Source organism: Leptospira paudalimensis (assembly GCF_026151345.1).
Lineage (GTDB): Bacteria > Spirochaetota > Leptospiria > Leptospirales > Leptospiraceae > Leptospira_A > Leptospira_A paudalimensis.
Genome location: NZ_JAMQPR010000001.1, coordinates 2,028,676 through 2,086,346, shown reverse-complemented (window position 1 = coordinate 2,086,346; position 57,671 = coordinate 2,028,676). Strand labels below are relative to the sequence as shown.

The 57,671-nt window shown below is 39.9% G+C and carries 49 protein-coding genes and 2 tRNA genes (1 of these 51 running past the window's edge); 31 read left to right on the top strand and 20 right to left on the bottom strand.

The window, feature by feature from the left end; all coding sequences use genetic code 11:
• The 16 genes from rpsI to ND855_RS09665 all read left to right on the top strand — a co-directional run.
• A protein-coding gene (gene rpsI, locus ND855_RS09740) for a 30S ribosomal protein S9 (protein WP_100716688.1) crosses the window boundary here: on the top strand, positions 1 to 96 show its 3' end. It extends 300 nt beyond the left edge of the window; the window shows 96 of its 396 coding nt (coding positions 301–396); the start codon falls outside the window, past its left edge; its stop codon occupies positions 94 to 96.
• 81 nt (positions 97 to 177) lie between these two features.
• Complete coding sequence (locus ND855_RS09735; RefSeq protein WP_265358180.1) at positions 178 to 1,395, top strand: MFS transporter; 1,218 nt, start codon at positions 178 to 180, stop codon at positions 1,393 to 1,395.
• A 49-nt stretch (positions 1,396 to 1,444) separates the two neighbouring features.
• Positions 1,445 to 4,204 (top strand): alanine--tRNA ligase, encoded by a 2,760-nt coding sequence (alaS, locus tag ND855_RS09730; RefSeq protein ID WP_265358179.1) that lies wholly within the window; start codon positions 1,445 to 1,447, stop codon positions 4,202 to 4,204.
• A 36-nt stretch (positions 4,205 to 4,240) separates the two neighbouring features.
• Positions 4,241 to 4,738, top strand: coding sequence for a YajQ family cyclic di-GMP-binding protein (locus ND855_RS09725; protein WP_100716691.1), 498 nt, complete (start codon positions 4,241 to 4,243; stop codon positions 4,736 to 4,738).
• Between the two features lie 77 nt (positions 4,739 to 4,815).
• A complete protein-coding gene (locus ND855_RS09720) occupies positions 4,816 to 7,890 on the top strand; it encodes a DNA translocase FtsK (RefSeq protein ID WP_265358178.1) in 3,075 nt (1,024 codons plus the stop codon).
• Positions 7,891 to 7,930: 40 nt separating this feature from the next.
• Positions 7,931 to 8,632 carry a LolA family protein gene (locus ND855_RS09715; protein WP_265358177.1) on the top strand — a complete coding sequence of 234 codons (702 nt, stop codon included), beginning with the start codon at positions 7,931 to 7,933 and terminating at the stop codon, positions 8,630 to 8,632.
• Between the two features lie 18 nt (positions 8,633 to 8,650).
• Positions 8,651 to 9,751, top strand: a complete 1,101-nt coding sequence (locus ND855_RS09710; RefSeq protein ID WP_265358176.1) for a helix-turn-helix domain-containing protein — start codon at positions 8,651 to 8,653, stop codon at positions 9,749 to 9,751.
• The gene (locus ND855_RS09705) at positions 9,751 to 11,097 is read left to right on the top strand and encodes a MiaB/RimO family radical SAM methylthiotransferase (protein ID WP_265358175.1); all 1,347 of its coding nucleotides are present in this window, start codon (positions 9,751 to 9,753) and stop codon (positions 11,095 to 11,097) included. The genes ND855_RS09710 and ND855_RS09705 overlap by 1 nt, the downstream gene beginning before the upstream one ends.
• Positions 11,097 to 11,843, top strand: a complete 747-nt coding sequence (pgsA, locus tag ND855_RS09700; RefSeq protein ID WP_265358174.1) for a CDP-diacylglycerol--glycerol-3-phosphate 3-phosphatidyltransferase — start codon at positions 11,097 to 11,099, stop codon at positions 11,841 to 11,843. The genes ND855_RS09705 and pgsA overlap by 1 nt, the downstream gene beginning before the upstream one ends.
• Entirely contained in the window at positions 11,824 to 12,852 is a 1,029-nt protein-coding gene (trpD, locus tag ND855_RS09695; protein WP_265358173.1) for an anthranilate phosphoribosyltransferase, read from the top strand. The genes pgsA and trpD overlap by 20 nt, the downstream gene beginning before the upstream one ends.
• 26 nt (positions 12,853 to 12,878) lie before the next feature.
• Positions 12,879 to 13,202, top strand: coding sequence for a preprotein translocase subunit YajC (yajC, locus tag ND855_RS09690; protein ID WP_265358172.1), 324 nt, complete (start codon positions 12,879 to 12,881; stop codon positions 13,200 to 13,202).
• Between the two features lies 1 nt (position 13,203).
• Positions 13,204 to 13,833 (top strand): SRP-less Sec system protein, encoded by a 630-nt coding sequence (locus tag ND855_RS09685; protein ID WP_265358171.1) that lies wholly within the window; start codon positions 13,204 to 13,206, stop codon positions 13,831 to 13,833.
• A 22-nt stretch (positions 13,834 to 13,855) separates the two neighbouring features.
• Complete coding sequence (gene secD, locus ND855_RS09680; RefSeq protein WP_265358170.1) at positions 13,856 to 15,790, top strand: protein translocase subunit SecD; 1,935 nt, start codon at positions 13,856 to 13,858, stop codon at positions 15,788 to 15,790.
• Complete coding sequence (gene secF / locus ND855_RS09675; RefSeq protein WP_265358169.1) at positions 15,783 to 16,721, top strand: protein translocase subunit SecF; 939 nt, start codon at positions 15,783 to 15,785, stop codon at positions 16,719 to 16,721. The genes secD and secF overlap by 8 nt, the downstream gene beginning before the upstream one ends.
• 70 nt (positions 16,722 to 16,791) lie before the next feature.
• On the top strand, positions 16,792 to 18,018 hold the full coding sequence (locus ND855_RS09670) for a bifunctional diaminohydroxyphosphoribosylaminopyrimidine deaminase/5-amino-6-(5-phosphoribosylamino)uracil reductase RibD (RefSeq protein ID WP_322113534.1): 1,227 nt from the start codon (positions 16,792 to 16,794) through the stop codon (positions 18,016 to 18,018).
• Between the two features lie 3 nt (positions 18,019 to 18,021).
• On the top strand, positions 18,022 to 18,630 hold the full coding sequence (locus tag ND855_RS09665) for a riboflavin synthase (protein WP_265358167.1): 609 nt from the start codon (positions 18,022 to 18,024) through the stop codon (positions 18,628 to 18,630).
• Positions 18,631 to 18,635: 5 nt separating this feature from the next.
• Here the strand turns inward: ND855_RS09665 and ND855_RS09660 are convergent, their stop codons facing one another.
• Positions 18,636 to 19,016: an STAS domain-containing protein gene (locus tag ND855_RS09660; RefSeq protein ID WP_265358166.1), complete on the bottom strand. Its 381-nt coding sequence runs from the start codon at positions 19,014 to 19,016 to the stop codon at positions 18,636 to 18,638.
• A gap of 118 nt (positions 19,017 to 19,134) precedes the next feature.
• On the opposite strand from ND855_RS09660, the gene ND855_RS09655 reads away from it, so the two are divergent.
• A complete protein-coding gene (locus ND855_RS09655; RefSeq protein WP_135591707.1) occupies positions 19,135 to 20,343 on the top strand; it encodes a bifunctional 3,4-dihydroxy-2-butanone-4-phosphate synthase/GTP cyclohydrolase II in 1,209 nt (402 codons plus the stop codon).
• Between the two features lie 25 nt (positions 20,344 to 20,368).
• Here the strand turns inward: ND855_RS09655 and pdxH are convergent, their stop codons facing one another.
• Genes pdxH through ND855_RS09640 form a run of 3 tightly spaced genes read right to left on the bottom strand, consistent with a single transcriptional unit; the run spans position 20,369 to position 22,982 of the window.
• Positions 20,369 to 21,007 (bottom strand): pyridoxamine 5'-phosphate oxidase, encoded by a 639-nt coding sequence (gene pdxH, locus ND855_RS09650; RefSeq protein ID WP_265359372.1) that lies wholly within the window; start codon positions 21,005 to 21,007, stop codon positions 20,369 to 20,371.
• Positions 21,004 to 21,858 (bottom strand): prepilin peptidase, encoded by an 855-nt coding sequence (locus tag ND855_RS09645; RefSeq protein ID WP_265358165.1) that lies wholly within the window; start codon positions 21,856 to 21,858, stop codon positions 21,004 to 21,006. Before ND855_RS09645 ends, pdxH begins: the two co-directional genes overlap by 4 nt.
• Before the next feature lie 26 nt (positions 21,859 to 21,884).
• A complete protein-coding gene (locus ND855_RS09640) occupies positions 21,885 to 22,982 on the bottom strand; it encodes a pyridoxal phosphate-dependent aminotransferase (RefSeq protein ID WP_265359371.1) in 1,098 nt (365 codons plus the stop codon).
• 81 nt (positions 22,983 to 23,063) lie between these two features.
• On the opposite strand from ND855_RS09640, the gene ND855_RS09635 reads away from it, so the two are divergent.
• Genes ND855_RS09635 through ND855_RS09615 form a run of 5 tightly spaced genes read left to right on the top strand, consistent with a single transcriptional unit; the run spans position 23,064 to position 29,160 of the window.
• Positions 23,064 to 26,081 carry an AAA family ATPase gene (locus tag ND855_RS09635; protein ID WP_265358164.1) on the top strand — a complete coding sequence of 1,006 codons (3,018 nt, stop codon included), beginning with the start codon at positions 23,064 to 23,066 and terminating at the stop codon, positions 26,079 to 26,081.
• A 5-nt stretch (positions 26,082 to 26,086) separates the two neighbouring features.
• Positions 26,087 to 26,575 (top strand): SsrA-binding protein SmpB, encoded by a 489-nt coding sequence (gene smpB / locus ND855_RS09630; RefSeq protein WP_002974168.1) that lies wholly within the window; start codon positions 26,087 to 26,089, stop codon positions 26,573 to 26,575.
• Positions 26,572 to 27,924, top strand: a complete 1,353-nt coding sequence (gene der / locus ND855_RS09625) for a ribosome biogenesis GTPase Der (RefSeq protein WP_135662870.1) — start codon at positions 26,572 to 26,574, stop codon at positions 27,922 to 27,924. The genes smpB and der overlap by 4 nt, the downstream gene beginning before the upstream one ends.
• Positions 27,921 to 28,541, top strand: a complete 621-nt coding sequence (plsY, locus tag ND855_RS09620; protein ID WP_265358163.1) for a glycerol-3-phosphate 1-O-acyltransferase PlsY — start codon at positions 27,921 to 27,923, stop codon at positions 28,539 to 28,541. The genes der and plsY overlap by 4 nt, the downstream gene beginning before the upstream one ends.
• On the top strand, positions 28,531 to 29,160 hold the full coding sequence (locus ND855_RS09615) for a hypothetical protein (RefSeq protein WP_265358162.1): 630 nt from the start codon (positions 28,531 to 28,533) through the stop codon (positions 29,158 to 29,160). Before plsY ends, ND855_RS09615 begins: the two co-directional genes overlap by 11 nt.
• Here the strand turns inward: ND855_RS09615 and ND855_RS09610 are convergent.
• The gene (locus tag ND855_RS09610; protein WP_265358161.1) at positions 29,124 to 31,001 is read right to left on the bottom strand and encodes a motility associated factor glycosyltransferase family protein; all 1,878 of its coding nucleotides are present in this window, start codon (positions 30,999 to 31,001) and stop codon (positions 29,124 to 29,126) included. The genes ND855_RS09615 and ND855_RS09610 overlap by 37 nt on opposite strands.
• A gap of 78 nt (positions 31,002 to 31,079) precedes the next feature.
• Between ND855_RS09610 and ND855_RS09605 the strand changes: the two genes are divergently transcribed.
• The gene (locus ND855_RS09605) at positions 31,080 to 33,863 is read left to right on the top strand and encodes a chromosome segregation SMC family protein (RefSeq protein WP_265358160.1); all 2,784 of its coding nucleotides are present in this window, start codon (positions 31,080 to 31,082) and stop codon (positions 33,861 to 33,863) included.
• A 135-nt stretch (positions 33,864 to 33,998) separates the two neighbouring features.
• On the opposite strand, the gene ND855_RS09600 is transcribed toward ND855_RS09605, so the two are convergent.
• The 3 genes from ND855_RS09600 to glnA form a co-directional block, all read right to left on the bottom strand.
• A complete protein-coding gene (locus tag ND855_RS09600) occupies positions 33,999 to 34,289 on the bottom strand; it encodes a Cys-rich protein (RefSeq protein WP_100716712.1) in 291 nt (96 codons plus the stop codon).
• 19 nt (positions 34,290 to 34,308) lie between these two features.
• Positions 34,309 to 34,385, bottom strand: a tRNA-Met gene (locus ND855_RS09595).
• Between the two features lie 112 nt (positions 34,386 to 34,497).
• Positions 34,498 to 35,958 carry a type I glutamate--ammonia ligase gene (gene glnA / locus ND855_RS09590; protein ID WP_100716713.1) on the bottom strand — a complete coding sequence of 487 codons (1,461 nt, stop codon included), beginning with the start codon at positions 35,956 to 35,958 and terminating at the stop codon, positions 34,498 to 34,500.
• 361 nt (positions 35,959 to 36,319) lie between these two features.
• On the opposite strand from glnA, the gene ND855_RS09585 reads away from it, so the two are divergent.
• A complete protein-coding gene (locus tag ND855_RS09585; RefSeq protein ID WP_265358159.1) occupies positions 36,320 to 38,056 on the top strand; it encodes a GAF domain-containing SpoIIE family protein phosphatase in 1,737 nt (578 codons plus the stop codon).
• Here the strand turns inward: ND855_RS09585 and ND855_RS09580 are convergent.
• The 3 genes from ND855_RS09580 to ND855_RS09570 are packed head-to-tail and all read right to left on the bottom strand — an operon-like array spanning position 38,053 to position 40,377.
• A complete protein-coding gene (locus ND855_RS09580; protein WP_265358158.1) occupies positions 38,053 to 38,784 on the bottom strand; it encodes a hypothetical protein in 732 nt (243 codons plus the stop codon). The genes ND855_RS09585 and ND855_RS09580 overlap by 4 nt on opposite strands.
• 49 nt (positions 38,785 to 38,833) lie before the next feature.
• The gene (locus ND855_RS09575; protein ID WP_265358157.1) at positions 38,834 to 39,517 is read right to left on the bottom strand and encodes a response regulator transcription factor; all 684 of its coding nucleotides are present in this window, start codon (positions 39,515 to 39,517) and stop codon (positions 38,834 to 38,836) included.
• Positions 39,514 to 40,377 carry a sensor histidine kinase gene (locus tag ND855_RS09570; RefSeq protein ID WP_265358156.1) on the bottom strand — a complete coding sequence of 288 codons (864 nt, stop codon included), beginning with the start codon at positions 40,375 to 40,377 and terminating at the stop codon, positions 39,514 to 39,516. The genes ND855_RS09575 and ND855_RS09570 overlap by 4 nt, the downstream gene beginning before the upstream one ends.
• A gap of 128 nt (positions 40,378 to 40,505) precedes the next feature.
• Here ND855_RS09570 and ND855_RS09565 point away from each other — a divergent pair, with 128 nt between their 5' ends.
• The 3 genes from ND855_RS09565 (at position 40,506) to ND855_RS09555 (ending at position 43,926) form a co-directional block, all read left to right on the top strand.
• Positions 40,506 to 41,570: a class I fructose-bisphosphate aldolase gene (locus ND855_RS09565; protein ID WP_265358155.1), complete on the top strand. Its 1,065-nt coding sequence runs from the start codon at positions 40,506 to 40,508 to the stop codon at positions 41,568 to 41,570.
• A gap of 18 nt (positions 41,571 to 41,588) precedes the next feature.
• On the top strand, positions 41,589 to 43,301 hold the full coding sequence (locus tag ND855_RS09560) for a 4-alpha-glucanotransferase (RefSeq protein ID WP_265358154.1): 1,713 nt from the start codon (positions 41,589 to 41,591) through the stop codon (positions 43,299 to 43,301).
• Positions 43,302 to 43,383: 82 nt separating this feature from the next.
• Positions 43,384 to 43,926: an Mpo1 family 2-hydroxy fatty acid dioxygenase gene (locus ND855_RS09555; RefSeq protein WP_265358153.1), complete on the top strand. Its 543-nt coding sequence runs from the start codon at positions 43,384 to 43,386 to the stop codon at positions 43,924 to 43,926.
• 23 nt (positions 43,927 to 43,949) lie between these two features.
• Here the strand turns inward: ND855_RS09555 and ND855_RS09550 are convergent, their stop codons facing one another.
• Positions 43,950 to 44,726 carry a helix-turn-helix transcriptional regulator gene (locus ND855_RS09550; RefSeq protein WP_265358152.1) on the bottom strand — a complete coding sequence of 259 codons (777 nt, stop codon included), beginning with the start codon at positions 44,724 to 44,726 and terminating at the stop codon, positions 43,950 to 43,952.
• Positions 44,727 to 44,775: 49 nt separating this feature from the next.
• Here ND855_RS09550 and ND855_RS09545 point away from each other — a divergent pair, with 49 nt between their 5' ends.
• On the top strand, positions 44,776 to 46,533 hold the full coding sequence (locus ND855_RS09545; protein WP_265358151.1) for a transglutaminase-like domain-containing protein: 1,758 nt from the start codon (positions 44,776 to 44,778) through the stop codon (positions 46,531 to 46,533).
• An 18-nt stretch (positions 46,534 to 46,551) separates the two neighbouring features.
• Here the strand turns inward: ND855_RS09545 and ND855_RS09540 are convergent, their stop codons facing one another.
• The 5 genes from ND855_RS09540 to ND855_RS09520 are packed head-to-tail and all read right to left on the bottom strand — an operon-like array spanning position 46,552 to position 52,967.
• Positions 46,552 to 47,715 (bottom strand): alpha/beta hydrolase, encoded by a 1,164-nt coding sequence (locus ND855_RS09540; RefSeq protein WP_265358150.1) that lies wholly within the window; start codon positions 47,713 to 47,715, stop codon positions 46,552 to 46,554.
• Positions 47,712 to 48,836: a peptidoglycan DD-metalloendopeptidase family protein gene (locus ND855_RS09535; protein ID WP_407658710.1), complete on the bottom strand. Its 1,125-nt coding sequence runs from the start codon at positions 48,834 to 48,836 to the stop codon at positions 47,712 to 47,714. The genes ND855_RS09540 and ND855_RS09535 overlap by 4 nt, the downstream gene beginning before the upstream one ends.
• A 19-nt stretch (positions 48,837 to 48,855) precedes the next feature.
• On the bottom strand, positions 48,856 to 49,260 hold the full coding sequence (locus tag ND855_RS09530) for a bactofilin family protein (protein ID WP_012388418.1): 405 nt from the start codon (positions 49,258 to 49,260) through the stop codon (positions 48,856 to 48,858).
• 59 nt (positions 49,261 to 49,319) lie between these two features.
• A complete protein-coding gene (locus tag ND855_RS09525) occupies positions 49,320 to 51,872 on the bottom strand; it encodes a penicillin-binding protein 1A (RefSeq protein ID WP_265358149.1) in 2,553 nt (850 codons plus the stop codon).
• Between the two features lie 24 nt (positions 51,873 to 51,896).
• On the bottom strand, positions 51,897 to 52,967 hold the full coding sequence (locus ND855_RS09520) for a zinc dependent phospholipase C family protein (RefSeq protein ID WP_265358148.1): 1,071 nt from the start codon (positions 52,965 to 52,967) through the stop codon (positions 51,897 to 51,899).
• Between the two features lie 57 nt (positions 52,968 to 53,024).
• Between ND855_RS09520 and ND855_RS09515 the strand changes: the two genes are divergently transcribed.
• A complete protein-coding gene (locus ND855_RS09515) occupies positions 53,025 to 54,293 on the top strand; it encodes a diaminopimelate decarboxylase (RefSeq protein ID WP_265358147.1) in 1,269 nt (422 codons plus the stop codon).
• Positions 54,290 to 54,979 (top strand): IspD/TarI family cytidylyltransferase, encoded by a 690-nt coding sequence (locus ND855_RS09510; RefSeq protein WP_265358146.1) that lies wholly within the window; start codon positions 54,290 to 54,292, stop codon positions 54,977 to 54,979. The genes ND855_RS09515 and ND855_RS09510 overlap by 4 nt, the downstream gene beginning before the upstream one ends.
• Positions 54,980 to 54,982: 3 nt before the next feature.
• Here ND855_RS09510 and ND855_RS09505 read toward each other — a convergent pair whose 3' ends face one another.
• From ND855_RS09505 to ND855_RS09495, 3 genes are all read right to left on the bottom strand, one after another.
• Complete coding sequence (locus ND855_RS09505) at positions 54,983 to 56,077, bottom strand: PilZ domain-containing protein (protein ID WP_265358145.1); 1,095 nt, start codon at positions 56,075 to 56,077, stop codon at positions 54,983 to 54,985.
• A 79-nt stretch (positions 56,078 to 56,156) separates the two neighbouring features.
• Positions 56,157 to 56,681, bottom strand: a complete 525-nt coding sequence (locus ND855_RS09500) for a Crp/Fnr family transcriptional regulator (protein WP_265358144.1) — start codon at positions 56,679 to 56,681, stop codon at positions 56,157 to 56,159.
• Complete coding sequence (locus tag ND855_RS09495) at positions 56,678 to 57,100, bottom strand: cyclic nucleotide-binding domain-containing protein (protein WP_265358143.1); 423 nt, start codon at positions 57,098 to 57,100, stop codon at positions 56,678 to 56,680. The genes ND855_RS09500 and ND855_RS09495 overlap by 4 nt, the downstream gene beginning before the upstream one ends.
• Positions 57,101 to 57,218: 118 nt before the next feature.
• Between ND855_RS09495 and ND855_RS09490 the strand changes: the two genes are divergently transcribed.
• Positions 57,219 to 57,300, top strand: a tRNA-Leu gene (locus tag ND855_RS09490).
• The last annotated feature ends 371 nt before the right edge of the window (positions 57,301 to 57,671 follow it).

The following is a 57,671-nucleotide window of genomic DNA, read 5'->3' as shown; positions in this document are numbered from 1 at the left end:
AAAGAAGGTTTCCTCACTCGAGATAGCCGTATGGTAGAGCGTAAAAAATACGGTCTCCACAAAGCACGTCGAGGAACTCAGTTCTCAAAACGTTAATCGGAAAATTCCTCTTTTTTTTCCGATAGAGAAGCCTCCTTTGGGAGGCTTTTTTTTTCGCTTAGGACAATAAATCCCCCCATGAACCATATCATATTTTACCTTGCCTTCGCTTTTGGAACCTTTGCCAGCAGTTGTTTTTTGTATTCGATTGTGATTTTTACACAGACGTTAACGGTTGTAAAAGGGTATTCAGGGATTGTTTTTTTCTTTTTGTTTTTACCCTTTCCACTTTTCTTTTTGTATACGGGATACCTGCTCGATCATTATTCCAAGAAGTGGGTAGTCGTTGGATTTCAGTTTTTTCTATGTTTTGCAGCATTATTGTTAGGTGGATTGACCCAAATTTTTGAAACTTATCCACTTATGTTATTGCCTTTGGCTTTTCTCAATGGAATTGGAATGACAACAGTTTTGCCAGGTAGGATGGCGTTGTTACGCGAAGTGATGGAATCACACAGACTTGTTTTCCACACAATCGCTGGGAATTTACTTCTGATTTTTTCCTTTGGGATGAGTCCACTTGTAGTGGGTTGGATTCGGGAATTTGAATCGTACTCAAAACTATTTTTGGTTTTAGCTTTTTTACATGCAATATCGATGTTTGCCTTCTCCTTATTACAGTTAAACGAGAAGGAAAAAAAATCCCAGTCCTCTCAAGGTAAACCTGAGATATCGATCCCCAATACAGAAATTCCCTCATTGGTTGAAAATTTGCGAGCCGTCTTAGGATTTTTGCATTCAGACCCTGTTTCGAGACAGGTGATGTGGATTGCGATATTTAGTATGTTAGCATTAGGTCCCATCCAAGTGGTCCTTCCCCAATATGTAAAACTAGAATTGGGACTTGGGGAATTAGCACGGGGGTCTGTGTTAATGTTTCTAGGTCCTGGATTATTTTTAGGAGGGATTTTTACCATCCTCTACCACCATTTGGAACGAAAGGGATTGGTATTACTGATTGTCTTCGGTTTGTCTTCTTTTTTCTTTTTAGGTTTTGTACCTTTTTATGAGCCAAAGGCCACTTCCATCTTTCTTTTTTGTTTTGGGGTTTCGGGTGGAGTGCTGTCGAGCCTGATGCCTGCCATATTACAAAAACGCGCGGAGGACAGGCTTCGTGGTAGGATCTTATCTCTCTACACAGTTTGTTTCCAATTCACACCTGCCGTTTCTGGATTTTTTGCTGCCTTTTTAAATGATACAGTGGGAAGCCTTTGGACATTTACAGGACTTGGACTTGGGTTTCTTGTGATCTCGCTTTTTTCTTTCCTTCGTTACAAAGATTTAAGGCAAAGTTAAGTTCTAAATTCCTTGCCCTAGGAGGCAAATCCGATTTCCGTGTAAGTGTATGAAGTCGAAAACCGTCCAAGAAATCGCAAGGTTGTACACGAACTATTTCCAAGAGAAAGGACACACCATTGTGCCTTCCTCGAGTCTCATTCCCAAAGGGGATCCTACACTTTTATTCACAACCGCAGGTATGGTACAGTTCAAACCTCTTTTCACTGGGGCAGTGGAACTCCCATACACTAGAGCTGCTTCCATTCAAAAATGTGTCCGCACCACTGATTTGGAAGTTGTTGGGAAAACGGAACGGCATTGTACTTTTTTTGAGATGTTAGGAAATTTTTCCTTCGGCGATTATTTTAAAAAAGAAGCCATCGAATACGCGTTAGACTTTTCACTAAACCATTTAGAAATTCCCAAAGAGAAAATTTGGGTGACCATTTACCTTGATGATGATGAAGCCAAAAAAATCTGGATGGATGCTGGGATTCCAGAAGAACGAATTGTACGCCTTGGCAAAAAAGATAATTTTTGGGGACCTGCTGGAGACAGTGGAGCTTGTGGCCCTTGTTCCGAATTGTATTTGGACAGAGGGCCCGAGAAAGGTGGTCCTAGCTGTGGAAACAACCCTAATTGTAAACCAGGTTGTGACTGTGACCGTTATTTAGAATATTGGAATTTAGTATTTAACCAGTTTAACCAAACGGTTTCGGGAGAACTTCTCCCTCTCAAACAAACTGGCATTGATACAGGTTCAGGACTCGAACGTGTGGCCATGTTATTACAAGAAGTGGACTCAGTTTATGACACGGATGAATTAAAAACCATCATCCAAAAAATTGAATCACTATCTGGTTTTCAATATAATGAATCCACCAAACAATCATTTCGTGTGATTACTGACCATTCGCGTTCTGTCTTTTTTTCTCTCGGAGATGGAATTTTCCCTGACCGCACAGGACGTGGGTATGTGATCCGTCGTCTCATAAGACGTGCCTCACTTTTTGCGAGAAAAATTGGAATCCATGAACCTTTTTTATACAAACTTGTTGGCACTCTAAAAGATTTGTATGTAGCTCGTTACCCAGAACTAAAAGACAAAGCAAAAGATATTGAATCCATCTTAAAAAAAGAAGAAGAACTTTTCCTTCACACGTTAGAAGTGGGACTCGAAGAATTAGAATCTTTACTTTCACATCTAACGGCAAACAAACAAACGCTTGTCACCGGAAAAGAAGGTTTTCGATTGTATTCCACATATGGTTTCCCTCGTGAGATGACAAAGGAACTTGTGGAAGACCGTGGGTTTAGTTTTGATGACAAAGGTTTTGAAGGAGAACTCGAAAAAGACCGCGATTTATCGCGTGCGAGTTGGAAAGGGAAAAAAATCCAATACCTCACTGGACTTTCCGCTTCTCCCGAATTAAAAACAGAATTTTTAGGCTATACGGAATCCAAAACAAAAGGAAAGGTTTTGTATCTTTTTGTGGATGGGAAGTCAGTCAGTTCCGCCAAACAAGGAGAAGAGGTTGTCATCGTTCTCGATAAAACTCCTTTTTACGCGGAAGGTGGTGGACAGATTGGTGATACTGGTTACATCAAAAAAGAAGGTTTCCAATTCCAAGTCCAAGACACTCAAAAAGAGAATGATACCTTCCTTCATATGGGAATGGTCTTAAAAGGAAATATTTCTGTTGGTGATGGAGTCGATACCGAAATTGAAGTCGAACGAAGGCAAAACCTTGCCAACCACCATTCCGGCACACATTTGTTAAACGGGGCACTCCGAAGAATCCTCGGGAACCATGTAACCCAAAAAGGTTCCGTTGTATCGGCAGATTACCTAAGATTTGATTTTTCCCATCCCAAAGCTTTATCTCCGGAAGAGATCATTCAGATTGAATCGGATGTAAACGAAGCCGTGAGTGCCAATATCCCTGTCAAAACAGAAGTATTGGACTTACACCAAGCCAAAGAATCAGGGGCACTTTCCATGTTTGATGAAAAGTATGGAAACCTTGTGCGTGTTGTTTCTATGGGTGAAAAATCCAAAGAATTCTGTGGGGGAACCCATGTTACGAACACCAAAGAAATTGGATTTTTTGCGATCGTAAAAGAAGGTAGCCCTGGTGCGGGAAATCGACGGATTGAGGCGATTTGCGGGGAATCAGTTGTGTCTTATTTTTTACAACAGTTCCAAACCTTGGCATCCAAAATCGAAACACATAACCTATCCGCCAAAGAGGCATTTGGTGATTTGAAAGAGTTTGGAATTGCAACAGAAGTTCCATCCCCAGAAGGTTTACAATCTATCTTTCTAAAAGATGGGAAAACTGCTGTGGCAAGTCTTCGTAAACTCAGAGAAACATTAGAAACGGAACTCGAAGAAAAATCCTCTTCGCTCTTTAAGGCCAAAAAGAAATTAGAACAACAAAAGTTCCAAATGAACCCAGAACTTGTGGATGGTCTCTTAGAAAAGGCCCACAAGTTTGCCAAAGGCAAAGTGGTAGCAGAAGTATTTCCTTCCGTGGATGCAAAAGCTCTTAAAGATTTGGCAGACTCACTCAAAGCAAAAGAACCAGAGATCCTTTGTTTGTTTGGAACCACAGAAGGGGAGTCAAGTACTCTCGTGTTTATGTGTAATAAGGTTCTCAATGACAAAGGCATCCACTGTGGTGAAATGTTAAAAGAAACCTTAGTGATGTTAGATGGAAAAGGTGGGGGACGACCTGATATGGCACAAGGTGGTGGTAAAAAACCAGAGTCTGTTGCCAAGTCCCTAGAGTTTGCCCTTTCCCTTGCAAAAACAAAATTATCGTAAATTTCAGTTTGTAGGAAAAAGAATAGGAGAATCAAAATGGCTCAAGACCCTTCCTTTGACATTGTATCAAAACTCGATCGCCCCGAATTACAAAATGCTGTTTCGCAAGCGATGACCGAGATTCAAACTCGTTTTGATTTTAAAGGATCGAATTCCGAAATCAAAATCACAGACGACCAACTGGTTTTGACTTCGGAAAACGAAATCAAATTGAAACAGGTAATCGATGTCCTCACCACTAAAATGGCGAAACGAGGCATCAGTCTAAAAGCCTTTGATTTTGATTCCAAAGTGGAACCTGCCACAGGGCAAACGGTCCGGATGAAGGTGAAAATCCAAAATGGTTTGGACAAAGAACAAACAAAACAAATCACAACCCTCATCAAAGACCAAAAATTAAAAGTCCAAGCGACCATCCAAGGGGATTCGGTGCGTGTGGTTGGTAAAAAGAAGGACGATTTGCAAGAGGTGATGGCAGCCATCCGCAATGCAAATTTCAATTTTGATGCCAATTTTACGAACTTCAAAGGGTAAAACCTGACAGAAAAGAAAGCACTTCTGGCTTCCAAATTTTTTCTGTCTATGTCTCGAAACCTTCCGATATTTCCCGTATGGACCCTAAAAAATCCGTATGGGGATGGACTTTGCCTAGAAAGGATTTCCTCCCGTATTTATTTGTATTTTCTGGAGTATTTTTACTGTTATCTCTTTTTTCCTTCCAAGAAGGAGAGGATGGATCACTCTTTAATTGGTTTGGAAGGCTTGGGCATTACATTGCCCTAACCCTTTTTTATTTACTCGGAAAAACTTCCTTTTTACTCGCTGGGTTCGTATTACTCTTAGGTGTCCTTTCGTTACGTAACCCAGACTTTGATGCCCTAAGTAAGGCTTTATTTTTTCCCATTTTCCTCATTGCCACAACGGTGAGTTTGAACCTTCTCGAAACTCCCATGGGACATGTGGGTGACAGCGGTGGTATCCTCGGACAATTTTTTTCTTGGATCTTTTCCTATCTCTTTGGGGAAACAGGTAGAGTGCTTGTTGTCTTTTTTCTTTATTTGTACTTTGCTGTGATTTGGTTAGAAGACGGGGCTTGGTCCTATACCTTTTCTACCATCCATTCCGTTTCTGAAAAACTTTACCACCTAATGGGTGGCAGACGAGAATTGCCACATTTTAAACTTCCATCCTTTATGGAATCGGTGGTTTCAACACGCCGTGGCCCCGTAAATGAAGTGAGACAAAGGGATTGGTTTCAGGTCCAAACCGAAGAGGAATCAAAAGATGACCTCGCTAGTCATTTTTGGAATGTAGTGGCAAATGATGCAGGAAGTGAATCTCGATACCAAAATGGATTTCCTTCTTCCTTTCGGTATATGGATGAGGAAAAAAACTCATTCCAAAATTTGCAAAAACACCAAGGAAAAGAAAAACCAAAATCACAGACTGTGGTCTTCCAAAATGCCAAACAGTTTGAAGGATTTTTTGATGCGTCAGGAACTGTCTTTCGTTTCCAAAAAGAAAAGACAAAACAACAAACCGAATCCAATCGGAATCTGAAATCACAACCAAAATTGCAAGTAGTCGATAAACGGGAATTTAGCGAAGGTGAGGATGATGGCATTTCAAATACCCAAAATGTAGATGACATTCGTGAATCCAAAATTCTCTTTCAGTTCCCGGAAGCAAAATGGAAACCAAAATTGGACAAAGAAGTTTCACTCGAAGGTTTAGAACTTCCCAAATTAGAACCAATGAGACATGGATTCGGGGACCAGTTGGCTCAAGCGAATACCAGTCGATTTGGAAAAAACGAAACTCGAAATGTCGGGTTTGGATTTTCTGATTTTGATGAAAACACGGATGATGCCAATTGGGATGAAGACGAGACTCATGAATCGATTGAAGGTAGTGAGAACTGGGACGAGTCAGACTCATATGAAGAGGAAGGCGAAGAACGATCTTCCCTAGAAAACGAAACAAACACTCTCACCATCCCAATTCCTGAGTCCGTTCGACTTTCCCTTGTTGAAGAAACTGGTTTAGAAACAGAAGATTGGGATGAAACTGAGGATGTTGTTGTTTCCATTTCTGATTCGGAAGATGGAGAATTGGAAGAGGAGACCTTGGAAACTTTGGCCGTGGAAGAGTCTTCACCACTCGTTCGCTCGAATTTAAGTGCGGGAAATTTTGGTAAGAAAAAACAACCACCAAAGGAAACCAAAACCGAACAAGAACTGATGTTTGGTTCCATGGTGCCAAAACCAAAATTGAAAAAAGGAAAATATTATATTTCTCCAAGACTACTTGCCTCACACCAAGTCCCTGTCGCCAATATCTTAAAAAATGATTCGGAACTTGACCTCATCGCTAAAAAAATCGAAGAGTCAACAGGCCACTTTGGAATTGAATCCAAGGTCATTACCAAAGAACGAGGTCCCATCATCACTCGTTACGAAATCACAATTCCGAACGGAATCAAACTGAATCGAATTGTGTCTTTGTCTGATGAGATTAGGGCTTACCTCGAAGTGAAAAACATTCGGATTGTAGCACCTATCCCGGGTAAGGCGTCCATTGGAATTGAGGTTCCGAACCGAATCCGTGAAGACGTGTTTTTATCAGAGATTTTAAAAGATACCATCCTCCAACAAAAAGCCAAAGACTTATCCATTTGTATTGGAAAAGATATTTCGGGAAAACTTGTGATGATTGATATCGCAAAACTCCCACACTTACTTGTCGCAGGAACCACAGGTTCTGGAAAGTCGGTGAGTATCAATGCGATGATCACGAGCCTTATCTGCACTCGTTCCCCAGAAGAAGTGCGATTCATTATGATCGATCCAAAGATGGTGGAGATGACACTTTACGAAGGAATCCCACACCTTCTTATGCCTGTGATCACTGATCCAAAAAAAGCTACGAAGGCACTTTCCTGGGCGATCCAAGAAATGGAGAGTCGTTACCAAATGATCTCCCAATTGAAAAGTAGGGACTTCAAAAGTTTTAATGAGAAGGTAGAGGAATATGCTCACGCCAAAGGGTTCCAAAAACTCCCTTACATTGTGATTTTCATTGATGAGCTTGCGGACCTCATGATGGTGTCAGGAAAGGATTTGGAAGAACAAATCCAACGAATTTCCCAAAAAGCAAGAGCGGTGGGAATCCATTTGGTGATGGCGACCCAAAGACCATCCGTAGATGTGATCACTGGAGTCATCAAAGCGAACTGCCCAGCAAGGGTTGCTTTCCAAGTCGCACAAAAAACAGATTCACGCACCATCCTCGATACAAGTGGAGCGGAAACTCTCCTCGGAAAAGGGGACTTTTTGTACCGTTCCCCTACCTCGAGTGACCTCATGCGGATCCAAGCTCCCTACATTGAAGAGAAAGAAATTGATTCCATTGTGGAAGAGGCCAAAAAACAAGGGGCACCTGCCTACGTGGAAATGAACTGGGACGATGAAACGAATATTGAAATGGCCTCTGACGAGGACGAGGAATTATTCGAAGAAGCATGGAACATTGTTGTGACAGAAAAAAAAGCCAGTGCCAGTTATTTGCAACGTAGGATGAGGATTGGTTACAACAAAGCGGCAAGGCTTATGGAACTCATGGAAATGAGGGGTTATGTTTCTCCGCAAGTCGGGGCAAAACCTCGGGAAATCTTACGTTCAGCGTAAATCATCGACAAGAGAAGTTTGTCTGAAAAACTGGGAATCTATGAAAGTATGGATCGGATTTTTGTTACTTGTTTTGGGAGTTTCTTTGGAGGCCCAAACAAGTCCGGCTCACAATTGGCATTCACCTTCCGAAGTTGTCAAAAAGATCAAAAAAAACTTCAGCGAAATCAATTCGTATTCCGCTGATTTTCTCATCAAAACGGAAGACAACAAAAAAGAAAAACAAATGCGCGGGAAATGTTTTTACAAACGCCCTGGAAAAATTCGTTATAATTTTGCTGAACCAGAAGGAGACGAAATTGTTTCCGATGGAAAAACACTCCATATCTTTATCAAACGGTTAGGTGCTGTGGGAAAACAAGATCTTACACTCGATCGTAAAAATTCCTCAGGTCCCATCTTTACGACAAATAGTCCTGATGGTCTTAACCGCCTCTTTCGTAAGTACCATTATAAATTTGATACCATCGAACAACCTCGTTCTATGGGTGATGCAACCAAATACTTTGTTCTCGATTTAGACCAAAGGGAAAAAATTGGTGGGTTCGAAAAGATGAAACTATTTGTGGATTCTGAATCGTACCTCATCAAAAAAGCAGTCGCGACAGATGGTCGAGGCAAAGTAACGACGATTTCATTTTCTAACATTAATTTTTCGGAAGAAATCCAAGATGGTGTTTTCAATTTTCATATGAGCGGGAACGCGAAGATTGTCAACAACCCACTTGTCTCTGAGAACTAAACCTAAGAGGAGTTCATTTTGAATACAAAACGAGTTGGTCAGATCCTAAGAGAAGCAAGAGAAGACAAAAAACTTTCTGTGAAAGATGTCGCAAAAGAAACAAATATTGCGGCAAAATACATCATCGCATTAGAAACAGAAGATTATTCTCAGTTCCCAGCAGAAACGTTTGCTCTTGGTTTTTTAAAGAACTATGCTAGTTACTTAAAACTTGATACAGCAATGTTACTCAATTTATACCGCGGGGAACAGATTGAAGAATCACAAGCACCACTCGAAGAACTCACACGTCCTACAACCACTCCCTTTAGTTTAGATCGTAATAAAATCATAAGCCTTGTTTCTCTCTTTTTGTTTGTAATCTCGGCTTATATCATCTACATCAGTTTTGAAGACTCTGGTTCTGTTTCGATGGATGAGGACAACACAGAAGTAAGCCAAAGTGTTGAACCTACAAATAGTTCTGATATTCCTTCTGGCATTAACTTTGTCAGCCAAAGTGTTCCTGAAAATGCAAGTGTTCCTTTTATCCTCACAGAAGATCGTGGTGTGAGTTTTAGTGTGAACAACCAACAGTGTAAGATGTTCATCAAAGGTGTTTCCAATGGAAAAGCAAACCTAGGATTTAATATTTTTCCTGAAAAGAATGTTTATTTTTTCCAAACAGCCGAAGGGGAAGAAACCATTCTTTCTTATAAAATTGAAGAGCTCTCTTCCCTTCGCCGTGACATCCGCGTGGTGACACAAGCAGTCACTGAAAAATCAGCAAAAGTCCTTGTGACTTTAAAAGAAGAACGAGAAGGGGTCGCTGTAAAATCTCCTGTCGGAGATGTTCCGATCCAAGTAACTTTGTTTTTCTCCAAACCAAGTTATGTTGAATTTGTATTGGATGGTCAAATGGGTGAACGTGGTCTTGTTTCTGCGGGTGAAGTCAAACACTTAGAAGCTCGTGACAGACTTGAGATCAAAGTAGGAGATGGTGGTGCAGTGGAGATGGTACAAAATGGAAAAGAACGAGTTGTGCTTGGAAAACCAGGAAAACTTGTGAAAAAAATCTTTATCCGCAAAGCAAATCCGTATGACTCCACTCAATCCATCATTGGAGAGTTAGGCGAATAATGCCAAAGACCAAAGACAAAACCGATGAGACACCAAAGTCGTTTTTTATTACGACTCTTGGTTGTCCGAAAAACACTGTCGACTCCATGGCGATGCACCAGTCCTTACTCAAAGAAGGACTCCTCCCTGCAGCAGACCCAGAAGCCAGTGATTTTCATTTGGTAAATACATGTACATTTATCCAAGATGCCACGAAGGAAACCATTCAAACCATCCTTGATTCCATCGATATTAAGAAAAAGAACAAACAGAAGTTAGTTGTTGTAGGCTGTTTTGCTGAACGGGCGGGAAAAGAAATTTCCGCTGACCTTCCGGAAGTGGACCTCCATTTCGGAACAGGCAAGTATGACAAAGCAGGTGAAATTTTACGTTCCCATTTCCCTCTTGATTTTAAAGATTTAACTGAATTTAATGAAGACCTTCTCGAAAGACTCAAAACTTCGAAAGGCATCGAAAATTATTCGAAACCTTATTCCTATGTAAAAATTTCTGACGGATGTAACCGAGGTTGCCATTTCTGTATCATTCCTAATTTACGTGGGAAGTATAGAGACACAGAAATCACAGATGTCCTCGATCAAACAAAACTAGCAGTCAAAGCAGGTTCCAAAGAGATCTGTCTTGTTTCCCAAGACACAGTTTTTTATGGAAAGGACACAGACAAACTCATGGATTTGGTTCGGTCTGTGGCAGCGGTAGAGGGACTTGAGATTTTAAGACTCCTCTATCTATATCCTGATAAAAAAACAGAAAAGTTACTCGATTTGTACAGAGAAATTCCTAAAATTGCCCCGTATTTGGAAAGCCCATTACAACATGTTTCCAAATCCGTTTTAAAATCAATGAACCGCACAGGTGATTACGAATTCTTTAAATCCTTATTCCAAAAAGCAAGGGACATCCGCCCTGATTTAGAAATTCGTACTTCGTTTATATTAGGGTTTCCTGGGGAAACCATGGAAGACGTGGAAGAGATCATTCGTTTTGTGGAAGATGTAAAACCAGAAAAGGTAAATCTTTTTCCTTATTCTCCCCAAGACGGAACCAAAGGGGCTACCATGGATGGGCAACTCAAAGACAAAGAAATTGCACGCCGTGTGAACCTTGTGAGGGAAGCCTACCTTGGTACATTAAAGACCATCCACCAAAACCGAATTGGAAAAATTTACCCATGTGTCGTAGATGAAGTGTTAGACGAAGGTGCAATCGTACGTCGTCTCCAAGATGCACCTGAAATTGATGAAGTGGTGTATGTGGATGCTTCCAATTTAAAAGTAGGGCAGTTCGGCAAGGTACGAGTGGATTCTTTTTATGAACTCGATATGTCAGGGACTTGGGTGGTTTAGTGGAAGATTGGAAAACCATTGCCAATATCCCAAATTTACTAACCGTACTCCGTGTACTGGCATTGCCATTTTTTATCTTTGCCTTATTCCAAAAGGAATGGGAATACCAAATTTTTGCCTTTGTACTGTTTGCACTCGCATCACTCACCGATTTAGTCGATGGGTATCTTGCTAGAAAATGGAACCAACAAACCGAATTTGGAAAATTCCTAGATCCGCTCGCTGATAAATTTTTAGTCATTGGCTGTTTTGTTACTTTTTTATTCATCCATGAACCCATCGAAGTTTGGATGGTAGTCCTAATAGTTGGGCGAGATATGCTCATCACCTTCCTTCGTTACATTGCGGTTCGTTCGGGAAATAGCCTTCGTACCACCATGATGGGAAAAGTGAAAACAGCATTCCAAATGGGAGCGATTCTTATCATCCTCGTGGTGTTTATGCTCATCTCTGGAAAACGCCGCGCTATGATCAATGAAACCTATGCAATGGGAAAACTTGCTGGGTATTCTACATTTGAAGTGGCATCCCAACATGCTAATGAGTTTTATACGATGGTAAATACCTCTGATAATATCAGTTGGAAAGATATATTTGATTCCATTGCTTCGTTTGTTCCTTACTTTGGAATGTTATTCACCACGTTTATCACTGTGATTTCAGGACTACGGTACATCATTACCAATTACCAATTATTAACCTTTTCTAATCTCAAAAGGATATTTTATGACCGCTCTCACAAGTAAGGAAATCCTCGGCCAAGTGGTGTCTGGGCACCATTTGGTGGATACCCATGCAGAATACTTTTTAAATGAAGTGATGGATGGCAAAGTGTCAGAACCTGTCCTTGCATCCTTTCTCACTGCCATGAAAATGAAAGGGGAAACAACGGACGAATTGTACGGATTTGTTCGGGCCATGCGAAATCATGCCATCAAACCGAATACCAAGTTTGGTTTTGATTTTTTAGACACTTGTGGGACTGGTGGGGATGGAAAGGGAACACTCAATGTTTCCACTCTATCAGCACTCACTTTAGCAAGTCTTGGTCACAAAGTGGCTAAACATGGGAACCGGTCTGTATCTTCCCTATCCGGAAGTTCTGATATCCTTTCCAAACTTGGGTATCCTCTTGAACAAACCCACGAAACCTGTGAAGCAGAGTTCGTGCGCACAGGGTTTGTATTTTTGTTTGCACCTTCCTGGCATCCGGCCATGAAATATGCAGGTCCCGTTAGGACGGCACTGGGTTTTCGCACATTTTTTAATTTGATTGGACCTCTATCCAATCCCTTTTCCCCTTCACACCAAATTGTGGGAGTGTATGAACGTTCTTTGTGTTTGCCGATGGTGGAAATTTTGGCAAAATTAGGGGCAAAAGGCGCTCTCGTTTGCCATTCCAGGGATGGTCTCGATGAATTTTCCATATTTGAACCAACGGATTATGCCTATTTTGATGGAAAGACCACTAAAGAACTCAGTTTTGATCCGAAGGAGCTCCATTTGGAGGCCAGCGAATTGGATCGAAATACAGTGTTCTCTTCTTCCAAAGAAGGGGCAGAGTCACTCTTTCGTGCTGTCCTTGACCCGTCTCGGCCAACAGGTGGAACGGCAATGGTGGCGCTGAACGCCGGAGTGTCTTTATTTTTACTCGGTGAAACAAAAGACATTCCATCTGGTTACCAAATTGCGAGAGATGCATTATTATCGAAAAAAGTTCTCCGATTCACTCGTGAAACATTGAATTTAACATAAGGCCTGTAAACATTGGATAAATAGCTATGCTCAATTTAGATTTTCTCACATCCCAATTCCTAATCCTTGCCCAAGAAGAAGGAGCTAAGTCTTCTCTTCAGTCGCTCATCATCATTCCGATCATGCTCGTGGCAATGTACTTTCTTGTGATCCTCCCTAACAAAAAGGAAGAGAAAAAAAGAAAAGAAATGATCACGAACCTCCAAAAAGGAGATACTGTTGTGACAAGTAGTGGCCTTCACGGTAAAATCGTAGAGTTCAAAGACAATAATGAAACAGTTGTTTTGAATGTGGCAGCGAATACAAATGTAACATTTGATACTAGCGCTATCCTCAAGAAAAAAGCATAAGATGAAATCATTCTTCTCCCTAATACTGCTTCTAGTTTTTACAACATCCCTCTTATCACAAGAGGGTTTGGATTTTTTGGATAAGGTGAATGATAAACCTAAAACTACCACTAAACCCAAGGAAGATTCAGTCCAAACAACAACCAAAAAACAAACAAACGTTGTAACTCAGACTGGAACCACAACAGGGAAGAAGAAAAAATCCAAAAAGAAATCAAAACAAAACCAACTGGCTACAGAAACCGTTCCACAAAATAATAATTTGGTGGCGAACCAAAATGGTAATCCAGTGGTTGTGGAAAAAACTTTGAATCCAGTGGAAAAACAACCATTGGTGACCGAAGAGGAAGAAGTTGTAACCAACGCAAATTGGTTAGATCCACAAGTCTCTGTAGAACCGTCTGGACTTCCAGGTTTTGCTTCTGACTTAAAATTAGCAAATACTGAAGTTACGAATGTTGCATCTGAATCAAATGGAAACAAAGATTCAGGAAAATCATTCTTTAACTTTTCCGATTTTTTTGCAAAATACAAAAAAGCAATGATGATCCTTGGAATCATCATTCTATTTGCTTTTTATAGACTTAGATCCGCACGTCCAAGCTCTAGCAGCCGTTCATATAGAAGATAAATTTTTTTAGGAGCAAACCAACTTGCAATCGTATCGACTCTTACTTCTACCGTTTTTCATATTAGTGGTATCCTTTACCATTTTATACCCAAACTTTGCCGACCGTACTTTAAAAGTGGTTGTGAGAGAGGATGTGTATTCACTTCCTGAAGCAGATCAAAAGACGCTTGTTAGTGGGCTTTTTGATCGTTGGGAAAAAGATTATGGAAAAAGTTCTGGTTGGACCATCGAACCAAAAGGAACACTCCCTCCTAAAGAAAATCCTTTTTATACAATACAGGGACGTTTTATCACTTCTGCTAAAATTAACCAAATTTCCCAAGAGAACCAAAGTCTTGTGAATGAATCCAAAAACAAATTGGAACCTACATGGATTGAAAATATGATCCGTGGCGGAAAATCTTTATCCATCAAACTTGGTCTCGACTTACAAGGTGGGATGAGAGTTGTTTTAAAAGGGGATTTTGAGGATTATACTTCAAAATTACGTGATTTGTATGCAAAAGAAATTACGGAATTAAATCTTACATTGAACAACCAAGCGGCAAAACCTGAAGAGAAAGAAAAAGCTAAAAATCGACTTTCTGAAATTGAATCTAGTTTTGATTTATCTCCGATGCGTAAGATCGTTGAGTTAGAAAAAGCAAAGATGATCATTGATAATCGTCTCACAACTCAAAACCTAACAGAACCACAAGTTAGGATCCAAAAAGAACAAGATGCGATCGAAGTTTCCCTTCCTGGTGTTTCTAACTCCGCTGCGATTTTAGAAATTTTACAAAACACGGAAACTGTTGAATACCGCTTAGAAGAACCAAATCCATTTACATTCAAATCTCAAATTGCTGAAAACGAGAGACGAATGATGGATCTTGGACAAAGAGAAAAAACTGATATTTATTTATTCCAAGAACTTGTAAAAAACAAAGCAGGGAAAAAAGCCCAAGATGAGTTTTTGGCTGAACTAGAAAGAAAATACAATATTCCAAAAGATTACAAAGTGTATGCGATGTGGGCTCGTGGGAATTCTGCTAAGTCAACGTTACTCCCTAGAAGTTTTGTAGTTTTGGAACGTAAAATTGCCCTCTCTGGCAATGATATGACCAATGCACAACCATCTTATAATTCCAATTCCTATGGATGGATGGTAAGTTTCACCCTAACACCAAATGGTGCTGAGAAATTTTTTGACCTAACTTCTGAAAACCGAGGCCGTAACCTAGCAATTGTTTGGGGTGATAAAGTGATCTCCAATCCTGTGATCAATGATCCAATTGCTGGTGGTCGTGCCGAAATTTCTGGAAGTTTTTCTGAACAAGAAGCCATTCGTTTGGCAAACGTAATTTCAGAAGGGGCATTACCGATTCCACTTTCCGTTTTGGAAATGCGTTTTATTGGACCAACCCTTGGGATTGAATCCATTGAAGTGGGTGTAAAGGCTGTTGCGATTGGATTTTTCTTAGTGATGGTTTATATGATCTTCTATTACCGCTTAGGTGGTTTTATTGCTGATCTTTCCTTACTTGTGAATATCATCATCCTTGCGGCTCTTTTAACACTTATGGATTTTACGCTTACCCTTCCAGGGATTGCGGGGATCATCTTAACAGCTGGTATGGCAGTCGATGCAAACGTAATTATCTATGAAAGGATACGAGAAGAAATCGAAGAAGGAAGGGCATTGTCCATTGCTGTTACGAGGGGTTTTGAAAATGCCTTCTGGACCATTATGGATGCAAACGTCACAACTTTAATTGCAGGGATTTTAATGATCCGCCTTGGAAATGGACCTATCAAAGGTTTTGCGATCACACTTTGTTGGGGTATCGTGACAACACTTTTCACATCCTTATTTTTATCTCGTTTGTTTATGGAACTTTCTGTGAACCGAATGGGAATCCATCATTTGAACTTAAGGCCTTTTTTCTTTGGAAAAAAAGAGGGTAAACATGCGTAATATCAATTTCACGAAGTATAAATACTTCACTCTTAGTCTTTCTTTCTTAGCAATTGTATTTGGTTTTGTTGTGACATTTTCGAAATACGGTGGGTTTGCTCACTCTCTCGATTTTAATGGGGGACTTCGTACGGTTGTTGAACTCCCAAAAGACAAAACAAGAACTGATATCGAAACATATTTCCAATCCAAACAAATTGAAGCTGTTGTGATTTTACTGGAAAAGGAAAAGAATATTTACCAATTGGATATTGGTCTCGGCTCCCTCCCTACAATTGAAGCTCTCTATAAAGAAATCCCTGAGGACAAAAGAGAATCTTCTACGTCGGCGATTGACAGGTTTGTTCAACTTTTACGTTTTGAGTTTAACCTTCCTAAAGAAAAAGTTTTATCTGCAGACCAAGTAGGTGCAGTTGTTGGTGGAGAATTAACAGAGGTTGGAATCACCTTACTTTTAACTACACTTGCCATCATCCTATTGTATTTGAGCATTCGATCGCAGTTTAAGTTTGCCCTTGCATCAGCTATTGCTCTTGTTCATGATATTTTGATGACACTTGCTCTCATCGGATTTTTACAAATCAAACCAAGTGTACCGATCATTGCAGCACTGCTTACGCTACTTGGATATTCTATCAATGATAAAATTGTGGTGTTTGACAGGATTCGAGAAAATGCACATGGAAAAGATAATTTAGCTCTTTCCAATATCATCAATGTATCGATTGCACAAACTCTTGGTAGAACTATCAATACATCGTTTACAACAATGATCTCCGTTGTGGCTATCATTGTAGGCGGAGCAGCAGAATTGTATGACTTTGCCTTTGTATTACTATTTGGTGTAATCGTTGGAACTTATTCTTCCATTTACATTGCAGCTCCCATTTCTGAGATTTATGACCAACTCAGGAAGAAAAAGTTCGCTTAACTTAAACTAAATGGATGTAGGGAAAAAGAAGGAACTTTATTCTCTACATTCCTTACTCGGGTTTCTTGCCATGGGCAAAACCGGTGGAAACCCCCCTGTCTCAGCAGTTCTTACCAATGAAAATGGGGATGTGTTAGAAAAAGCACATACCCAAGAATTTGGAGGAAACCACGCTGAAAGGGAACTTTTCTCCTTATTTGCAAAAAAACATTCCCAATCCCAAATTAGACCCAACCCAATCCCTTCAGATTCCATTTTATCTGTTAGCCTTGAACCTTGTACTCATTTTGGAAAAACACCACCTTGCCGAGATTTGGTGATAGAATACCAACCGAAAGAATTACTTGTGGGATGGAAGGACCCAAATCCACTAATTACATCTGGAGATTGGTCTTCTTACAAACAAAAGGGGATTCAAGTTCGATTGGATCCCGTTCTTGCAAATACATCCTTACCTTTTTTACAAGGGTTTCTCAAACGTATGAAAACTGGATCCCCTTGGGTTTGGATCAAAGTTGCCACTTCGAAAGAAGGGAATTATACAAGTTCTGATTATCGAAAAGAAAGAGTCAGTGGCGAAGACTCAGACATATATTTACAAATGTTACGTGGGAAATTTGATGCAGTAGCAGTGGGTCCTAATACATTAAAAGTCGACGAACCATCGTTAAATTTTAGAATCACTGATTCTATGATTAAGATAGCTGGAATTCTCAAACGAGTTACAGAACTTATTCCATTTTTTGACGCAGCTAGCCATTTGTTTTCTGCACTTTCTCAGTGGGGGAAAGAATCTGTTGTAACTCATCAATTAGAAGAAGAAAAATACCAACCTTACCGTGTCTTTGTTTTAGACATGAAAGCCCTTCCCAGTGAGTCGTTTTGGAAAAAACAAGAAGAACTGAACGAACGGTATGCTAAAAAACTTTGCCTTTTTTTCCAACTTAACAATGAAAATGGTGTTGGTATTCGGAATGGTTTACCAGATCAAATCAAATCTAAAATTGAAACCCTTTCTTCCCATCCTGTATTTCCAATTGAAAAAACGGATGGGAATTTGTTTTTACAAACATTGGGTAAAATTGGCATTAATACTGTGTTATGTGAGGCGGGAAGTTTTTTCCCAAATTTTTTAGAGAAAGAACTCGCAGAGGAAGATTGTATTTTGGAGATACGGAATTTGGAAAAATCGATTCCCGATGGAATTCCATTTTTGTATCATAATGAACCAATTCACTCTGAATTTGCAATTGGTTCCAATTCTATTTTCATTCGGAAACCAAAAAGGAGAATTTAAACTATGTTTACAGGCCTTGTTGAAACTCTTGGAAAAGTCATCCAAATTGAACCCATTGATTCTGGGATCCAATTTACTGTTGTTACAGAATGGGAGAATCCTGATATAAAATTAGGTGATTCCATTGCTATCAATGGCGCTTGTATGACAGTTACCAAATTTTCTGATTTGGGGAATATTTTTCAGTTTTATGCATCTTTTAAGTCTTTGGAACTAACCAACTTATCGAGATTAGGGGAAGGATCTGTTGTCAATCTAGAACGAGCTATGGCCATGGGACAACGGTTTGGTGGTCATATGGTCCAAGGCCATGTCGATGGAGTTGCAAAAGTCATCAGCCGAAAACAAATTGAAAATGAAGTCGAAGAGTTTTGGGTGGAGATCCCAGAAGACCTACGCCGGTTTTTTGTGAAAAAAGGTTCCGTCACATTGGATGGAATCAGCTTAACCGTTGTAGATATTGAAGATGGCAAAATCCAACTCATCCTTATACCAGAAACCATGCAAAAAACAAATGCGAAGTTTTGGAAAGTAGATGGAAAACTCAATGTGGAAGTGGATGTACTTGCCAAATACATTGAAAACTATTTGGCAAAAAGAGGGGAATCGTAAGGAAATTAATTTCTTTTTAGTAAATCGTCAATGTCGGAATCATCAGAATCCCCGTCGACGTACCTCGTTTGAAAATCGGAACTACTCAGAATCTCAAAAAACATATCCAGTTTAGCGAGTTTGAAAACGTTTTGGATCATCGGTTTCATTCCAACGAGGAGGAGTTTTCCTTTTTTGTTTTTTAAGGAATTAAGGCTTTTGATGAGAGATCCAATTCCGGAAGAGTCAATGTAATCCAGCCGACTCATTTCTACCGAAACAAGACTTGGGCTGGATTCGATGAGTTTGTTAAAAATCGATTCAAATTCTTCTGTTGATTCGATATCAAACTTACCTGCGATTTCTATCGTTTTGATCTTCCCTGTGGTGTTTAATTTTAGCTCCAAAGCTCCCTCCGATCGAAACATTTAGACAAAAGAAATAGGAAAAATCAATGAATTTCTTTGGGAATCTTCTTTAATTCGGAACGGCTTTCAGAGTTTTAGTATATAGAGGCCTTTCCCCATGATACGTCCGATCGAAGAAGCAATCGAAGAAATCCGCCAAGGCAAAATGATCATCCTCGTCGACTCTGAAGACAGGGAAAATGAAGGAGATTTGGTCTGCGCTTCCCAATTTGCAGACAAAGACAAAATCAATTTTATGGCGACCCATGGACGGGGACTCATTTGTGTCCCAATGGAGAGAGAAAGGTTACAGAGCCTGGGGCTTGGCAAAATGGTCGATGATTTATCCCTCGGTGACAAACATGGAACTGCCTTTACTGTTTCGGTTGATGCCAAACAGGGTACAACAACAGGAATCTCTGCTCATGACAGAGCAAAAACAGTTGAAGTTTTACTCGATCCAAATACAAAACCGGATGACTTGATGCGTCCAGGTCATTTATTTCCCTTACAAGCCGTGACTGGTGGTGTTTTACGAAGAGCGGGTCATACCGAAGCAGCTGTCGACTTATCTAAGTTAGCAGGTCTTTATCCAAGTGGTGTCATTTGTGAAATCATGAATGATGATGGATCAATGGCAAGGATTCCTGATTTGGAAAAATTTGCAAAAACTCATGGTCTAAATATATATACCATCGAAGACCTGATCCGATACCGCCGACACAAAGAAAAACTCATTCACTTAGAAGTAGAAGCAAATCTTCCAACCGAGTTTGGTGATTTTAAAATCAAAGCATATTCCACTCAGATTGATGATAAAATTCATATGGCTCTTGTGAAAGGTGAAATCGATCCAAATAAACCAGTACTAGTAAGAGTGCATAGTGAGTGTTTGACTGGAGATATTTTTTCATCTCAACGTTGTGATTGTGGACCTCAACTTCATAACGCCCTTCGAATGATCGAAAAAGAAGGAACTGGTGTCCTACTTTACATGAGACAAGAAGGACGTGGGATTGGAATCATCAATAAACTAAAAGCATATTCCTTACAAGAAGGTGGCCTGGATACAGTAGAAGCCAATGAAAAATTAGGTTTTGCTCCTGACCTCAGGGAATATGGAATTGGGGCACAAATCCTACGAGACATCGGGGTAAAACAGATGAAACTCATCACGAATAACCCTCGTAAGATTGTAGGACTTGAAGGATACAATTTGCATGTTACGGAGAGAGTGCCGATTGAAATTGATCCTGTTGAAGAAAATTCTCGTTATTTACAGACGAAAAAAACAAAATTAGGTCATCTGCTCAACCTGCACGGTTAAGAACCGAATCGATAAGCTCTCTTCATTATGGGGAGAGCCTTGACCTAAGCCACTCGTGTTTTTGTTTTTCAAATAAAATGCGATCGTGTAATCTTCCTACTCTTCCTTGCCAAAATTCGATTTTGGTAGGGGATACAGAATACCCTCCCCAAAACTCTGGCATCGGAATTTCCTTTCCTTCCCATTCTTTGGAAAGTGAGGCAAATTTTTCTTCTAAATATTCTCTCGATGGCACCACCGAACTTTGGTTTGATGTGTGAGCTCCGATTTGCGATTCTCTTGGGCGAATTGCAAAATAACGTTCTGATTCTTCTTTTGGAATTTTACTTGCGATCCCTTCAATGCGAATTTGCCTTTCTAGTTTTGGCCAAAAAAAATTCAAAGCCACTCGATTGTTTTCACTGATGTTTTTGCCTTTATCAGAATGGTAGTTCGTGAAAAATTGAAATTCATTACGGATTAATCCTTTTAGAAGTACAATCCGTACGCTTGGTTGTCCATCTCTGTCTACCGTGGCTAGGCTCATAGCATTGGGTTCTGGTTCTCCTTCTTCTTTTGCTTCGGAAAACCAAAGGGAAAACAGTGCCAAAGGATCAGTTCCAGCTGTGTTTTCTGAAAGAACAGAACGTTTGTATGTTTGGCGCATATGTGCTAGGTCATTTATTGGTTCCATAAATCTGAAAATCCTTCCCATTCATAATTGTGAACGATGAGTTTGCAAAAAAAAGTAAAAAAGAGTCCAATCGAAAAATAGAGTCCCATGGGAACTTTTGTTCCTTTGAGTGGTTCTCCTTTTTTTCGAAGTACCAAACTAAAGGTAACGGCAAGTAAATAGGATGTATTCAGATACACGATCCAAAAGGGATTCCCTGCAATGGCAGCAAAAACAGGTGAAAAAAGTACGTCCCCTAGACCCGTCCCACCACGAAACACGAGATAGATGACAAGATAAAAAGCGAAAAAACTCAAATACACAAACAAATGTTCGAGTCCAATGGTTTCACCAAACAAAAGGAAGTTCGACAAAAATCCAAAACCGAAAAGGAAGGGAAGGTTTTCATAATCGAGAGATAATTTTTTTGCATCTGTCATCATGGAAATGAGAAGGTGGCCAAATAAAAATAGAAGGCAAATTGTACCAAAAAGGGAATCAGAAATGGAATACACAACCACTGCAATGATTCCAAATAAAAATTCAGATAAGGGGTAGAGTTTGGGAACGTTGATCTGACAATGATCACATTTTCCTTTCGTTAAAAACCAACCAAAAATGGGAACCAAATAGAGTTTGGTTATGGGAGTTTTACATTCGGGGCAGTGGCTTGGTTTTGTAAAAATTACTTGCCAACGTTTGAAACCTTGGAACTCTTTTCTTCCTTTTTCATAACAGTAATATAAAATTCGGTCAGCGAGTGTGGTATAAAAACTAGCAAGTGCACCACCAAACAAAAACAAGATGGTGACTGTGGAAAGTTTCCAAAGAAAAAACCAATTTGTATCTTCGAAAAAGTCCACAGTGAATGCCGAATCCAGTAACCGAATTATGATTCTTTTGCCAATTCTTGTAAGGCTTTCATCCCACGTTTGAGTGTATCCCATTCGGTGGCAAAAGAAAGTCTGACATAGTTTTTGGAATCGCAGAAGATAAACCCAGGAACAAGGATTAAATCTTTTTTCACAGCACGTTTGATGAACTCCTCATCTTCACAAGGCACTTGGAAAAAAGAATAAAAGGCACCTCCCGATTTTTGAATAGGGTAATGGTCTTTTAAGGATTCGTATACAAAATCACGTTTTTCTTTATAATCTTGAATATAAGTGCTCATGTCGGTTTTTAAAGCTTCGATTCCTGCCCACTGTGTGATGGATGGCGCACAAACAACAGTATATTGCTGTAAGGTGGTAAGTGCCTTGATGACTTTGTCTTCGGCAAGGATGGTTGCAAGTCTAAGCCCTGTCATATTATAGGTTTTGGAAAAGCCAGTGAGAGTGATGGTTTTTTCATACTCACTTCCGATGGAAAAAAACTTCCCATCAAAATCGAAAAGTTCATAAATTTCATCACTGATGAGGTATGCTCCCGTGTTTTCCGCTAAATTGGCAAGAGCCCGGAGTTGTTCTTTGGATAAAACCTTTCCTGTTGGGTTCGATGGATTGGAAAAGATGATGAGTTTGAATTTTCGGTTTTTTAGTGCCTCAACATCATTTGGAGTAAAGTTTTCGGAAAGAGGGACAACCTTTCCTCCGTAAAACTTAAGCATGGCAGGATACATTAAAAAATAAGGAGAGATCACGAGGCACTCATCGCCTTCGTTCACAAGAGCATTAAACAATAAAAAGAGTGCTGAAGAAATCCCCGAAGTCACAAGGATTCTGTCTTCATGGGCATACTTCATATGATTTTGGGTTCTGTATTTTTCGGCCATGGCCGTTTTTAATTCTGGAATCCCCGCGGTAAGAGTGTAAGAAGTTTTTCCTTCGATAGCAGCTTTATTCATCGCTTCAATAATGTTAGGTGGGCAAGGAAAGTGAGGTTGTCCGATACTCAAATTGATCGGGTTTTGGATGCTCCTTGCAAGTTCAAAGGCTTTTCGGATGGGGGAGGAGTCGATCCCATTCATTCTATTGGCAAATTCCATGGAATCATCATGGTTTTTTGGGGAGGTACGGGTCAATAGAATTTGGTTTACACCCTGGAATTGAGTAGAAATCTGAAGGATATGGAATTTGTAACCATCGCCGATGTGAAAGTGCCGGTTCTCCCGCACTCCGAAAAATTTCCCGTTTTCCCTTCTAGCCTTGTTGAAACTGACTCGGTGAAACAAACCTTACAAAAAATCCTTTACCCCATGCTCGAAGGTATGCCAGTCCTCCTCGTCGGAGATGCTGGTGTTGGAAAAAATGCTTTAATCTATTATATCAATTCGCTTCGGAAACAACCGACACTTCGGTTCAGTTTTAATGAGGACACACTCCCAGAAGATTTGATTGGATCGTATCGTATCCTTCTCGATGGGAAGGGTTTTACTTGGTCGAACGGTCCACTTACCAATGCTCTTTCCGAGGGTTTAAGTTTTGTGGCCGATGAGATGAACCTCTGTGCACCAAACATCATCAAACGATTTTCCTCTGTCTATGAATCCAATTACCTCGACTTACTCGAGGGCAGTGGGGAACGAGTCAAAGGCAAAACGGGTTTTTGGTTTATTGGAACCCAAAACCCAAGTGAAGGATTTGAAGGTCGTAAACCCTTACCCTTCGATATTACCAAACATTTTGCAGTTGTTTATGTTGATCCGTATACTCCCGATGAGATGTTTTATATCTTAAAAAAACTTTATCCCATGTTATCGGAAGAGGTTCTAAAACAAATCATTCGCATCAGTATCGAATCGGAAAAACGAATTAAATCTGGTGAAGTTGGAAAAGGGGATTTAGAAAAATACCATTTTAATTTACGTAAGCTCCAAAAGTATTGCAACCGATTGGTATTATTTGGTGCAAAAGACAAAACGGTTTCGGTTCGCGAAGCCTTGTATCTCTTTGAGGAACCATTCCGTAAAAAAGAAGACCGTGACAAACAAAGAGAACTCATTGAATCGGAGTTTGGTGGTGCCGTAAAACTCGTTCCTACCAAAGGGTATGTACAAGGATCTACCATCTTCTGGAATGACAAAGAAATCAAAACTTGGGACGAAACAAAAACGATCTCCCTTCTTTCCAAATACCCTACACCAGAACCCATCCTTCATTTCCTGGACCAAGTGTTTACCGCCATCCAAGCAAAAGAAAACATCCTTATCGAATACAGAGAAGACCAGGACCCACAAGAATTTTTACCTCTCTTTACAGAACTCACAGGCATCCAAATTGAATCCGTGATGTTATCCAAAGGGATGCATACTTCGGATGTGGTGGGTGCCTTAAAACCAACAGAAGAAGGAAATATTGAAAGTGTTACTTGGGTTGATGGACCACTAACGCGTGCTATCCGAAATGGCCATATCATCCTTATCTCTGGTCTAGAATCGGCTGGGGCAGAACTTGTTGAAAAAATGAATATGTTAACGGATGATGCAAGGTCTCTCACTCTGCCACCAGAGTCTGGAGAATACCTTCCTGTCAAACTGACAGAAACCTCTGTGGTTTTTGGGATGAAGTCCTTTCGTGCTTCTAAGTCTGTGACAACGATCTCTCGTGCCTTCCGTAACCGTTTTACACCGATTTTATTTCCTGAGTTGGAAGATGTAAAAGTCTTAGAAGAAATTTTGGAATTCTTTTTACCAGAAGGGGTGTTACCTAGATCTCTTGCACGGTTTCACCTCAAAGTAAAAGAACTTTCGGAAAAACGTACGATTGGTTCGGCAAACCTTATGCCTTACCGATTTGGGATCGCAAACCTTCTCAAATGGAAAAACCATATCTATCGTTACAACCAAACCGATGTAAAAGACATTGCCATTCGGGGTGGAAAAATTTATTACACGAACCAAATTGCCGATCCTAAGGAACGAAAGGAACTGGAACGCCTGTTAGAGGGTTACCTCTCTGGTGTAGAAGTGGTCTCAACACTCTTCGAGGAAATCGAAGAGAAAAAAAAAACATTTACCGTTGAGTCAGGGCTAAATCGTAAAAATTGGTGGGATCCTGAACTTCACAAACGGGATCCCCTCACAGGTGTTGCGAAAAAATTAAACTCTGGTGAAGAAACCAAACGGGGAATTGAGATTAATACACCCGAAACAGGTGGAGGAACCAAAGAAGGACCTGATGCTTGGTATGGCCAGGACACACAGGGAAACCAAGGCCAAGGAGAACCACAAGGTGGTGGTGGTGCTTGGGGTTACCGCACCGAAGAACTCTATAAACAATTCTTAAAAAAACGCCGTCTGCTTTGGGATTATTCCATCATGGTGGGTCTCGAAGAATTTAAATCGGTGTTTGGAAAAGAGCTCGAAGAAGTCGAACTCAACCTAGAGCAACTCTTTGATCCTGAAATTGACATCCACCGCATGTACAAAAACGAAGGTTCAAGAGTGGACGCAAGGAAGTACATCTCTTACAAAAGTGGAAGGGGTGATACCAAAATCTTCGATAAAACCACCATCGAAAAAAATGATGAAAAGCTGAAAGGGGTAGAGGTCACCTTCCTTGTTTCCAAATGTAGAAGGATCTTTAACTTTGAGTATTCGATTGCGATGTTATCAGCCCTACTTGTGAGTTTGCATATTCTGAATGAACATGATATCAAAACAAGTGTTCATACCTTCTGTGATATCAAAAACTCAAAAGACACTGTGGATATTTTTAATCTGAAATCAGCAGAAGAAGACTACACCCCCGAGAAGGAAGAGGAAGTATTCAGTGCCCTTTGTAAAAATTGGCAAGGGGACAGCATCCCTGAATTCCAAGTCCTTTCGAATTGTGAACGTTATTTTTCACCAGATGCCCAAACCAAAATCATAGTCATCCTATCTGACTTCCGAGGCCAGAGGGCAAAGACCTACATTGAGGACGAACTCGCTTCTTTTGACACGAGAAAAATGAAAGAAGCTGTACTGAAAAACGAAGAGAAAAATTATGTATTTTTAGGGGTAGGACTTGGTTCTCGTTACATTGCAGAACATGTGTTCCACGACTCGCTTCAGATTACGGCTGACAATTTTTATTCGATGCCAAATCTCATTGGGGCAGAAATTGCAAGGCTTGTCCAAATCCACCATTCCTTAAGACAATAATCCATATGGGCAAAACCAAAAAAGACGATAAACCACGCGGAACCGATCCTTTAATCAACAAAAAGGCAAAGTTCAATTTCGAACTGCTAGATTCGTTCGAAGCTGGTGTTGTTCTCACAGGATCTGAGGTAAAATCCCTAAGAGAAAAAAAGGGAAACCTTACTGATTGTTTTGCCAAAGTGAGAAATGGGGAAGTATTCTTAGAAAACTTTCAAATCCCTCCTTACAAAAACGGAGGTTATGCGAACCACCCTGAGATTCGCCCACGAAAACTCCTCCTCAAAGCAAAAGAAATTGAAAAGATAGACCGTTCCATCAAAGAGAAGGGGCTTGTGCTTGTTGCCACACGTTGTTTCTTTAAGAACAACCGTTTGGTGAAGATTGACGTCGCTTTAGCCAAACCAAAAAAATTATATGACAAACGTGACGATATCCAAAAGAAGGAAGCCAAAATCGATATGGAAAGAGCCATGAAGGAACATTTACGCAAATGAAGGGACTTCCCGTTGTTACCATAGTCGGTAGACAAAATGTGGGGAAATCCACATTATTTAATGCCATACTCCGAGCACAAAGTGCCATTACAGAAAACACAGCAGGTGTTACACGTGACGTTTTGCAAAAAACAGTCGAACGTTCTGAGTTTAAAATTCCATTTACCTTGTCTGATACACCAGGACTTGATATTGAGAACATCGATGAAATCTCAAAAGAAATCATCGAAATAGCTTTTGAACATTTGCGTAATTCTGATCTTATCTTACATGTCATTGATCACAAAGACTTACGAAAATATGATCACAAACTGATCGATCTTTTCAAAAAAGATGAAATTCTTAAAAGTAAAAATGTACTTACCCTTATCAACAAAGTGGATACCGAACAAGATGAATATGATCTGGAACCATTTTACAAACTGGGGTTAAACGAACTGCTTCCGATCTCTGCCCTTGGGCGCCGCAATTTTGATTTACTCTACCAAAAAATTAATTTTTTCCTACCAGACAAAATTAAAACCCAAGAAGACCCGTATTGCAAAATTGCCATCATCGGGAAACCAAACTCTGGTAAGTCGTCTCTTCTCAATACATTTCTTGGTTACAAACGAGCAGTGGTGAGTGATGTTCCTGGCACCACAAGGGATTCAGTATCTGATCAGTTTTACTTCCAAAACCATAAATTGGAAATCATCGATACAGCAGGGATCCGAAGGAAATCCAAAACAGGCGAAAGTTTAGAATTTTATTCGTATAAAAGAACCTTACATAGTTTAGGTGAAGCTGATGTGGTCGTACTTCTCGTAGATGCCATGAAAGGCCTTGGTGAATTTGATAAAAAAATCTTCGGGGAAATCCAAGAACTGGGAAAACCCATGATCGTTGCGGTGAACAAATGGGACCTAGTCCCTGAAAAAGAATCCAATTCCTGGAAACACTACAAAGACCGAATGGAAGGAAAACTTTCCATACTCAAAGAACGCCCGCTCCTCTCTCTTTCTGCTAAGGAAAAACTCCGCACCCACAAACTCTTAGAAGAAGTGGTTTCCCTCTTTGAAAAGTCCCAAAAAAAGCTCACGACTCGCCAATTAAATGACTGGTTAAGCAAGTGGGGGGGAAAAAATAAGGTACAGAAGGCATCGAACCGACCTCCGAAGGTGTATTACGCCACCCAGGTCTCGCAGATCCCTTTTAAAATATTGTTCTTCGTGAACGACACAAAACTCTTTCCCTCAAATATTTTGAGTTTCTACCGAAAGAGTATAGTAAAGGAATTTGGACTCGACGGCCTTGCGGTTGAGATCGAACTCCGTAACAGAAACGAAGGAAAGGAGGGCAGGGAATGATTCTTGCCGCAATCCTATTCAGTTACCTTTTTGGTGGCATTCCGGTGGGGTTTATCCTTGCCAAACAAGTGCGAGGGATTGATATCCGTGAGCACGGTAGCCGAAATATCGGTGCCACAAATGTAGGCCGAGTGATTGGTTGGAAGTATGGATTTTTAGCTCTGCTTCTCGATGCTCTGAAAGGTTCCATCCCCGTCATCTCTGCCTCTTACATTGATTCCCCTTATTCTCTTACAACAACGGAAATCCTACTCGGTTCCGTCGCTATCCTTGGACATACCTTCACACCCTTTCTCCACTTTCGAGGTGGAAAAGGTGTCGCAACTGCCCTTGGGGTGTACATGACCCTAGTTCCCATTGTGACAGTTTGTGCAATTGTGATCTTTTTGATTGTCTATAAAATCTCTGGATTTGTTTCTTTAGGGTCTATCCTGGCAACACTTTCCATGCCTCTTTGGTACTTTGGTTCTTCCAAGGTATTACCTAGTGCCGACTACCAGCCGATCATCTTTTTTGTGTTAGTTGCTACTTTTTTTCTCATCACTTATTCCCATCGGGAGAATATCAAACGTCTCATTTCAGGAAAGGAACTGAGAGCTTCTCAAGATGCAAAATGAAAGGGAATCCACACTCTCGCAGAAAGAAAAACTCTTTCTCATTACCAAGTTTGTAGAAGACCATCCAGAGGCAGAAATCCAAGACTTTTACAAATGGTTGTATTATGGTGAGTTTGGAATGGATGAATCCACTCTCCTCATGACCGGAAAACTTTCGATTCCAGAGTTACACTTAGTCCTTAGCGAAATCAAAAAAGAAGAAGAAGCGAATGTAGAATCAGAATTTGTTTGGGAACCTGTTGGTCTTGCGGCAAGGTATGTAAAAGTATACCTCACGAAGTACTACCATATGGATTGTCCAGTCAAACGGATTGTCAATTTACTCGAACGTTCTCCTGCCTTTCGTGGGGCTCGGATGAGTTTTAAACTGGATTGGAATTTATTAAAAGAAACTGTCCTGGAACTTCGACCGGAACTCACTCGACGTGATTTTATTAATTTTGAAGAGCGTATCAATTTCCACCAATTACCAGCTCTACCACATACAGATGGTTATGCGGAAAAAAATCCTTTTGCATACCGAGTGGTTTCTCAAAAATTATTTTTCGATTATTTTCCTGAGTTTGAAGACAATGCTGTCTTTCATCCTTTTTCCGGAAACGAATCCATCATCGGATAAAGACTTCGTTTTAAATACCGGATCTCCTTTCGGATGGACTGGATTAGAATTTGGTTTTTTCGTTTTGGATCTAAATCTTTGTGGCGTAACAAATAAATTTCTGTTTTGCGGATGAGTCTCCGTAAATAGGATTCACTTTGCATCCAAATCCATATCTCCGAATCTTGGAAGGACGATGCAGAAGATTCACTTTCAAATGCATTCAGTTTGGATTCGATGAAGGTTAGATCTGTTTTGATCTTTCGAAAAAGTGCCTCGCCACTATTGTGTATGGTTCCTTGTGAGGTGATTCCTTTTTGGGTACCTCCTTTTTTCTGGCCATTTACTTTTCCCGACCAAATGGAAAACTCACGCCATGGGTAATTGTGATTGGGAATTAGGCTTAACTTATCTTTCGCGGCCTTGGGAGAAAGGGAGGGGATCCCTTCCATCTTTGCCCCGTCTTCATTTACATTCCAAAGTGACATTTCTTGCACGCTTGTGGCGGACTCTTCAAACCAGTGACGGTACAAATCGAGAACATAATCCGTTAATACCTCGCCTCCACTACAAGAAGGAACGTAACGAGTTTCGCGTTTCCGGATGATGACTTCATTGATCCGTTCGAGGCTATTTTTGCGACTAACTTGCATTAACCATTTTTCATTATGATGGGTACCTGTGGAATGGATTTCACGTCCTGAATACGCAAGGTCCTGGCCAAGAAAGTAGACACTGCCAAATCCCATAAAACGTAACATATCAAAGGCAGTTGTGGCCACAGACCCACCTGATTGGATATCACCCACATCATGGAATACATGTTCAGCGAGTTCCCCACCAGCTGTAACTTCCCTGACAAGGGATCCTTCCGCATCCACTTGGTATTTTGCAGTCACCGAATGGACAACGGATGTAAACATTGGTTCTCGGAGAAGGGTCGGGGAACTCACTAGGTCGGCAAAAAGGGGAATGTCTCCGAGGGATTCACCCATAAAATGAAAAAAGGAATTGGTTTGGGCATCGAGTGTGACCACTCCATCTGCTTTGATTCCCGCTTTGATGAGAACTTTCAGTGAAGTATCACAAGACAGAACAAATACTTTGTCTCTTACTTCTTGTAACCAAGATAGGTTCTTTCGTAAACTAGGACCAGCTGATACGAGTACGGCGGTGAGTCCTTTAAACTTGTCACGAAGTTTGGAGATTGGGAATTTGACTGGAAGATTTTTTTCGGCATGAACAAGATTAAACACACTGTTTTTAATCCATAACCTTTCAAACTCAAACTTGGTGAGTAGGTCACTCATCTTGGCTGAAAATACAGTTTGGGTTTTGTCTTCCAATTCTTTGTAAATGGGATTTCGGTTTGTGTCTGTTGGATTCCGAATGATTTTAAGTCCACTCACTCGTTCAATGGGAAGGGATTCTAAGTAATTGAAAAAAAGCGGATAAAAGAGTTCTCCCGAAAACAAATGCCTTCCCGGCACTTGTAAAATGGATTTAAGAATTGGATCCCATAAAATGGGAACCAGTGTTTCGTCCTCTCCCACAAAAATTAAGATCTGGCCTGGGTTTAATTTTTCACTGACACTTGTTAGGAGGTGAGGATTTCCAAGTCCAAATAAGATCACTACATCAGTTTGTTTTAAAGAATAGGTGTCCAAGAGTCGTGTGGCTTGTGTTAGGGGAGAGAAGGAAGAAGAGAGTGGGTTCCCATCTAATGAGACATAATATTCCCCATCTTTCTTCGCTCTGTGTAATTCCCAGTTTTGAACAGACTGAAAGTTTTTGAAATAATTTTGTAAGTATGGCTTCCGTTCAAAAATTTCACTGGAAATCGGATCGATCATTTGGGACATAATACTATCTAAGGTTTTTTCTTATGTCTCTCAAGACCTGTCAACTGGGAAACAAGGAAATCAAACGGCAAAACAGATATGCATTTAAAAAGCCTAAACATTGTTGGATTCAAAACATTTGCAGATGAGACCGAGATCAATTTTGATCCAGGGTTTACCGCAGTCGTCGGACCTAATGGTTCGGGAAAATCAAATATTGTCGATTCCGTTAAATGGGTTTTTGGTGAAAAAAGTGCCAAAGGTTTACGCGGCGAAAAAATGGACGATGTCATTTTCCATGGAACAGAGAGTAGGCGAGCTGCTGGGTTTTCCGAAGTGTCCATCCTCTTCGACAACGATGACCGTTTTTTTAATATCGATTACCCTTCCGTCAAAATCACACGTAGGCTTTACCCTGACGGCGAAAACGAATACTATTTAAATGATATCCGCACCACAAGAAAGGACATCGAAAAAACCTTACTCGATACAGGGATTGGGAAATCCAGTTATAGTATTTTAGAACAAGGTCGAGTGGACCAAATCCTTAATTCCAAACCAGAAGAAAGACGTGCTATCTTTGAAGAGGCAGCTGGGGTTTCTCGTTTTAAATTAGACCGCAAAGAAGCGACAAAAAAATTAGAAGACACAAACCAAAACCTTCTTCGGATCCATGACATCATGAGTTCCATGCAAAAGGATTTGGAAGTTAAAGAAAAACAATCCGAAAAAGCAGAACAATACTTCAAACTCAAATCTGATTTAGATGAATCCGATAAAAATTTACGCTATTTAAAGCTTAAAGACTTTAAACGTCGGATGAAAAAATCAGATGAAGAACTACAAGAGATCCGAGAAAAAAATAAATCGATTTTATCCCTCATCCAAAACGAAACCAATTTGATTTCGGAAAAGGAAACAATCAAAGAAGCAAAAGAAAGAGAAATTGCAGAGATTGATAAAAAATTATTCGATCATCTTTCCAAAAGCCAAATCCAAAAAGAAAAAATCGCCAAAAACAAAACCTTCATCCAAGAATATGAATTACGCATTGGTGAAATCCTATCTTCCTTAGAATTGGAAAACCAAGCGACCATCAAATTGGAAGTGGAAAAAAAGGCAATTGAGCTTGAAAACGAACGCCAAAGGGAAATCCAAGCAACTCTCCAAGAAGAAATTACAGAATTAGAATCCAAACGTGTTTCTTTGGAACTTTCCATCAAAGAAGAAGAAAAGGCGATCGAAGAAAAAGAAACTCGCATCGGGGAAAATGAAAAACGACATATCACCCTTCGCGAAAAACAAAAAACAGTCATCCTTGAACTCATCCAAGAGTTGGAGAATAAAAAAAGAGAATCCAAAGAAGGCGAGGAGATCCGAAACCAAAACAAATTGGAGCTCGTATCTCTTACTAATGAATTCCAATCCAAATTACAATTTGCACTCAATCATTTAGAAGATTCAAAACTGAATGAAGCAAAAGTTGTTTTAAAAGAAATTCGATTGGATCTGTATTCGGAAAAACTCAGTGATTTCCTCAAAAAGGAAGATGATTTCAGAAACCTTCTGTTTGATAAAGATGGGATTTTATCCAAAAAAGAATCCATCGACCAAGAAATTGAGGATTTAATCCTAGAAAATGAAAACCTAACACGTGGAATTCGAGACAACCAAAGTAATATCATTCTCTATCGTAATCAGTGGGAAGAAACAAGAACCCAAATTGTAGAATTAGAGAAAAAACTATTAGAATCCAATTCAAGATTAGAAAACCAACAAAAGGAGATCTCTGTCCTGGAAGAAAGGATCGGAGAAATCCAATTGCGAATCTCTGGTGCCAAAGAACAAGAATCTGTGATCCGTGAGAAAAAGGAAAGTTTAGAGAAGGAAGTTGAGTTCTTAGAAAAAGAAATTGAAGAAGCCTACCAAGAATTCCTTTCGATGAGTCGGATTTTGGAATCCGAAAAGGAAACCTTACAAAGTTTAGTGGAAGAAATTTCTGGAATCAAATCGAATATTTCGAAAAACCAAGAAGTCTTCCAAAATCTTTTACCATTATTATCCGAAAAAGAACGAACTAGTTCCGCACTGAAAGTGCAAATTGATTCCCTCGTGGAAGAGTTGTACAATGATTATTCCTTAACGGATTCGGAACTAGAAGCAGAAAGGGGAGGTTTAGAATTGGAACAAAAAGCAGAAGAAAGACGTCTTCGTTCTGCCAAATCAGAAATCCAACTCCTAGGTTCCATCAACCCTCTTGCGATAGAAGAGTATCGCAATATCAAAGAAATTTACGAACACAACCTAAAACAAAAACAAGACATTGAAAGTTCTAAAAAAGACATCGAAGAAGTGTTAAAACGAATCAATGAAGAGTCTGAAAAACTCTTCCAATTGACCTTTGAACGAATCAAAGAAAACTTCCAAGAAACATTCTCGACATTGTTCAATGGGGGACGAGCTACTCTTGAACTTACCGAAAAGGAAGATTCTTTGAATTCTGGAGTAGAAATTATGGCGGAACCTCCAGGGAAACATGTTCAAAACTTACGTTTGTTATCTGGTGGTGAAAAATCACTCACAGCGATTGCACTTCTTTTTGCAATATATATGGTGAAACCAAGTCCATTCTGCTTTTTGGATGAGATTGATGCGGCTCTTGACGAAGCAAACAAACTTCGTTTTTGCCAAATCCTAGACCGTTTCAAAGACAAAACACAATTCATCGTTGTTTCTCACGCACAGTCCACCATCTCAAGGGCCAATGCGATTTTTGGAGTCACCAATGAAGAACCTGGGATCTCCAAGATCCTTTCGTTACGTTTGGATGAAGCAAAATCCTTCTCGAAACAAATTTCCCAAAAAACTGGAACTGAGAATTAACAACAGATAAGTCCTAAAAATGAACAATCCGATTGGATAAAAAACCTCGGAATTGGTCTGGAGATAAAAAAACCTAGGAGAGTGATCCCCTAGGTTTTTCTTTCGATTCGAATCTGACGTAAGACTACGGAAATTCTATTTGTTTGCTTGCATCTCTTTCATGATACAAGTGGAGAAGGCTTTACAACTGTCACCTGCTGTGAGGCAACTCGCAATTTTATTGTAGTATTTAGGTCGGTTACAATTGAACTCACAACCTCTACGGAGAGTTGATTTTTGTTCTTCTGTTGCATTCGGATTCACTTGGACCGAACAATTGTAAAACTTATCACAAGCTTCTTTACACTTTGGAAAATCTGCTGCTTGGATGGATCCGGTGAATAACACCAGAGCCAAAATGGAAAACAAACGGTTTGTTTTGTTCATACCTTGTCCTCTCGATCTTTGGTAGCGAAGACGGGAGTCGAACCCGTGACCTCAGGGTTATGAATCCTGTGCTCTAACCATCTGAGCTACCTCGCCCTATAACCTTAGATCGTTTGGTTGAACTAAATCTTTAGTTCTTTTGTCATTTTTTGAATGGATAGGGAATGGTAAAGAAAAAAAAGCCCCGGGGTTACCGGGGCTTTTTCTCTTAGCAAGAGTAAGTAGTGAGGAATTCGTATGGGTGAGGGCGACCTTCCCATGGCCAAATTTCTGTTTCAAACTTATAGTGTTGGTATGTTTGTAAGAAGTTTTCAGTGAAAACATCTCCTTGTTTGAAGATTTCTCTTTGAGCAAGCATCTCTTCCATTGCTTCACGAAGTGTGTGAGGCATTTGGCGGATTCCTTTTTCACGGATTTCATCCAATGAAAGTTCAAAAAGATCTTCTTCACGTGCAGGACCTGGATCAATCTTTTCAGCCACACCAGCCATACCAGCCATAAGGAGAGAAGCGAACGCCAAATATGGGTTAGCTGTAGAATCTGGGAATCGGAATTCCACACGTTTTGCTTTTTCGCCACTCACAAAAGGGATACGGCAAGAAGCAGAACGGTTTTGTGCAGAGTAAGCTAATATCGATGGTGCTTCAAATCCTGGGATGAGTCGTTTGTAAGAGTTAGTGGATGCATTTGTAAACGCAGCACATGCTCTTGCATACTTAAGTACTCCACCTACATAGTTAAATGCGAAGTCAGATAATCCTTGGTATTTGTCTCCTGCAAAAAGGTTTTTTCCACCTTTCCAAAGAGAGATATGAACGTGCATACCATTACCATTATCACCAAAAAGTGGTTTTGGCATGAAGGTAGCAGTTTTTCCGTGTTTATGAGCAACCATCTTAACGATGTATTTTAGCTTTTGAACATTGTCTGCAGCTTCAATGAGTGTTCCAAATTTAACACCAATTTCACCTTGTGCTTGGGCAACTTCGTGGTGGACCACAAAAGTTTCCATTCCAATGGCTTCTAATGTTTTTACAAATTCTGCTCTAAGGTCAACTTGAGAGTCAATTGGAGCTACTGGGAAGTAACCACCTTTCGTTCCAGGACGATGTCCTGAGTTAAAGTTGATTTTTCCTGTGTTGTTTGAACCTGGAATTTCAGAGTGAGTGTTCCAGATCCCTTCATTTGAATCTAACTCATAGTATTGGCAGTTGATTTCATCACGAACTTTCAAACTATCAAATACGAAAAATTCATTTTCTGGTCCAAAGTATGCAGTATCTGCAATTCCGGATTTATTCATGAATTCTAATGCTTTTTTCGCGATGGATCTTGGGCATTTTTCATAGTATTGGTTTTTGTAGATATCCCAAACATCACAGAACATAACAAGTGTTTTGTCTGCTGTGAACGGATCTAAAAATGCCGTAGAAATTTCTGGATGTAATTGCATATCGGAAGCATTGATTGGCTGCCAACGAGCAATCGAAGATCCATCAAAAGGAATTCCTTTGAATGTATCTTCATTTACGGAATTCACATAATACGATACGTGGTGCCACATTCCTTTGATATCCGTAAATCGGAAGTCATAGAAAAGGACTCCATTTTTTTTGGCATACTCAACCACTTCCTTTCCGGAAGTAAATTTTGGGGTTGCGAACTGCATTTGATTCTCCTTCGTTCAGAGGTCGGTCTGATTGTTGTAATCTGTTACCACTTTAAATGCAAGATTTATACCAAGGCATTTCGACCGAAATATAAGGGTTTCGTGGAGTTTCTAAGCAGATTGTTTTGAAAATGGTGCTTAGACACGAAACAGATTGCATATTTAAAATGATAAATGCTTAAAATATGTGCATAATACACTGTATCTAAGCCTCCGCCATTCCAATGTATTTTAGGAAAAGGGCTTTCCTTGGTCAATGGAATCAGGATTTTTTTTCTGCAAAATTGAAATTTTTTCGAAAACCCTTCAATGTATGTTTTTTTTGTGGCAATCAAAGGATGAAAAGAAACTGTAGAGGACGATGAGCTCTCGCAAACCAGATTTTGGTCGTTTCCAACACTTGGAGAGTTTTATCCACCACTCGAAAGACGCCATTTGGTGTTACGAATTAGATATCCCCATGCCCATTTCTTTACCACTGGAAGAACAGATGGAATACATTTGGAACCATTCTGTGGTGCGCGAATGTAACCTGGCCATGGTTAAGTTGAATGGATTCCGAAGTTTGGAAGATGTGAATGGTAAATACCTCAAAGAAATTGTTTCCTTAACGAGTATCCATCTCCTCCGTAAGTTCATAGAGAATTCGTACCAATTAGAAGATTACGAATACACAGAAAATGCATCCATTTTGCCTCGTGTTTATCTCATCAATTCCCATGGGCAAGTTGTAGATGGGCATCTGGTTCGCATTTGGGGCCAACAAATTGAAATCTCCAACATTCGCGAGTCTGAGTCGAAACTTTCGGGACTTTTGCAGTTTTCCCAAATCGTGACTGAAGTTTCAAAAATGTTTGTACACACCAAAGCAGAATTTGTTTCCGATGCCATTCAGTTTGCCTTGGAGGAATTAGGAAAGTATTCAAAGGCAGACAGGGTGTTTGTTGCAGAGATATCTTCTGATAAACAATTTTTATCGGTTAGCCATGAATGGTTGTCTCTTGGTGTGCCCTCTCTTTTTGAGGTAGGAACAAAACTTCCCATTGCTAAAATGAATCCGGAAAGGTTAGGAGTTCTTGCTGGTGATGGCGTGATTTATATTCCTGATACAAGAGCACTTAGCGATGAACCTTGGCATTTACAATTATTCAAATCAGCAGAAGTTCGTTCCATTTTGGTAATTGGATTAAGGGATGAAGGGAATTTAATTGGAATCCTTGGAGTCACAACTTACCAAGCATTAGGTGATTGGACAAGTGAAACCAAGCAAATGTTAGGTTTAGTTGCAGGGTTTGTTTCACAAGGTTTGGTGCGTGCCAAAAACGAAATCAAACTGATGAAAAAGGAAAAAATTCTACAAAGATTTTATTCTGATGTAAAAGAAGACTTGGCACTTGCAAAACTCACCCAAGAAGCTTGGGTCGCAAAAGATTTTGGCACGATTCCCAATTTAAAAATTGAATCTAGGTTTTTACCGTATGATGAAATTGGGGGAGATTTAATTTTATATGAAAAACCAAAACCTGATTGTATTGATATATTTTTTGGAGACATCTCTGGGCATGGGATTTCCTCTGCTTTGGTTTCTGGTATCGCTGCTGTTTCGTTTAAAAAACATTCATTTGTGGAATCTTCACCAGCTGCCATTTTGGAAGCGATGCATATTGAACTCAAAACCATCATTTTTAAACACCATATCTCTGCATGTGTGATGCGGATTTATCCTTTAGAAAGAAGGATCGATTTTAGTTTTGCTGGCCATCCACCAGGAGTTTTTTGGAACCAAAAAGACCGTGTCATGAAATTTGTAAAAGATGAAATGTATCCGATTCTATTGCTTGATGATTGGAAAGGGAAAAACATTTCCAAAACTTTTGAAAAAGGCGATCGTCTTTTACTTTATTCCGATGGGATATATGAATTGGAAGAAGAAACAGGCGGTTACATTGGACTTGATGTATTTTTACAAGAACTCTCAGAAATGATTTCGGTTTCGGAAGATACTGATAGCCTCATCAAAAAGATGATTGCCAATTGCCTTGTGGAAAAGGAACGAATCATCCATGATGATATAGCCGTACTCTTTTTAGAATTTTAATTGGTTTGGTCGATGAGATCGAGAGCTTTTGCATCCGCTTCAGGATACTTTGCCAAATACTCAGATACAATTTTCTTTTTGCCATCCAAACGGTCTAAATGTGTTTCAATGATATGACCAAAATCTAATTTGCCAGTCACAATTTCATACCGTTCGGTTTCGATAGTTCCTAAATCCAAATCCACTGGCACTTCATTGGCTTTGTCCGCATATTCTTTTGCTTTTTCCCAATAGGGAATTGCTTCTTTGTAAAAACTCTCTGCCACTGTGAAACTTTCTTTTAATTCATGGGCAAAGTCTAGGTTGTAAAAGTAAACATGGCGTTTGTCAAATTTGGATCCAAGTCGCATATAGGATCTCATGATTTGGATATTAATATGCATAAACATCAAATTTCGATATTTATAGTATTCTTGTTCCGTTTTAGTTTCGCATAATGCGTGTTTTGGGTGGCGGAATCGTTTGCCTAAAGCGATTTTTAACCAATAGATATTTTTTCGTAGTTCATTATCATTATAATGTTGTTTGAGGTTGTACAATTCGTAAAAATCTTCTAGGTACTTTGGCTCCCATTTGTGTAATTTATACGGAACCCAGTCTGAAAATTTTGTGTAAGGTCCGTTTTTTTGGTATTCATAATTGTAATCGATGTCTGTTTCCCAGGCACCTAAAGAAAGGGAAAACAAGGAAATACAAACGATCCAAATGCTAAAAAATCCTTGTTTCATCAGGTTCAAATATCGGAGGATCGACCAGTTTCCATAAGGAAGAAGTGGTTTATTTCAAAGGTTGGACATCTGCAATCCACTGGTATCCAACCCCTCGGACATTACGAATGGAATCTTCCCCTAAGGCATCGCGCAACCGAACAATGGCATTATCAATGGTCCTTTCCGTAGGAAAACTGTCTTCACCCACGATGACATCAAGGATTTCAGAGCGACTAAATACTTTTGAGGGATCTCTCAGAAGTAAGCTTAGGAGGGAACAGTCACGTTTGGAAAGTAGGATGCTAGAACCATCCTTGTTTTTCACTAAAAAGGAATCCAAATGGATTTCTTTCGAATCCATCTGCCATTTTTGACCAAAATGGGGCCGTGTGAGGGAAACAACCCTTTCTAAGCGGATGAGAAATTCTTTTAAATGGAAAGGTTTGGGGATAAATTCGGCTGCTCCGAGTTCAAACCCACGGAGTCGTTCCTGGGCTCCTGCTTGAGCAGTTAAAAATAAAAAAGGAAGATCCTTTTCAAGGGAAACCATCTTTTCCGCGAGTTCAAATCCATTCCCATCTGGCAGGCGTAAGTCGAGGACAACTAAATCAAACAAATTCGGTGCAAAAAGAGTTTCTGCTTCCGAAACAGTTTTTGCCCATTTCACTTGGTAGTCATCTTGTTCTAATCTTTCTTTTAGAGTTTCTCCGAGCCCTTCATCGTCTTCCACAAGTAAAATCCTTGGTTTCATACGACCTCACTCACACAAAGTTTGACTTTAAAACCGTACGTACTGTCCGGAAATTCGATTTTGCCTTTCATCTTTTCGATTAATTTTTTCACGATATAAAGACCAATCCCACTCCCGCTAGTATTTGAATGGCGGAGAAAAGGTTGGGTGAGGTATTTTTTATTCCCCATAAAACCATTGCCATTATCTTCTAAAAGAAAACAAATTCGATCCTTTTCTTGGCCAATCTGAAGTTTGATTTGGTTTGCTTTTCCATGTCGTTTTGCATTTTCAGTCAGGTTTTTTAACATGGCAAAAAATGCTTTTTTATCAAGGTGAACTTTTTTTGTAAGGGGGATGGATACTTCCCAAACCAGATCTGGTTCATGGTGGGAATAAGAATCTTTGATTTCTTGTAAGGTTAACGTTTCTAAGTAAAGAGCTTCTCCTTGCATAAGACTTGCCAGATAAAAGGCATTTCCCATCTGGGATTCAATTCGAAGGTTTTCTTTCCAAATTTTTTCCAGTTTTCTTTTTAGTTCTAAGTCTTTTGTATCTTCCAATAGAACTTCAACTTGCAGTTGTAAGCTGGCAATTGGAGTTTTCATTTCATGGGTGACTGTAGAAAAAAAATCAGCAATGAGTTTCGAACGTTTGTGGTCTCTGTAGGATAAAACGGCGAGAGTCACACCACCAAGGGTTAACATAGATAGGAAAAATGATCCCTCTAGTTGTAACATCCGATTCACGCGGTTTAGTTCAAACTGTCTTTCTAAACTGACAGAAATTTCAGAAATGGTTTTGGCTTGGCGAAACCCTAAAATCCACCACCAGACTCCGAGTGACAGAGTGAGGGAGAGCCAGGCCAGGGAAAAAAACATACGAAATTGTGCTGATCCTCTCAATTTTGCCTCTTAAATCAAGATAAGGGTATGAGGAAGGACGACGAGCAAAAAAAGATGTTGTCACCTTGGCCCAACCCGAGAATTTATTTTTAAGGAGAACAACTTTGAACTTCGACGAAATCTCGAAACATCTTGGAAACGACGCGGAATCCCTCCTTGGATTCAAATCACCAAAAATCGCAAAAGAACTCATTCACGTACCTGGTAGCGACTGGGTAGACAGAATTTTTGCACCTACAGACAGGTCCATCCCTGTTCTCAGAAGCATTCAAACTTTACTCGGCCATGGCCGACTTGGTGGAACTGGATATGTATCCATCCTTCCTGTTGACCAAGGGATTGAACACTCCGCTGGTGCATCGTTTGCCAAAAACCCAATTTACTTCGATGGCGAAAATATCATCAAACTCGCAATAGAAGGCGGTTGTAATGGTGTGGCTACAACTTTAGGAGTGCTTGGTTCTGTGGCTCGTAAGTATGCTCACAAAATCCCTTTTATTTTAAAGATCAACCACAACGAACTTCTCACTTACCCAAACAAAAGTGAACAAATTTTGTTTGCGACTGTAAAACAAGCATATGACCAAGGTTGTGTTGCTATCGGTGCCACAATTTATTTTGGATCTGCTGATGCTGGTCGTGAAATTGTTGAAATTTCAAAAGTGTTCCAAATGGCACATGAACTTGGAATGGCTACGATCCTTTGGTGTTACATCAGAAACAATGCGTTCAAAAAAGACAAAGACTACCATGTTTCGGCTGACTTAACAGGACAAGCCAACCATTTGGGAGTAACCATCCAAGCGGATATCATCAAACAAAAGTTACCTGAAAACAATGGTGGTTATAATGTTCTCAACCAAGAGTCTTCTTACGGTAAAACTGATAAACGTATTTATTCTGATTTAACTTCTGAACATCCTATTGACCTCACACGTTACCAAGTTGCAAATTGTTACATGGGAAGAGCGGGACTCATTAACTCAGGTGGAGCATCAGGAGAAAATGACTTACAAGAAGCGTTAAAAACTGCGGTCATCAATAAACGTGCTGGTGGTATGGGACTCATTTCTGGTAGAAAAGCGTTCCAAAAACCGATGAAAGACGGTGTATCACTTTTACACGCGATCCAAGACGTTTATCTTTCAAAAGAAATCACTGTTGCTTAATGTAAATCATTGGGCACATTGACTCCAATCAAACAAAGAAGGGCAGGGGTACTTGTATCTCTGTCCTCAATTGTTTCTAGGCATTCATTCGAATGTGGAGACATCTATAGTTTATACCCACTTTGTGACTGGGCAAAGGACATTGGATTTAGTATCATCCAATTATTACCTCTTAATGATACAGGTTATGGTTATTCACCATATAGTGCCATTTCTGCTTTTGCAATTGATCCATTATACATTTCTTTGCACAAACTAGGTTTACCTAACAAATCACGTAAAAACCAAATCGTTACCTTACAAAACAATCCTACTAGGGTGCGTGAATTCAAAATAAAATACCTGAGAGAATTTTATCTTTCCCATCAAAAAGAAGCGATGAAAGATGCTCTTAACTTTTTAGAAAAACAACCTTGGTGTTATTCCTATGTTTCCTTTCGAGTATTGTATGAAACATACAAAGGTAAAAATTGGTGGGAATGGCCAAAAGAATTCCAAGATCCTTACAATGCAAAGGACAAAGTATTCACAGAACAAAGAGAAGAAGCATTGTTTTGGGTATATTTACAAAAAATCGCCTTTGATCAGTTAAATGCCGCCAAACTCCATTTAGAGGACAATGGGATTTATTTAAAAGGTGATATGCCAATCCTTACAGCTCGTAATTCCTGTGATGTTTGGGAACACCCTGAAAACTTTTTCTTGGATTTACAAGCAGGGGCTCCTCCTGATCATTTTTCACAAACGGGACAAACTTGGGGTTTCCCTGTTCTTAACTGGGAAGTGTTACAAAAAAGCCATTATAGTTGGTGGAAAGATCGTTTATTGTATTTAGAAAATTTTTTCCATTTGTATCGCATTGACCATGTGATAGGTATGTACCGTATTTGGGCCATTCCCAAAGAACACAAAAATGCATTAAAGGGATGGTTCCACCCACAATTTGGCATTGAGACCAGTGAATTTTTAAAAGTTGGCATCGATCCAAAAGAAATGGAATCCCGCGGACTGATCCATGAATTCAAACCCAATCACTATATTTTTTATTGGGACTTCTGGAAAGAGGAAGGTTACCAGTCACTCCCAGAAGATACCAAAGCTAATTTATTTCCTTTGTCCGAACTTCATATCAATGAAGAAGAAAAACATTGGAGAAAAGCAGGGGAAGATATCTTAGAAATTTTTGAATCCTTTTCTTCTATGGTACCATGTGCAGAGGATTTGGGTTCCGTTCCTACTTTCATTCGTGAATCCTTGTTTGAGCGCCAAATGATTGGGATTGATGTCGTCCGTTGGACAAAATCGTTTACTTCCGGGGAATACATCGAAGAGGACCACTACCGGGAAAATGCAATTTCTGTTTTATCGACACATGACACTAGTTTGGTGATGGAGTGGTGGAATCAGGAAGGGGATGTAGAGCCTAAACTTCAGTTTTTCTTTGACCGTTTGGGAAAACCAAGACCCGAATCAGAAGACCAAATCTTAGAAGGGTTACTCGATTTTGTGTTCCAAACCAAAAGTTTATTTAGCATCCAACTCTTTCAAGATCTGGCCCTTGGTGTTTCCGATGTTTTACAGAATCCTGAAAAACACAGAATCAATTACCCAGGAACACCTGATCATTCCAATTGGACCTACCGATTTCCGATTCTCATAGAAGACTATGCGGAAGACTTTAATCGCAATTTTACCTTACGCAAACTTGTCTATTCTTCCGGAAGAAATTAGAATTTTTTTAAATTTTGACAGAATCGTTCAAGTGGATTCTCACTTTGTTTGGTAAAGTAGAACTCTACTTTGGAGGTTCCCTTTGAGATTTGCAAAAGAAATGGCATTTTATTCTGCCTACCATCAAGAAAAACGGAATGTTTGGATTCACGTTTTAGGAGTGCCAACGATTACGTTTACTCTCTTCGTTGTACTCAGTCGATTTTCCCTATTTGAATACAATGGTTTTTCCGTAACTGCATCTCTCGTATTTACCTTGGGAGTTTTAGGGTATTATTATACCTTAGATGTTTTTTTTGCATTTATCGCAACTCTATTGTTTGGTGGATTATTTCTGGCTGCTGAATGGATCACAGTGCAACTCCCATCCCAAACTGCATGGACTATTTTTGGAATTGGGCAAGTGGTTGGTTGGGGATCCCAGTTTTATGGACATTTTATCTTTGAGAAAAGTAGGCCCGCACTATTCGACAATTTATTCCAAGCACTCGTCTCTGCACCACTCTTTGTCGTGGCAGATGTGTTCTTCGAATTAGGATATCGATCTGATTTAAAAAAAGCAGTGGAAGATGAACTAAAACAAAAAGGGGTTTGGAAAGACTTTAGCGTCCATAAAACAGCTTAAATCAAATTGACTATCTAAACATTTTAAATTTGGTCACAAAAACAAACTTGGTGTAAATGAGACCCTCCCAGAAACAGGGAGGGTTTCACACCAAACATCTTTTTAAAGGTTCGAGACAAATGAGCTTGGTCACTAAAACCCGCTGCATGTGATGCAGTTGTTAGGTTCTCTCCACTTTGTAATAACCTTGCGGCAATGTGCAATCGTTGCCATAGTAAATACTGCCGGAGTGGGATTCCCATATTCTCTTTGAACAAATGCATAAAACGATCTTTTGAGATTCCTGTTTCGTTTGAAAGAAAGGCTACATTGATTGGATTTGGAAGTGTTTGTTTAATTTTTCTAAGGGCAATGTCAATTCTTGGATCCCAAGATTTGTTTGATTTTTGGGAACCAAGTTCTTCCAATATTTGTTCATAAATCAATTTCGCTTTTGTGCAGTTTAAACCTCTGCCAAATAATGGTTCGGATAAGGATTGAATTCTCTCTATCGTCTCGGTTTCTAACAGAGTGTATGGGTCCTTCATTTCAATTTTTTTATATTCATCCGATTTTGGATCCAATTGGATCACTACGATTTCCGTATGATTTGCTTCTAAGCGATGGAAAAAATTGGGAGGGATGATGATTCCCTTTGTTTCTATGATTTGATTCTCTTTTGTGGTCAAACGAAATGGCAGTTGTTTGGAAACAAGAATGGAAACTGCATAATGGGAATGGGGTTCTGTGACAAGGCCTTGTGTGCCGAGGAGAATCCTTTCTCCGAAATAAAAAAGACTTCCTTTTCTTTCCTCATCCATATACTGAAAAAATCTTTCATATGGTTTCAAAAAAGGCAAGGATTATCAAATGAAACATTGGATTTTAGGTTTCCTAATTGTACTCACAAGTGGTTCACTCGTAGCAGTAGAACGAGGGGAAGTTTCGTTTGAATGGAAACAAATTGGAACGAAATATGAGTATGATCCTAATTTTAGTTTTCCTGATTCAGAATCTGTCGAATTGTTTGAATCCTTCTTGCCGATCAAATCCCAGCTTTATTTCCAAACCAAAAATAAAGAAAAAGAATACCACCTCTACCAATATGATTTACCAACTAAAAAAATAACCCCCATCTCTTGGGATAAGGGAAGGGTTCTTGGTTGGGCACTATGTAGTGACACTGTTTATATTCAAACCAAACAAAAGTTATTTGTTGTGTCGCAAGATTCATTTGAGATCAAAAATGAGTTCAACATTGCAAGTAAAACCAATGGGTGGAAGGATTTTGTCTGTCTAAAAGAGAAATTGGTACGGTTGGAAAAAGACCAATTAGAAGTTTATGATGTGAACTCTATGGAGAAAGTATCAGAACTTCAGTTACCAATGAAATCTGTTCAAAGGATTATCAAACGAAGTGATTCCGAAATCCTTTTAGTTTCTTCTTTTGCAGGGAATACCATTCAGGTGTTTTCTTTAGAGGAAGGTACAACAACAACAAAAGAATGGAAATTCCCAACAAACCATCGGGCCCTTTTTAAAATGGCTGTCCTTGGTTCTGATCGATTTTTAATTTTTGATCCAATTACCAAAATTTATGGGGAATGGTTTTTGTTTGATGAACATTTTTTTCCCATTGGAGATGGACTCTTCATTCGTTCCGACGAAAAAGCAGTTCGGTTTTCACCCATCAAATCGAATCTCGAATACCAATTGGATTTAACATCAATCTCAGACATCCCTGAATCCAATTTCCATGTAATCCTTCCAAAAAAAGATACATATTCCCAGAAGTTAAGAGAAGAAACCTTTTATTCACCGAGTACATTCAGTTTGGATGATTCAGGGAATCGTACTCTCACAGTGAAAGTCCCTCCGATGAAAGAAGGAGAGTCAAAAACCATAACTGTGTATCGAGGGAAACTCACTCGTTATAAAATCCATTGGAAACTTGGACCTGAGTTGATTGTCAATCGAGAAGAAAGTGAATCCAAACATCCAAACGAACTCCGAGATGATTGGTTTGTCAAACTTGAGGATCCGATTGTTGTCACAAAACGAAATGAATTGTTCCAAGAAAAAACTTCAATCAAAGAATTACTCATGGAAACATCCCAATATGTTTCCTCAATCCCTTATAAATCAGGTAAGTTTGAATCAGCACCGAATGTGATCCAAAAAAACAATGGTGGTTGTACGGAACATTCCTATGTCACCATGTCATTGTTACGTGGAAAAGGTATCCCTGCTAGGTTAGTATGGAATTATTTACCGACTGAATCTTCTGATGAAATGAGTTTTAATCATAAATTTGTAGAGGTATGGGTGAATGGTTACGGGTGGATTCCGATGGAACCACTTTCTCCACCAAAATCAAAACCAGGTGTGACTTATGCGAGGCATTTGGTATTTGCAGTTTTACCAACTCCAACACATCCAAAAATTTCAGGAGGGGATCGTTTGGTGCAACTGACAAAAGACCAACTTTCCTTGGGAAAAAAACTCAAAATGAAACTCACCATTTTGAAACAAGGAGAAGGAGTACAAGGGGAAGAATCTCTTGAAATCCAACCCAACCAGATGCGAAATCGAGCAATCCAGTCGGGTGAAGAACTTGTGGTTCCTTAAATTGGAAACAAATTTAACTTACTTTCGTAAAACAAAGTTTTCCCCATTTTTGGGTCCTGATTTACGGATAAAGAGGCGTTTTTCAACAGATACACCGAGTAACACTTGGTAGATGTCTGTGAGAATTGGCCTTGATGAATAATACCCATGGCCAAGTCCTCCGACTCCTAACACTGGGTCATCCACTTCGTTTACATTGATCACATCCACTCCAGAATATTTAAAACACATGCCAGCCCTTGGACCACCATTCACTTTTTGAGAGGCAACTAATGCATTGTCTCCTGGAGAACAATACAAGGTGATCCTTTCTGCAGTTTTGTTTAAATCAGATAAGATGAGTTCAAATTCATTTTTGTCGAAGTCAGGGGCATTGAGAATGAGTTCAGAGAGAAATTGTTTTTTCCCTGATTTAGAAAGGGAAGCAAGGGAAGGTAAAACGACTTGGTGACCCATACTATGAACCACCAAATGGATTTTTTTTCCTATCGAGGAAATGGAGTTTAGAAAATTAGCAAATGGTTCACGATTGATTTTTGCCTCGGTAAAGTTTAAATCATAGGTTGATTTCACCATCACTTGTCCCAGTAAACCAGCGTCAGCACCAGCAGGCCATGAAAACACAACCACTTCCCCTGGGAATTTGAGGTCATATTTCATTTGTCCAGCTCGTAACACTGCTTCATCAAAATTGACATTAAAGCCATGAACAAATACTAAAACTTCTTCACTGGCAGATGATTTTAATTTGGATAAAAATTCTCTGTCATCAGTGTTCACTCGGCCTTTGAATTGGAAAAATGTGTTTTTATCTTGGTCATTATCCAAGGAAATATCACCTATTATATGTTTTGCGGGAACGTTTACGATACAAATCCCAAAATGTGGGTTAATATCGGTAATGAAACCAAAACTATTCCCATCACAGCGATCTTTGGCTCCCATTTCCCTTCTTGTCGTAACAAAATGAACGTTAATAGTTTTTGTTTCATCAAAGGGATCAACCAATCGTTTGTTGATTTGTTCTCCAATTTTTGGTGTACAGGAAAAAATAAAAGATAAAGAAACTACCAAAAAAATCAAAATGGTTGTGGAAATTCTCTTTTGTATACCAAAGGATGTGATTACGAGATCACCTTTTTTGGAAGAGGATTGAAACTGGTTTGTTTTGATAGTTTTCATTTGTATGAAAATCCTTTGATGAGTTTTGTAGGATTGATGTTTTTCCCGTCTTTGATGACTTCAAAGTGTAAATGAGGACCAAAACAATACCCCGTACATCCCGAACGAGAAATGATTTTTCCAGCACTCACATAATCACCTTCTTTCACATAAAGTTTGGAATTGTGAGCATATAACGTTTGGTAGTTGTCGTCATGAGATAAGATGATGGCATTTCCATATCCACCCATCCAACCAGAGTAGGTGACTTTTCCTTTTCTTGCGGCATAGACGGATTCGTAATTGGCACGTAAGTCAAGTGCCATATGGAATTTATATTGTGGGTAGGAACGTGTGCCCCAACCAGAAGTGATGACTTTGGAAGACACTGGGATCCTCCAAACTGGGCCAGTATCTGGGATCACAGCACCTGGTAAAAATACCTTTTGTCCAGACTTAAATAAATCATAATCTTCTAATTGGTTTTCTGCATAAATATCATCAATTTTGACTTTATAATAGTCTGCTACTTTTGCCAGTGTATCCCCTTTTTTCAGTTTGTACATTAGGCCGTGTTTGTTTGGAATGTTTAGAATTTGACCAGCAATGAGAGATACTTCTGGATTGATGCCAGAACTTCCAGCAATGGATTCAACAGATACCTTAAACCGACGTGCAATATCAGATAAGGATTCATTTCTTTTGACTTTGTATTGAGTGACTTTTAGTTTTTTATTTTTGTTATCTGCGAGTTTGTCGAGTTCTGCTGAACGAAGGATCGCCATTTTTTTATCTTCGGTTTCTTGTAAGTATTTTTCGTCCGCTAGTTTTGCTTCCTTGTCTTTTGTATCATTTTCTTCTACCTCAGTGGACATACTGAGGAATTCTTTTTCCATCAAACTTTCTTCGTAAGTTTGTTTGTTGACAATGACGGAGAGTAAAAACGCAAATAAGAAAGAAACACCGAGTAGGGGTAATATACGATACCGTTTGCGGTTGAGATCAATAGTGCCGTGTAAAACACTCGATTGTGATTGTAGGTTATAAAAATACTTACCTGGGGAAACTTGGATGACGTTTATGTTTCCCCAACGTAACACATGCTTGCCGATCGTAGACTTTTCAGGTGAACGAAGTAGCATGTGTTAAATGGATTTTAGGTTAGTCCTTTGAATCTAAAGATTTGATTCCGCCAAAGGATTCTTCTACAATCTTACGAACGTCTTTTTTCTGTCCGCCAGTGATTGTGATATTTCCTTTTGCAACGACACCTTTTTGAAGTTCTAAATAAGGAGCAGTGATGTCACCTAACATACGTCCTGTCCCTTCTAATTTCACTTCGTTTTCGGCTTTGATATTGCCAATGAGGGTTCCGGAGACAATGACTTCTCTTGCACTGATATTGGTTTTGACCTTTCCAGTCTCTCCAATGACGAGAGCGTCTTCTGTTTTGATATCACCTTCGAATTTTCCATCGATTCTAAGTGAACCTGCGATATAAAATTTACCTTCAAATATCGACCCTGGTCCGATAACGCTGTTGATGGAATCCTTACCTATTGCCATTCCTGCTCCTTTTCCCCTTCTGTGAGAATCAAAATTTTCGGTCTATCTGACAAGCCTTTTTAGTAATCAATTTCCTCATCTCCGCTAAAGACTGAGTTTTTTCGTTTCGGAGGTTTGCCTTGTGTGGTTTTTTTCTCCACTTTGGTGTCTTGTTTTTTCTTCTCCACGACAATTTGGGTGGATTGTGGTTGTGGTTTAGATTCCACTACATTCCAGGCAGATCCATGGTCATTACAAACGTCTTTTGGAACCGTTTGGGGGATAAAGTATTCTTCCAGTAGGTCATGGCATTGGCCACCAGGGAGTTTCCCAGACATACGGCAGACAGTTCGCTTTGTGATTTTGACTTCAGCGAGCCAGGGGAATTCTTTGGCTGGTTCTTTTTCCAGGGCCCTTGCCATAAACCGTCCCCATACAGGAGCCGATAGTTTTCCACCAGTCATCCCTCGACCGAGTGAAATGGTTCCCACATCATAACCAAACCATACCGAGGTGACAAGTTCTGGGGTATAACCCACAAACCAAGCATCCCTAAAATTGTTTGTGGTCCCGGTTTTTCCATAGGCTTTTCTGCCAAGTCCATAGGAGAGGACACCTCGTCCTGTTCCTTCTTCCACAACATCTTTCATCATGGAAGTGATGAGAAAGGCAGCCTCTTTGGAAATGATTTGTTTTCGTTCCACATCTTCGTAGTCTTTGCGAAAGTCTTTAATGACTTTTCCTGCATTGTCTTCTACATACAAAACAGAGATGGGGTTCACAGTTTTCCCACCAGAGGCGAGGGCAGCATAAGCTCGTGTGAGTTCATAGGGAGTGAGTTCAAAGGATCCAAGGGAAACACTGAAGTTGTAAGGGATGTCCCTTCCTTGTAATTGTAATAAACCTCGGAGGCTATCCATCAAATTGGAAAGTCCCACTTGTTCTAATACCCGAACAGCAACTGAGTTTTTTGATTGTTCCAGAGCCTTTCGTAACAAAATAAACCCAGAGTATTCACTGCTGTAATTTTCGGGAGCCCACTCATCTCCATCTTCCATTAGGTATTGTAAGGGAGAATCGGCAAAGAGTGTAGCAGGTGTTACATTTTTTTCAGGGTCTGGGTTTTTTCCAGAATAGTCCATTGCTGCCGCATACAAGATTGGTTTAAAGGCGGAACCTGGTTGGCGAAAGGCTTGGAATGGACGGATTTGTTGGTTGTCAGAACGAAAACCTGATCCACCAACAAGGGCAGTGATGTAACCAGTCTCTGGGCGAATGGCAATGAGGGATCCTTCTACCGGGAGTAAATGGTCCTTTGTGCTTTGCGATGTGAAATTTTTGTCCAGGGTATCACCTAGATAGTCATCACCTACTAGTAAATTGAGGGCGTAAAATTCATCACGAATGTCCTCTTGGTAAGCAGAGGAAAAAGTACGTTCTATTTTCGAAATTTTAAATTTAAATTCAGGTAAGTCATACAAATCAGCGATTAAAGAATAGCCACTTCCATACAAATCATCAAAGGCATCAATGTTACGGAATGCACGTTGGTTGGATTCAATCGTTTGCCTTTGTAATGCAGGGAGAAGGGCTTTTTCTGCTTCTTCTTGGTGGCGGATTTGGATCGTGGAATATATTTTGAGTCCACCATTGTACAACCGACTGGAACCAATCGAACGAATTAGATTTTTACGGATGTATTCTGTGACATAGGGAAAACGGTTTAACCTGTCTGAAAATGCAGAATCATTGGGAGAACGATTGAGGTTTGTGTAATATTCTTCCAAACTCGCAAATTCTTTTTCGGCATCGGCAACAGTCATCCTTCCATTTTCAACTAGTTTGCGAAAGACAACTCTCACTTTGTTCATACTGGATACTGGGTTGACAATGGGGCTAAACTGAGTGGGTCTTGTGGTAAGGCTTGCCAGGATGGCAGCTTCACCCCAAGTTACATCTTGTACTTCTTTACGAAAATAAAACCTGGAAGCAGCACCTACACCAATGGTTCCATGCCCGAGTGGAATTTCGTTTAAATACACTTCCAGAATTTTGTCTTTTGGGTAAACAAGTTCGAGTAAAATGGCAAGCCAAGCCTCGCGTGCTTTTCTTGCGATGGAACGTTCAATGGATAAAAACTTAAGCCTTGCGACCTGTTGGGTGATGGTGGATGCACCTTCTTTCACACGACCCGCCATGAGGTTTACCACAAAAGCTCTGGCAATCCCTTTGAGATCTATCCCGTTGTGGGAATAAAACGAATTGTCCTCGGTGGATAAAAAACATTGGATCACTTTGTGACGGTTATCCGTCGAATAGTCAGTGGACTCTGGTTTTAGTTCTTCTAATTTGACAGGGATTCGAGAGAATTTATAGTATTCGGCAATGGGTTCGTATTCCCCTTTATCGTTTAGCCCGTATAAGGTGGAAGGGATATCGTAAACAGCAGCTTCATCGAGACGAAAAAAATCTTTAATGGAACCAGTGAGTAAAAAAACATTTAGAACCCCAAAACCCAAAATGGCAAGGAAGGTGTTCTTAACTTTTTTGTCTCCTGTCCAAATCCTTTCTGTAACGATTCGAAACCAAATGATAAAATACTTTTCAAAGAGCCCAACGGGTTCTTGTTTCATACAATTTCCTTTTTCAAATTCCCACTATACGAGTGGGGAAAATTCCTTCATGTGATCAATTCCGTGGTATCGAAGGCCAGTATCTAAATTATAACCACCTAGTGAATCCAGAATCTTAGAACGGCTCTCAGGTGAAAAACTATATTCATAGGCTCTGGTTAAAATTTCCTTACTTGCTTGGCTTGCTTGGTTCAGTAAATCAATGAATGAATCGTTGAACTTACGATTGGGATCAGCTGGGTAAAACCATTCTCTTTTTTCGTCGTTCATGATCTTCGGATTGATCGCCTCAATTGTTGGTAACATCAGAACAGAGGCATTGTATTTATGGAAGGTAAGTGCATCCACTACACTCACAAGTCCTCGCATAAAAGCACTACGTGAATCAAGTGTGGAAGTGAAACGGTAAAATCCAAGATAGGATTCATTTAAGATGTCCCCTGGGATGATTTTTTTTTCAGACCCAATGTAAGAAGTTTGGAATTCTTTTGGAAACGTTTCTTTTAAGGACTGTAACCAAAAGTTCCAAAGGACTGGGTCCATTTTGTTTTTGATTCCAACGGTTCGGTGGCGGATGTCAATGTATTGTGGAAAATCATATTCCCTTGCACTCATTCCCCAACGGTGGTTGATGAGTAAGGTATCCAAACCAAATTCCACTTTCATATGGTTTACTTGGGCTTGGTAGGAAATCTTCTTATCGTTGTTATAGTAATCACCAGAAATGTAAAAGATATAAGGATGGGTTTGGATATCCACAACACAATGGCAGATATAACCAAGCGTAAAGGCAAGGAACCTGTCCCGGTACAAACCCATTTCCGTGTCATACACTTGGTCAAGGAAACTTAAGATGAGTTCTGCCACATTGTGGTGGTGAGCCAGGTCTCCAAAAAACGCAGCTTTTTTTGTACGTTTGGGTTGTAAGACATGGTAGAAATAAAAGATATCTGGGGCAACGGCACCTAAGTTGGCGTACGATGCCACATCAGGCCTCGAGAGTAAATTGGCAATTTTCCTTTGAGTGGCATTGCCATGTTCCAAGTGTTTTTTCACTTGGGAGAGTGCTTCAATATGTGTGATCTTTCCTGCCATTTTCTACTTTTTTGACTTTATGGATTGGAACCTATTGAAAGGTTTATCTTAAATCCTATGACATCAATCGAAAAACTAAAGTTTTTGAAAGAAGACCAAGTGCGAACTTTGGCAAAAGAATTTGGTACCCCTCTCTTTGTCTATTCTGAGAAAGAAATTGAACAAAAATGCGATGACACATTGGCATTTCCGAATGCATTCGGATTACAAGTCCGTTATGCCATGAAGGCAAATCCCAATTCCAATATCTTACAAATCATGAAAAAAAAAGGCATCCTCATTGATGCTTCCTCAGAACATGAAGTGGTACGTGCCCTCCATTTTGGTTTTTCTCCAGAGTCCATCATGCTCACTTCCCAAGAATTTCCAAAAGCTTTTGCAGAACTCATCGGCAAGGGTGTGAAGTTCAATGCCTGTTCACTCCGCCAATTGGAACTTTTTGGCCAAACCTTCCCGGGAAAATCGGTATCCATTCGTTTTAACCCAGGACTTGGATCTGGTCATACCAAAAAAACTGATGTGGGTGGAGTTACTTCTTCCTTTGGAATATGGCATGAAAAACTGGATGAAGTCAAAACAATCGTAAACAAATACAACCTCATCGTTGAAAAAGTCCATACACATATTGGATCAGGAAGTGATCCTGAAGTTTGGAAAGCTGTTGCCAAGTATACACTTGAATATGCAGAGAGTTTCCCATCTGTCACTGTAGTAAGCCTTGGTGGTGGATACAAAGTTGGACGCATGGAAGATGAAAAAACAACCGACTTACAAAAGATAGGTGCTCCTGTTAAAATCCAATTTGAAGAATTTGCCGAAAAACATGGTAGAAAACTGATATTAGAAATAGAACCAGGCACTTATCTCATAGCACTTTGTGGGGCACTTCTCACCACTGTGGATGACAAAGTTGACACAGGAAAAAATGGATTCCAGTTTTTAAAATTGGATACTGGTATGGATTCTAATACACGGCCGTCACTCTATGGTGCACGCCATCCCCTCATTACTGTCAAAAAAGATGGTGGAACACCTCAGTCTAACAAAGAATATGTTGTCGTTGGCCATTGTTGTGAATCTGGAGATGTTTTCACTCAAAAAGAAGGTGGAGAACCGATCACAAGGCTTATGGGTGAGGCAGAAATTGGTGATTATGTAGTGATGGAGGCAATTGGTGCGTATTGTTCCAGTATGTCTACGAAGAACTACAATAGTTTTCCTGAGACACAAGAAGTGTTGATCCGAAAAGATGGAACACCAAAACTCATCCGTAAAAGAGAACCTGTATTGGAAATTTTCCGAAACGAAATACTAGTGGTGGAATGAACAATTTATATGCGATCCTGCTTGCCGGTGGAACGGGGAGCAGGATGGGATCTGATGTTCCTAAACAATTTTTAAAACTAAGGGGTGAATCACTCCTTAGGCATTCGGTCAAACGATTCCAACGGTTTGGACTCTTAAAATCCATTACTATTGTGTCCCATCCCGATTGGGTTTTGGAGACCGAAAAAGAATTAGAAGATTTACTCGCACCTAACGACTGCATAGTTGAAGGAGGAGAAACTAGGCACCTTTCCACTTTAAATGGAATTCACTCCATTTCGTACGATGAGAAAGATATATTCTTTATCCATGATGTTGCTCGTCCCAATTTCAAACAAAACGAACTTTACCAATTAGTAGAACAAACAAAAATCTTCGGTGGGGCATCCTTAGTTTGTCCTGTTACAGAAAGCCTTGTGCGAGTGAAACTACACCAAAACTATTCACAGGAACCATTAAAACGAGAAGAAGTGTATGCTGTGAAAACTCCTCAAGCTGTGGCTGGCTTTATGCTAAAAGAACTATTCCTGGATTTGTTGCCAGACAATTCCAAACACCACCCAACAGATTTATGCACTTGGATGGGAGAACGAAGGGTAGGGATTGTCGAAACTGATTTTCACAATACCAAAGTGACAAGCCCAGGTGATTTGGTCCTTGCAGATTCCCTCTACATAAACGACTAACAATTACCTACTGTGGAATAATTTAAACCTTTGTTTCCATATCCAAACTCGGAAGAGGTTTTTGTTTTCGATGGAATCAATCTGAATCCCAAAACCTTTTGGTTTTCCATATTTCCCTTGGGGATTAGACCACCTAACAACACCACCCACAGCGATTTCCCCAGAACGGGTTTGTATCTTCACTCGACAATAGTCAGATGCAGAAAACACAACTTCCGATTCGATGTACAAACCTTCTAACGAAACATTGAGTAGGGTTCCATTGTATGTTTTGTCTTCAGATTGGAAAAATTGAACCGGGTTAGAAACAGGGTAACGAGGAGCAAAAACACGGTGTAAAAACGAATCGTAAATTTGTTTTTCTTCTTTCTGTGCGATTAGAAATTGTAATTGAACACCCGCAATTTCTGTTCCGTCCGATTCTTTATCGATACGAACTACCTTTCCTTGAACTGAAATCGAAGCTGGTTCTCTATTTTCCTTTTCTAACTTTAAGAGAAGGTTAATCGGATCCCCTGGGTTTAAAAAATGATGTTTGGTTAATGGAAGTAATACGCCATTTTTAGAAATATTGATGGTGAGGCCATCACCCTCTCTCTCTCCATCTGCATTGGTCCAATGGAAAGGGATGGGATGAGTTTCTCGGTATTTGATGCGCCATCCTCTTCTTGTGGTGCTTAAGTAGGGAGCTGCAATTTCCCTTCTCAAAAAATAAAAGGCAATCGCAAGAAGAACCGATGTGATTCCCAGATTCCAAACAATGTCATCAGTTTTGATTCGAATACCTGCAAGGAAGAATTTTTTCCCAAGAGAAACTGATAGAACCATCCAAAAATTATAAGTGAGGATGAGGAAGGTAAAACAAAGGAAGAGGTAATAACCAAATTTTTTTTTGGTGATGAGACCATAGGCGATGATGGCACTTAAAAACGAAAAAACATACTGCCATGGTTGGATCCGAGTGAGGATCATACCCACATGATCGAAGTCCAAATCATAAAGGGATGCAATGGCAAAAAATATAACAAATGGTACGGCAAAAAAACCAAGAGTTACAAGTAAAACTGGAATAGGGTAATTGAAGAACCGAAATGTCACCCGAAAATAAAACTGTTTTTTTAGCGTTTAGTCAACTTATTTTTGAAGTTTGGAATTTGAAACAGGAGAACTTAGTTCTTTAGTTCTCCTTGGATACACCTTCCACCTGTTCAGAATCTTGTGTGTTGTCCTCAGTCTTTGTGACAGATTCTGTGTTCGTTGTTTCTCCCTCTTTTTGGTGGATTCCATTGATTAGAATATGCAATTCTTTTTGTTTTTCGGAGATAGAATCTTCTACGGCTGTTAGTCGATTGATGATACTGTGAAGAATCACTGATAAAAACCCAGGGCTTTCTTTTCCCATTCCCATAAAAATATCTTTTGTGATGATTCCTACTTTTGTATCCTCTGCTGCTGCTACAATGGATGCGGCTCTTGGAGAAGGGAATACAAGTGCCATCTCGCCAAAAAATTCTCCAGGTTTGATATCTCTTACATATTGTTCTTCGCCAGTAGCCTTCCGTTTGTACACCTGTAACAATCCAGAAAAAACAAAATACATCTTACCATTACATTCTTCCCCTTCAGAAAATACTTTTGTTCCTTGGGCAAAATGGTCGATGCGCACTTCAGTGATGTATTTACGGAGGTGTTCTACATTCATTTGGTTTCGTCCTTTTGGATTTCTTCGATCATTTTGTCGAGTTCAGCGAGTCTCGCTTCTGCACGATGGAGTTTTTCGACTGTACTTTTGGTAAGTTGGAATAAAAAATGAGTATTGATACGAGCCAGTTTTTCGAACTGGTCATCACGTAAAATGCCAACCCTTGCATTGGCAGATACCACACTAATTGTCATGGCTCTTGGCCTTCTTGTAATGAGAGAAAGTTCGCCAAAAAATTCACCAGGCCCAAGCCCTTTGATCACTTCTTGTGAACCATCTGGCATCCGTTTGGTGACAGCGAACATACCACTCATGATACAATACATACTTCCGTCATGAGCATCTCCTTCCCGAAAGATAACATCGCCCCTTAGATACACTTGTGTGGAGATGTTTTGCATAAATTCAAGTATGTTCATCGGACTTATCCTATAGGTATCTGACAGTACTATAAAATTCCAAAACAAAGGCAAGTGAATCACAAAATCTCACTAGACAGAATTCCCTAGTACAAAAACCTGCTTATACAACCACAATGCGGGCGTGGCGAAATTGGCAGACGCACCAGATTTAGGTTCTGGCGCCGTGAGGCGTGGGGGTTCAAGTCCCTCCGCCCGCAAAACAAAGATCTCTAATTCATCCCAAACATTCAAACTGATCAACAACCCTGGAGGGGCTTGAACAGTGACGCGACCAGAAATTGTGACGACCCATAGGGAGTCATAGTTTCTGTAAGTTTGCCAGGAAGGCAAACGTCGAGCGGAGCCGTGCCTCGAAGCGTAGCAAACACACGAAGTGTTTGCAGCGGAGAGGTCAAGTCCCGAAGCATAATTTCATAAGGAACAAACATTGCAGACAATCATGCCAGGAAGGCAAACGTCGAGCGGAGCCGTGCCTCGAAGCGTAGCAAACACACGAAGTGTTTGCAGCGGAGAGGTCAAGTCCCGAAGCATAATTTCATAAGGAACAAACATTGCAGACAATCATGCA

Coding starts and splice junctions, on each gene's coding strand:
- ND855_RS09530 (WP_012388418.1), bottom strand. CDS start 49,260: ATGGCAATAGGTAAGGATTCCATCAACAGCGTTATCGGACCAGGGTCG.
- ND855_RS09685 (WP_265358171.1), top strand. CDS start 13,204: ATGAAATCATTCTTCTCCCTAATACTGCTTCTAGTTTTTACAACATCC.
- ND855_RS09545 (WP_265358151.1), top strand. CDS start 44,776: ATGAAACATTGGATTTTAGGTTTCCTAATTGTACTCACAAGTGGTTCA.
- ND855_RS09715 (WP_265358177.1), top strand. CDS start 7,931: ATGAAAGTATGGATCGGATTTTTGTTACTTGTTTTGGGAGTTTCTTTG.
- ND855_RS09600 (WP_100716712.1), bottom strand. CDS start 34,289: ATGAACAAAACAAACCGTTTGTTTTCCATTTTGGCTCTGGTGTTATTC.
- plsY (WP_265358163.1), top strand. CDS start 27,921: ATGATTCTTGCCGCAATCCTATTCAGTTACCTTTTTGGTGGCATTCCG.
- ND855_RS09570 (WP_265358156.1), bottom strand. CDS start 40,377: ATGTTTTTTTCCCTGGCCTGGCTCTCCCTCACTCTGTCACTCGGAGTC.
- ND855_RS09655 (WP_135591707.1), top strand. CDS start 19,135: ATGATACGTCCGATCGAAGAAGCAATCGAAGAAATCCGCCAAGGCAAA.
- ND855_RS09705 (WP_265358175.1), top strand. CDS start 9,751: ATGCCAAAGACCAAAGACAAAACCGATGAGACACCAAAGTCGTTTTTT.
- ND855_RS09495 (WP_265358143.1), bottom strand. CDS start 57,100: ATGAACATACTTGAATTTATGCAAAACATCTCCACACAAGTGTATCTA.
- smpB (WP_002974168.1), top strand. CDS start 26,087: ATGGGCAAAACCAAAAAAGACGATAAACCACGCGGAACCGATCCTTTA.
- ND855_RS09540 (WP_265358150.1), bottom strand. CDS start 47,715: ATGAAAACTATCAAAACAAACCAGTTTCAATCCTCTTCCAAAAAAGGT.
- ND855_RS09670 (WP_322113534.1), top strand. CDS start 16,792: ATGGGCAAAACCGGTGGAAACCCCCCTGTCTCAGCAGTTCTTACCAAT.
- ND855_RS09725 (WP_100716691.1), top strand. CDS start 4,241: ATGGCTCAAGACCCTTCCTTTGACATTGTATCAAAACTCGATCGCCCC.
- ND855_RS09525 (WP_265358149.1), bottom strand. CDS start 51,872: ATGAAACAAGAACCCGTTGGGCTCTTTGAAAAGTATTTTATCATTTGG.
- ND855_RS09575 (WP_265358157.1), bottom strand. CDS start 39,517: ATGAAACCAAGGATTTTACTTGTGGAAGACGATGAAGGGCTCGGAGAA.
- ND855_RS09665 (WP_265358167.1), top strand. CDS start 18,022: ATGTTTACAGGCCTTGTTGAAACTCTTGGAAAAGTCATCCAAATTGAA.
- ND855_RS09535 (WP_407658710.1), bottom strand. CDS start 48,836: ATGCTACTTCGTTCACCTGAAAAGTCTACGATCGGCAAGCATGTGTTA.
- ND855_RS09735 (WP_265358180.1), top strand. CDS start 178: ATGAACCATATCATATTTTACCTTGCCTTCGCTTTTGGAACCTTTGCC.
- secF (WP_265358169.1), top strand. CDS start 15,783: ATGCGTAATATCAATTTCACGAAGTATAAATACTTCACTCTTAGTCTT.
- trpD (WP_265358173.1), top strand. CDS start 11,824: ATGACCGCTCTCACAAGTAAGGAAATCCTCGGCCAAGTGGTGTCTGGG.
- ND855_RS09635 (WP_265358164.1), top strand. CDS start 23,064: ATGGAATTTGTAACCATCGCCGATGTGAAAGTGCCGGTTCTCCCGCAC.
- ND855_RS09585 (WP_265358159.1), top strand. CDS start 36,320: ATGAGCTCTCGCAAACCAGATTTTGGTCGTTTCCAACACTTGGAGAGT.
- ND855_RS09640 (WP_265359371.1), bottom strand. CDS start 22,982: ATGGAATTTGCCAATAGAATGAATGGGATCGACTCCTCCCCCATCCGA.
- ND855_RS09610 (WP_265358161.1), bottom strand. CDS start 31,001: ATGTCCCAAATGATCGATCCGATTTCCAGTGAAATTTTTGAACGGAAG.
- ND855_RS09550 (WP_265358152.1), bottom strand. CDS start 44,726: ATGGATGAGGAAAGAAAAGGAAGTCTTTTTTATTTCGGAGAAAGGATT.
- ND855_RS09510 (WP_265358146.1), top strand. CDS start 54,290: ATGAACAATTTATATGCGATCCTGCTTGCCGGTGGAACGGGGAGCAGG.
- yajC (WP_265358172.1), top strand. CDS start 12,879: ATGCTCAATTTAGATTTTCTCACATCCCAATTCCTAATCCTTGCCCAA.
- alaS (WP_265358179.1), top strand. CDS start 1,445: ATGAAGTCGAAAACCGTCCAAGAAATCGCAAGGTTGTACACGAACTAT.
- ND855_RS09580 (WP_265358158.1), bottom strand. CDS start 38,784: ATGAAACAAGGATTTTTTAGCATTTGGATCGTTTGTATTTCCTTGTTT.
- ND855_RS09615 (WP_265358162.1), top strand. CDS start 28,531: ATGCAAAATGAAAGGGAATCCACACTCTCGCAGAAAGAAAAACTCTTT.
- der (WP_135662870.1), top strand. CDS start 26,572: ATGAAGGGACTTCCCGTTGTTACCATAGTCGGTAGACAAAATGTGGGG.
- ND855_RS09520 (WP_265358148.1), bottom strand. CDS start 52,967: ATGGCAGGAAAGATCACACATATTGAAGCACTCTCCCAAGTGAAAAAA.
- ND855_RS09515 (WP_265358147.1), top strand. CDS start 53,025: ATGACATCAATCGAAAAACTAAAGTTTTTGAAAGAAGACCAAGTGCGA.
- glnA (WP_100716713.1), bottom strand. CDS start 35,958: ATGCAGTTCGCAACCCCAAAATTTACTTCCGGAAAGGAAGTGGTTGAG.
- ND855_RS09720 (WP_265358178.1), top strand. CDS start 4,816: ATGGACCCTAAAAAATCCGTATGGGGATGGACTTTGCCTAGAAAGGAT.
- ND855_RS09500 (WP_265358144.1), bottom strand. CDS start 56,681: ATGAATGTAGAACACCTCCGTAAATACATCACTGAAGTGCGCATCGAC.
- ND855_RS09605 (WP_265358160.1), top strand. CDS start 31,080: ATGCATTTAAAAAGCCTAAACATTGTTGGATTCAAAACATTTGCAGAT.